Origin of the sequence: Paenibacillus sp. CF384, assembly GCF_900106745.1 — a bacterium.
GTDB lineage: Bacteria > Bacillota > Bacilli > Paenibacillales > Paenibacillaceae > Paenibacillus_Z.
Map to the genome: position 1 here is coordinate 1 of NZ_FNNV01000027.1, position 57671 is coordinate 57671.

Below are 57671 nucleotides of genomic sequence, written 5' to 3' on the forward strand. Positions count from 1 at the left end.
GTAAAATCGTTTGCAGGATGGTGGTAAACATAGTAGACTTTTTCATAGGGCCGCCTCATTTCGGATGTTTGTAGGGGTACAAACACATTACCGAATGAGCGGTCTTTTTGCTACCTTTTTTTGGTTAATCAACAGTCCTGCATGTTATGCAACATTCGGATACCGGTCAGCACGTTCATCAAGCAATCCTGACGAACAGCACGCAGAAAAGCACCTGACCATATGGTCAGGTGCTTTTCTAGATACTGTCTCAGCTTGAACCGCTATTAGTACGGCTTGATGACTTCAGAGCCGATTTTCTGCTTGCGAACGAGCTGCTTCGCGCGATCCGAGAACTGATCGTACGTCTCTTGCGGGATTTGAAGACCGCCTTGGTAAGGAGCCGTTGCAGTAGACGAGTAGATCAATGCAATGTTTGGTCTTGGCTTGTCCGAACGGTTCGGCGTACCGCGGTGCCACATGCGGTCGTCACGAATCATGATGGAGCCGGCAGGCATGTGTGCTTTGAAGGAAAGCATATGCGGAGCAAGCTCAGTCTTGTTCAACACTTTCGAGCTGTACCAGCTATCTGGATGCAGATGCGTGCCGCCCGGCCAAACTTCCATCGGACCGTTCTCATCATTGACGTCTACGAGCGGGTAATTCACGACAAGATTGGTGATGGGTACGTTCACACCAAAGCGGCTGCCGAATCTAGCCCCCGTGTCGGCGTGAACATCTTGAGACTTCGTGCCTTTAGGCATCGACGTGTTTGAAGCAAAATAAGTAAGCTCGCAATCGGAGCCAAGAATTTGATCCACAATATCCGTTACAAAAGGATGCGCAATAAGCGACTCATCGCAGAACGGGTGCTCAAACGGCAAATACATGCCGATATGGTTCGTGCCATCATGGAAGCCTTCTTCGAGGCTGAATCCGTTCTTCGCCATGAACCCTTCGAGGTAGTCACCGATTCTGTTGTTCAATTGATCGATTTGCGTCCGCGGCAGCACTTCTTCAATCAGCACGTAACCATTAACTTGAATCAACTGTACAGCCAGTTCGATTGTCGAAGGCAACAATTTACCGGATGCCAGTTCTTCTGCACTAACTTTCACTTTATCCCATCCAATCTGTTTAGCTGTGGTAAGAATGCGCTTGCTAAGCTATAAAATAACAAATTCATTCCCACTTGGAAAGCTTTAATTGGTGAAACGGCGTTCACCAATCTGCAGATGAGACATCGAATTGAACTCCTATTTCGTTAAAGCCAAGCGAATCTCATCTACTTCTATCGTGCCTTCCTTTACTTCAACAAATACTTCACCGCCCCGAATTCCGGCGATTCCGTATCCTGTAGCAGTGCACAAGAAGCTGCTATAATCTCCCCGTACCTTCGGCGAAACGTAGAGTACACGCTCCACTGCATCGTACCGAATACCGCTCCAGCCTTGAAGGATGCCATAAGAAGCCATTGCTCTTGCATACCAATGTCCGCACTCGTATTCATCGAAGGGATTTCTTACGCTTCCGTCGTACCGGTCGCGGCAAACGCGCACAATGTCCAGCCCTTCTTCCACGCAGCCAACCGACATTAAATGCGAGGCGACTTGATATTCGATACCGGTCCAGACTTCGTTGCTATATACGAACGGGAGCGACAGCTGCCCCCCCTTCGGCCATGTGCAAAGCAGCAGTCCGCCATCTCTGCCGAGCGCAAATCCGGACCGCTGCGGGTTGGCATGCTCGGATAAGTCACGTTTAAGATTGTATTTATAAATGCTTAGCAAGTGGGATTTAACCATCTCGCGATCCAAGATATCCCCGAGACCACACATTTCCGCGATCCACGCTCCGATGACCCCGTCCGACAAGCAGCCTTTTCCATATTGATACTTAGGGCCCTCCTGCTGCAGCAGCTCTTGCGCCTCCCTGGAGTAGTTGACATTCCAAGCTTCAGGCCCTTCCAATGTTTCTGCCGCCTTGAAGCTGTCATTCCCTTGTGGAACCAATTTGGACGGATCCGGCGCGCGAAGCCCCTGCCACATAATCTTTTGCTCGAAGTATTCGCCGTTGAACAGCTCTTGCTCCAAATACGTCCTGCCCTTGCGATAAAGCTCTTCGTATTCGTTCGAAGGGTCTCCCAGCGCTTCACCCATGAGGGAAGCTGCTTTAAGCGCGCCAATATAGATGGAAGAGCACATGCCGTCCGGTCCCCAGAATTCGATGTCGTACGTATTGTGGTGCGGCTCGATCAAAACTCCCATGCCATCGGGGTCCCAAAGCTCCTTGCAATACATCAAGCTTTGCTTGATTTGCGGCCAATACTTCCGGAGCCACTCGGTATCCCCGCTGATTCTCCATTCACGGTATGCCTTCATGATGCCGCCTAACTGGCCATCCGAAGCCGCGTGATACTTGTGACTCGCCGGCTGAATAGGCAGTGGCACCCGGAAATTCTGATGCCCGCGTTCATCCTGTCCTTCCGTAAATTCCGTAACCCGCAAGCTGCGCTCCAATTCTGGAAACAGATGCGGCACCGCTTGCGCATAATTCCAGACATGCGTACATGAACCGCTGCAGCTGCCTTCTGTGAGCTGCTGTCCTTCCCAGCCCCACATACGGCCGTCCGTCTGGCGCATGACGGTAGGCGATTTCAGAATCGTCAGATTCGCGGTTATGGCATCCTTGGCCTCCGAAGGAAGCGAGGTTCCATAGAATGTATCGCTAAATGTCAAACTTCTTTCGCGCAGCGAATCATACTGGCGGAACCAGTACTCCGAAACTTCCGAAACGGTTGCGAATTTACCCGCATACCAAGGTTTATGGTATTCTCCGGCCCAATCCGCTTGTTTAGCTTCTTCGACGCCTTCAATCAGGTTTGTCTCCGGCACATACCACGATAACATAATTCGAACGACCTGCCGGTCACGAGGGGCTAGCGTAAGCGGAATATACAGACTTCCGCCGGGACTTGGCTTCCCTTCCGTTACTTCAGGATTTTCCATACTTTGGCCTGCTTTAATCGCGTTCCAAACCATCGTTAATGAGTCGAACCACCCGCCGCGGAACCAAGCGCAGTCGGCTGTGGCGTTCGGATGATCCGTGAAGGCGCTGAATGATCCTTCTTCCCATGGCTTGCCTTCGGCAGCGGACTGCTCAAGTACAAAACCTTTGCCTGATTTCGAGCTGTATACCCGTTGTTTCGTCGATTTATTGGACGCCATGAAGTTGGATGCATGAAGGGAATACACGAGCTCGACAGGGCGATCTGTTGGATTGATTAAGGTAACTTCGAGTGCCGCTGCCGGCAAACTCGAATCATCCGCTTGCAAGGGAATAAACGGGCTCCAGCCCGTAATCGACGCCTCGACAGGCAGCCGATCATCATGCAGCTCTACAGTACCAAAAGGAAACTTTGCATGAAACGTGCTGCTCTCAAAGCGCGGCAAGCCGAAGTGTTTAGCGAACAACCCGCTGCCGGGATTCATCGACTCCGCTTTATTGCCGTAGATCTTCCAAGAAGGAACCGGTCCTTCCATGACCCTCGCAATATTGCCCTGCTCCTCTTTGACGCATAAGGCGGAAAAGATGATAGGCTCATGCGTAATATTAGGTGCTTGACGCAAGGAGAAATGGGACATCGCCCCCGTTCCCTCCAGGCAAAACATCCCCGCTCCGATTCCGCCAAGCGGATAAGCGATATGAGAATTGCGATCCCCCGAATACGATTGACTATACGATTGCTGGCTCACACTGTTTCCCCCTTAACGAGTCTCCATCCATCATAAGCGTTCTCTTACCCTATGAATACGAGTTTCATGGAACCGATTACAAATCTCACCCTAATTGATTAAAACTTTCTACTGGAGTGGGGGCAACTACAACAAAAGAGCCGCAACATTTGCGGCTCTTTCAGCTTTCCTATAACCGTACTACAGACTTCGTCTCGCTCGCTCGGATGATTGCATCCAGTACCTGTTGATTGCGATAACCGTCCATGAATCCTGGCAGACCGCTGGGATCCTTGCCATCCAGCATCGCGAGAAAATCGGAATACTGGGAAATTTTGCACGAGCTCGGCACATCGAGTGTTGATCGGGATAGCTGGCCAGGCTCTTCCTCGCGGATCCAGATCAGTTTATCCGGATTTTCGGTGGATGCATGAATCGTTCCGAAGTCGCCATAGATAGATATTTCATGCTGGTTGCCTGATCCGATTGCATTTCGCGACGTTTGGAAGACGCCCATCACGTCGCCTGTCATCCGCGCTTGGAAGCTGGCAAAGTCATCGACTTCAATCGGAACCATTTTCCCAGTTGCCGCATCGGGACGTTCCGTAATAATCGTCTTCAGGTGTGCGGACAGCTCTTCGAACTCACCGAACAGGAAACGCGCTAAGTCTATCATATGCGAGCCGAGATCGCCGAGCGTTCCCGTGCCGGTAATGTTCTTATCGAAACGCCAGACATACGGAACCTTGTACTGCGCCGCGCCCCAGCCCTGAAGATATTGTACGGAGAAGCTGCGGATTGCTCCCAGCTTGCCCTGCTTCACAAGTTCACGAGCGTAACGAAAAGCAGGCGTATAACGGTACGTAAATCCGATCATCGCCGCTACCGGCTGCTGCTTATATAGCTCAAGCAGCGGCTCCGCCTCCTCGAATACGCGCGTGAACGGCTTCTCTGCCATGAATGGTTTGCCTGCCTTCAAGCACGCCCGGATAATGTCCGCGTGCACATGATTCGGCGTTGCCGATACGATGGCATCTACATCCGGGTCTTCAACTAGCGCATGAAAATCGGCGTACCGCTTCCTTTCATCAAGTCCGAGCTGATTGCCGACTCGGGTCAGCGCCTCCGCGTTCACATCGCTCACGGCTACAACCTCAAACCGCTCGCCTTCCTCAGCCAACCAGCGGATATGCGCATTTGCCATGCCGCCAAGACCGATTAAACCAATACGAAACTTGCTCATTGCTGTTCCCCCTCTCCCGTAACCACTAAGCCTTTACTGAAATCGGCTCCAGCGGTGCCGAATGACCGTATACCGGAGCAGCCGTGTCGCTTGGCGCTGCCCAATGCACGCCATTAGCGATGACACGAAGAATTTCTTCGTTGTAGTAAGTCGGATACGTTTCGTGACCCGGACGGAAGTAGAAGATTTTGCCCTGTCCGCGATTGTACGTAACGCCGCTTCTGAACACTTCGCCGCCCTCGAACCAGGATACGAATACTAACTGGTCCGGAGCCGGGATATGGAAATGCTCGCCGTACATTTCTTCCTTCTCCAGTTCAATATATTCCCCAATTCCTGAGGCAATCGGATGCGCAGGATCGATGACCCAGATACGCTCTTTGTCATCCGCTTCCCGCCATTTCAATTGCCCTGTCGGGGTACCAAGCAGCTTGCTGAAGATTTTGGATGCATGACCGGAATGCAGAACGATAAGTCCCATGCCTCTCAGAACACGATTATATACCCGCTCCACAATCGCATCGTCTACCTTGTCATGAGCCAAGTGCCCCCACCAAATCAGAACATCGGTATTGGCTAGTGTCTCCTCGGACAAGCCATGTTCCGGCTCAGCAAGTGTCGCTGTCTTCACGCTGATTTGCTCGCTGGACAAGCCATCCGCTAACGCACCGTGAATTCCTTTTGGATAAATTGCCGCCACAGCGGGATTGTTGATTTCATGCAAATATTCATTCCAAACGGTTACTTTGATCATATTGGCTCACCATCCTGTTAGTTGTACCGGCAAAGAGATCGATACGGCCGGTTTGATAAGTAAGGGGGTATAATCACTTGGATTATACCCCCTGGTTGTAATCCTTACTTTCCGTTTGCTGCACGCCATTCGTCCAGCTGTTTCTGAGCCTCAGTAATGATTGTGTCAATGCCTGCCCCTTGGAGTTTCGCAAGCAGCTTCGGTATTTCAACCTCTGGATCAAGCTGACCGGATTGCAGACCCGGATCGAACGTGCTCTGTACTTTGCTTACGGCAATCAGCTCGTTCTTCACAGGCTCAGAGTTGAATACGAAGCCGAGAATCGGCGAAGGATTGCTCGATACCTTCTGGTTAAACTCTTCATAGTTCTTGTACTTATTCGGGTCTTCGCCTACACGAGTGTAGTTCAGCATTTGGTTTCCGATTTGCCACATGTTGTCGTGATAGAAACCGACCGTATCCTGAGTTTTGCCGTCCGGCAGCGCAACTTGACCATCTTTGAGCACATAATGCGTGCCTTCCACGCCGAAGTTGAACAAGCTCAGCAGCTTCTGATCCTTGTAGAACAGGTTAAGCAGCATCATCGCACGAGCAGGGTCCTTCGAGGTTTGCGAAATCCCTTGCATCGTTGCAGCGAGTTTCGTTGTTTGCAGTCTGTCGATGTTCAGCGGCACTTGAATAATGTCGCTGCCTACGCTGCTTGTTTTGCTAGGCATCAACTGCGGCAAGCCGATTTCGGTGCCTGCCAGAATGTCCAAGTCGCTGCCGATGGAAGCAAATGCCGTCTTCGCTTGGAATTTCTTCCAGATATCTACGCCAGGCGTTGTTGCATCCTTATTGATGTAGCCGGCTTTGAACCACTCACGCGTCAGCTTGGCAAGCTCCATATAGCGCGGTGTTGCATAGGTATTCACGACTTTGTACGTATTATTCGGATCGGTATCTCTTAGATCAAGCCCAATTGGGCCAACGATGTTCGCTGTGCTGCCCGAACCGTAGTAAGCACCAAGCGGGAACGAAGGTCCAACGGCAGGCGTTACGCCAGGCTCATTTTCCTTGATTGTTTTCAAGATAGGTCCGAGGTCTTTGAACTCGCCGGACTTCAGCGCGCTTAAGTCCAGATTGTACTTGTCTATGAGTGCTTTGCTGATCGCGACACCTTGCGGATTGCCCAGCTCTTGATGCACGTGAACGCCGTAGATTTTGCCGTTGCGCAGCGCGCCATCATGGAACTTGCCTTCAATCGCTTCGATATCCGGCGCATTCTGTGCCAGCAGATCGTCGAGTGGAAGCAATCCTCCTTTGTTCACCTGTGCATCGAAATTCATCCAGTTTGCCGTCCAGATCAGGTCGAACTTTTGACCGGAGGACATCATCAGGTTCGTCTTGTCTGCGTAGGCGCTCCAATCGATCGGGTTCAGCTTAACGGTCATATTCATGTCCGGATAGGTTTGTTTCAAGTAATCATTCATCGCCGTTTGCACGACGCCAAGGTCGTTCTGCTTGCCATCGGGATAAACCATGACAACCTCGTACGGCTCCAGCGCTTTAGGTGCTTCGGTATTAGTCGTGCCCGTGTTGGTGTTCGTGCTCTCTTGCGCTTGATTCGAGGGCTTCTCGTTATTGGCCGTGTTGTTGCCGCTGGAGCAGCCGGCCGCTACGAGCGAGAGTGAAAGGAGCAGCGATGACAGAACAAAGGAGCCTTTCGATACCATTTTCATTTTCTGTAACCTCCCATAATGAATGCTCTATATGATGACTTTATACTAAATCGGCATATGCCGAGTTCAGCCTTTTACAGCGCCTACCGTCAGGCCTTTCACAAAATACTTCTGCAAGAACGGGAACACCATCGCAACCGGCAGCACCGCGATAATCGCCATCGCCATCTGCAGCTCCTCTAGTGGAAGGATTTGCGTGGACGATGCATCAATATGCGCTTTGCTCGCAATGGCCTGCAGGTATTGTGCATTCATGAGCGTGTTGTAGAGGAAATATTGCAGGTTGTACAGCCTGTCGTTGTTGATAAACACCAAGCTCGTGAACCAATCATTCCAGTACGTCACGATGACGAACAGTCCAATCGTCGCAAGAACCGGAAGCGACAGCGGCAAAATAATGCTGAAGTACGTCCGATACTCGCTGGCCCCGTCAATTTGCGCCGAATCCACTAAAGATGGCGGGATGCTTGTCGTGAAATACGTCCGCATGATGAATACGTTGAATCCGCCTAGCAACCCTGGGATGATGAGAGCCGGAAGCGTGTCTTGCAAGTGCAGAAACTTCGTATACACGAGGTACCATGGGAGCAAGCCCCCGCCGAACAGCATCGTGAACAGCACGTAGAAGCTGAGTAAATTACGGAACGGAAAATCATTTCTCGACAAGGTGTATGCCAGTGCCGATGTGACGAACAAACTTACGATCGTACCGACTACGGTGACGAATATCGAAACGCCGTATGCGCGAAGAATAGGTTCTGCGTCATGCATGAGGAAGCGATAAGCGGCCAGATCGAAATCTTTGGGCCAGAAGCTGTATCCGTATTTGACCAATGCATTTTGACCCGTAAGCGACACCATGAGGATAAGCCAGAACGGAAGCAAGCTCGCCAGACTGACGATGATAAAGAATACAATGATGATCGGGTTCGTCCGATTGCTGTTGTTCATGCTCTCCCACCTTTTAGAATAAAGCTTTATCACTGCTCACTCGTTTCACAATCATATTGACCGATACGACCAAAATAAATCCGATAACCGACTGAAGCAGCCCGGCCGATGACGCTAAATCCGTATCTCCGGAGACTAACAGCGCGTTGTATACGTAGGTATCGATGACCTCCGTGACATCCTTCAGCATGCCTGAATTCATTGTCACCTGATAGAACAATCCGAAGTCCGCATTGAAAATTCGGCCGATCGACAGCAGCGTGAGGATGATCATGATCGGGATCAGGAACGGAACGGTTATCTTCGTCATTTGTTTCCACTTCCCGGCTCCGTCAATCATCGCCGCCTCGTAATATTCCTTATCGATTCCGACGATTGTCGCCAAGTAGATGATCGATCCGAATCCGACTGACTTCCAGCTGTTCACGATGATCAGAATATACGGCCAGTACTTTGGTGACATATACCATGAGACAGCCTCGTGCCCCGATGGCTCCAGAATCGCTTTGTTGATGAACCCCAGATCCGGGTTAAGGAAGCCGAATACGAGATAGGCCACGACCACCATCGATATGAAATGCGGCAGGAGCATCGAGCTTTGGAAAAACTTCGACAGCACCTTGCTCCTCACCTCATTGAGCAAGAGTGCCAGCAGAACCGAGAGAGCCGTATTGATGACGATAAAAGCGATGTTGTATAACACCGTGTTCGCGATAATGCGCCAAATGTCATTGGTGGCGAACAGAAATTTGAAGTTATCGAAGCCGACCCAGTCGCTGCCCCATATGCCTTTGGAGAAGTTCAAGCTCTTGAATGCGAGGAATATGCCGAACATCGGCATGTAGTTATTAATCAGCAGCAGCAATATTCCCGGTAAGGCCAATATCCACAGCGCGTGATATTTCAGCAGCGCCCGAAACGGATTACCCGTTCTCCCCTTCGCTTTCTTGATTGCCGTCGCCGCCGTTGTAACCGGCTGATCTGCGCCTGCTCCCATGTTGTTCACCATCCTGTTGCTTCTTGATGTGATCATCATACCGAGAATCCGATTGTGCCCATACCGTTTTTGTCACCCTCGCCTAGTCGATTTGTGACATCTTCATGTGGACATACCAAAAAAACATGGCCATAATCGGCCATGTTCCTTTGTTCATTCCCTGCTACCATTACGACTGCCTCCGATACTCCTGCGGATTCACCCCGGTATACTTCTTGAACGTCCTCGTAAAATGCGAGAAGTTCGAGTAGCCAACCTGCTGGGCGATTGCGCTGACCGTCATGTCCGTTGAATCGAGCAAGTGCTTCGCGCGATTGACTTTCGTTTCGATGAGATAATCGATCAAGTTGCGCTCCGTCTCTTTCTTGAAGAGTCGAGAGAGGTAAGCCGGATTGAGATTTACATAGGCGGCTACATCCTCGCGGGAGATATCCTCCTCGACGTTCTCACGCATGAAGTAGATGGCTTTCTGCACGAAACCATCTGCTTCTTTGTCGCGGAACACGGTATCCATCACAGCCGAAACCAAATGGACGGCCCAATACCTGAACTGGGCGAGCGTGCGGATCTGCGCCGTTGACCACATCGTGAAATTCGGAATCTGACTGACAGCGATGCCGCGGCCATACAGAAAATGATAGATGACCTGCAGAAACTCATGCAGATACGTCTCAAGCTGCTTCGGCGTACTGTTCGGATTTTGCTCCAGCTTCGCCACATGCTGCCCGATTAATGCGATGACTTTATCGCGGTTACCGCTTGCGATCACGCTCATCCATTCGGAAATTGGCGTGCTCACCGGCTCACCAGAAGCAGGAGCCATTACTCCCGCCACTGATGCAGCCTTATTATAAAGCAGCACCGAATGCGGTTTGGTCACGTTATTTCGCTCCATGTCCTTCAGAGCATCGCATAGTCCCGGCAGCTCCTGAAGCGGCGCACGATATCCGATATAGCAGGAGATCTGACAGTAGAAGTAGGACAGACAAGCCTCTTTGAACCGCTCCACAGCTTGAACCCAACCATCCGGGCCATCTCCATCCTCGTCACCAGCTCCATGATCACCATACGCCAGCACGAACAGAAATCCGTTCCTGTCCGTCACCGCATGTCCGCGCCGCCCGTCCAGCAGCATTTCCTCCGCTGCTTTCTTCACCGCATACTCCAGAATTTCCTGGTCCCGCTCCGGCAGCACCTTCGTCCATTCTTCCAAACTAATCAGAATGGGCTGCACCTCATCGCCCGATGACAGCGCAACTTGAGCATCCTGCAGCGCACGATCCAAGAAATCTCCGTAAGACAGGATCCGGCGGGACAGCATATCCTGCCAGAAATGCTCAACCAGCAGCGGCTGCTGTTTGTTATATAACGCATAATATTTCTGATACTTCTCGTTGTAATCCGACAGCTCTCTTCGTTCATGAATCGAATCGATCATACGCTCGACCACCTGCGCCAGCTCCTCGCTGTCGACCGGCTTCAGCAAATAGTCGAAGCTCCCAAGATGCACAGCCTGCTTCGCATAGGTAAATTCACTGTGACAGGTCAGAAACACAAACTCCGTCAGCGGGTAATGCTCCTTCACCCAGCGTATCAGCGACAGCCCGTCTTCATCAGGCATCTCGATATCGCAGATCAGAATATCGATCGGCTTCTCCTGCATAAGTATCCTAGCTTCATCCGCGCTGCCGGCGGCATACACCGCTTCAATGCCCCGCGATTCCCAATCCATGCAATTCATTATGCCTTCTATGGCGAACTTCTCATCATCGACGATCAGCATTTTACACTTTTCCAACGCAAGCTCACTCCTCCGCATATTCAATCGGCAGCAGGAGACGAATCCTTACGCCACTTCGTTCATTCGGACTAAAAACCAGCTCAGCCTTCTTCCCATATTGCATCGTTAATCGCTTCTTCACATTCCAGATCCCGATATGATGATCTTCCGAATCAGGGGCATACCCGTCATCATTCAATTCAGCGAGCTTCTCGCTCGTCATGCCTTTGCCATTATCCTCAATTACAATCTCCACCATCTCTTGCTCACCTTGGACACGCCGCGCCGACAACTGCAGGATGAACGGCGCGTTCTTCACACTCATGCCGTGAATCATCGCATTCTCCACGAACGGCTGCACGATCAGCGAAGGCAGCTTGGCACGCAGCAAGTCATCTGGCACGTGAAGCTCGAAGGAGAAGGAGTCTTGGAATCGCATTTTCTGAATTTCCAAGTAGTTCCGGATATGCCCCAGCTCCTGCTCAAGCGTAATCGCATCCCGCTTCGTCCTCAGACTAAAGCGGAAATATTCGACCATGTGCCGAACTGTTTTCTTCACCAGCTCGTTACGCTTCAAATCCGCCAATTGAAAAATAATATTTAACGTGTTCAGGAAGAAATGCGGGTTGATCTGCGTCTGCAAATGCTTCAGCTCCGCTTGCTGTGCGCGCAGGTTCTCCTCGTACACATCGATTTTCAGATGGGTAATCTCTTCGACCATGTTGTTGAAGGTATGGTTAATGATCGCAAACTCGGCGATTTGCGAATTCGGCAGCCGCGTGCTCATGTCGCCTTCTTTGATTCTCCGAATAGCTCCTAGCAGATGACGAATAGGATTGAATAGGATGTTCCGGAAAATAAACAAGTAAAGCACCAACATAGCGAATACGAGCAGCGGAAGAAAGTTGATGACGGCTTGAAAGCGGCTCAGACCACTGAGCAGCTCGGAGTTTGGAACAACGACTGCGTAGCTGATGCCGGCAGTCCCCGAATGCTTGTTCACCGCGAGCAGCTTGGCGTCCCCATCCTCCACGGTGAAGGAACCGTTCAGCTTTATTTTGTCCGGGGGCAGCTTCGTAATGGTCGAAAGCGGTGCGGAAGGGTTCGATAATACACTGCCGTCATCGCCTACAATTACGACACCTCCGCCGCCAACATCCAGGTTGCCGAGTGGTGTTTTCAAGCTATTAATGTTGATAATGGCGCCAATGTAGGCATTGTTCGTCAAGTCATCGCTGACCAGCCGATATAAGAAATATTGGTCTTTGATTCGAATAACCGACCACTTGTATAGATATTGCTTGAGCAATTCCGGACGCTGGAACGAGTTGTCGATCCAAGCTCTCACCGGTTCATAATACCCCGATGCCGCGCCTACAAGGTTTGTGGAATACAGCGCAGCATTCGGCATGGAGTAAACGAAGAACATATCTACCGTGTGGTAGTACGATTGATAGGTCGAGTTGCGGTGAATCAGTTCCATCTGAGCAAAATAATAATCGGAGTCCGTTAATCCCGGCTGGCCGAATCGCTGGAACTCATCACTGTTATTCACGATGTCGACCATATTCGTCGTGATATCCTCCAAGCTTCTGTCGATCATATTGAGGTTCGAATTCACCAAAGTCTGATAGGAATTCGCCACCTGGGTGAGCACAACGCTCTTGGCGTAGCCCCCTGCGAGGAACAGAATGATCAGCAGCGGAATGGTGATGGCGCAGAACAGCAGGATGAACCGGGAACCGAGCGTGTTCAGTTTATTCATATCGATGAGTCCTCCAATCCGCGTCACTAGGCAGTCTTCCCATAATTACTCTAGGAATGATCATAGCGGCAGCCTCGGAATCAAGCAAGACAAATAGAAGCCCACAGTTCCCGGAGGAGCCGTGAGCTTCACTCTATTTCTCCGTCATCGCCAGCAAATTCACAGCAATCGCATCCGGCATAATCGCCATCCCGCCATACAAACCGGTGACCGAATTATGCGTATCGGCGAAGCAATCGTCGAGTAAGCCCTGATCATAATACACCTTCGTATGCTGCAAATTATGCGGCATCCACGTCGCATCCCGGTGATCGATCATCCAGCGCATCGCTGCATTCGTGATCCCCTCCCGATAACACGTCCAATCGATGGCCGGATCAATAACCGCCCAGTCGATACCGAGCCTATGCGATTCCGCAAAGGTTTCCAACACTTCCCACTGCACATGATCACGCACCCAATTGGCGAAATACCAATCGCTGGAGCAGAAGCACGGCTTTGTATTGTAGAGCATGGGCTTATCTGCCGGCTGCCACAGATGAGTAAAAGGAAGCAACGAACGAATCCAGTACACGGCCTTCTCCTTGTACACTTCTTTGCCGGTTGCTAGATGTGCGAGCCAGTTCGCAATTGCGGCATGGCCTGCCGCGAATAAGTTCGGACTATGCAGAGGCGTTTCCCAGAAATCGCCGCCCTCCGGCCTTGTCATCGGCAAGCAATAGTCGATGGCACGCAGCGCGCCTTCCTTCAAGCGCTCGTCGCCGGTCTCTTTCCAAAGGCGAAGCAGCTCGATCGCTGGCGTAACGCATAGATCAAGCGCCGTATCCCCGGCATGACCCATCGGTTCCAGAAAAGCCCGCGCCACGACAAAATCATCCTTCATGTAATGCCGCCCATCCGGATCGAACGGGAATGCACCGTCTTCTCTTTGATGAGCCAGCAGCTCCAGGCCTTTACGCAATAAGCGGTCATGAGCAGATGCCGCACCACTTATCTCGCCTGTACCACCGCTAACCTCATCCGCCGCCGCATTCAGCGTTTTGCACTTGTCGATTTTCTCCTGCAGCGAAGCAGCTAGTGCCGTCCCTTTGCGACGCTCTATGTAAGCTTCGGCGAAACGCGGTACTCGGTGCGAATAACCTTTCTCGTGCTGCGGCGTACCGAAGCCTTGTCCTTCCTGCCAATATCGCTCATCATAGGCAAGCGCGATGCGATCAAGCGCATCCTCATAAGCCCATCTAGGTGTGGCTGGTGCAGGAAGCCCTCCACTGCGAGCGATCCAATCCGTCATTACATCGAGCGATCGGCCCGGAATGACAACAAGCTCGGCATTCCAAGCAACCACCTGCTGCGGATGGAGCTCCAATGGTTCTGCAGCATAAATTTGATTTTCCGCGTGCTCGGTTTGAGCATCCGGCACCATCAGCCCCAGTAGATGATGATTCCGTCTGTCTATGAAATTCGGAGAAGCGAATACAGGCTGCTGCACATGAACGCGGTAGTTGAACCAGCGGGTTGCATGCAGCGCCGGGTCCCACGAGAGCCCAACCGCCGTACCTTCGTGACTGACCGCCATCACCGGAAAAGCTACCTTATTCGGATGCGGCGCGACTCTGAGCGCCCACGGGTCCTTAAACCAATCGGTACCGCTCGACCACTCCTCGCCTTCCAACCATTCCACACCGGGGAAGATGGCATCTGTTTTGTTCGCTCCGAAAGAATCCGCTCCGACTTTGACCCACGGCCCTCTGACATAACGGACAAACAGGTTATAATGCGAGACAAACGAATAAGCCAGCTTCAATACAGGCTGATCACGCAATAACGTCAGCTTCACTTCGCCGTCCATTAGGGCCGCATCGAAAGGATATTGAATCCACGTATCGAACGATGTGCCTTTCAGCTTCTGCTGCACGACCAGCGCTTTCACCTTGAACGTCAGCGACTCCCCTTCATCGGATTGCGCCCGCTCGTACGACTCCGATTCCATCCGGATCGGAATCTCCTGATCCCGCAGCAGCAGCTCCCCGAAATGCTCCAATACCCCCATAAACCGCTCATCTGCCGAAAATACTTCCGCCCATCCCCATCCGGTCAATCTCTTATGCACGTCAATCCGCATATGCTCGTTAACTAATCGTATGGATTCTCCACCATAGCTGCCCTGCGTAAATTCCGGCACTTCCGATCACTCCTTCAATGTGAGGAAATTAGGTCGTCCTCTATTCCATCCTATTCGAGTACCGGAAGTGCATTCCTGCCTAAGTATTTGTCCGAATAGACCAAGCCCCGGTTTGACGAAGCCTAGCTTAAAGCATAGTATTAGAGGTGAAAAAATCAGCCGATAGGAAGTGCTACATATGAGTGAATATCAAGCTTTGCTAGAGCAGTTGCAACAACAGGAGAACGAGCTTCAATTCTCCACATTTACTAACGAAACCGCTTTTGAGATCGGTACTAAGATCATCGAGAGAGCGCAGCAAGAGAACAAAGCGATCGCGGTTACAATCGTAAGAAACGGCGAGCTATTATTCCATAGCAAAATGAACGGAACAAATGCAAACAACGATCAGTGGATTCAGCGTAAACGCAACGTTGTTCACCATTTCGGTCACAGCTCGTACTTCATGCATGTCGAGTTTAAAGCAAACGGTAACTCCATCGAAGCCTCTCACCTTGATCCGAAGGATTATGCGGCTGAAGGCGGCTCCTTCCCGCTTATCATTAAGAATGTCGGCATCGTAGGAACAATCACAGCTTCCGGTCTGCCAGGCGAGCTTGATCATCAGATTATCGTGGACGTATTGAGCGAGTTTCTACTGGGAAAATAATCGCTTCACAAGGAGTGTCACCGCATGATTACGCGTATTGCAACTAGAGACGACGCCCCCGAAGTTATTCCGCTGCTGCTCGAAGCGATTGGTGAGATTGCTTACCTGCTTACAGGCGCATCGGATGAAATCGAGGCAGCGGAGCTGCTGACCGACTTCTACAAGCAGCCGGGCAATCGAGTCAGCTCGGGCAATGTCATCGTCGCCGAACAGGATGGCCGAATTGCCGGTATGGTCGTGGCCTATTCCGGTAACGATGCTGGGCAGTTGGACGAACCTTTCCTCGTGAAGCTTCGCAGCAGACCGGGCAATGAAGATAGCGAAATTGTTCGTGAAGCGCGAGATGGCGAGTTCTATCTGGACGCGCTGGCCGTAGCGGAGCAATATCGCGGACAAGGCATCGCCAAGCTTCTTATGGCAGCCGCCGAGCAGCGCGCTGCTCAGCTTGGGTTCGAGCGCGCGGCACTAATCGTCGAAACCTACAACGAGCGCGCTTACCGGCTTTATCTCGCAAGCGGCTACGAGGAAGACGACATGCTTCGCATCGGCGACAGCGACTACCGCCGCTTGGTGAAACGAGTATAGGAAGTAGAGACAAGAGGACCGCCTCAATAGTGCACATGGCACTATGAGGCGGTCCTTTTTGGTGCGTATGCTTGCGGCGGCAGGAGATAGTGGCGCTGGTGGCACCGGTGATGCTGGGGCTGGTGGCGCTGGTGGCGCTAGTTGCGCTGGTGATGCTGGTGGAGCGAGTGCGGCTGGTGGTGCATGCGGCTGCTGGAACTGGTGCGAATCTGGGACTGATGTTCTTGGGTAATCCGCTCGCATGCAGAAATGTTGCTCAAAGTGCAGCATTTACGCCCAAATTGGTCTCGTTTCTGTTAATTGTTGCATAAAAAGCAACATTTCTGCAGATTCCGGCCTATTTAAGCCTGTTAGAAGTTGGAATGTTGCATAAAGGACAACATTTCCATCTCCCTACTCGATTAGCTTCAATTATGTTGCATGAAAGGCAACATTTTCACAGAAGCCGAGCAGTTAACTGATTAGTTTCATCGCTGAGAGTCGGTTTTTCCGACTCTCAGCCTCGTTTCGGCGTGGACTGGGACATGAGAGTCGGAATTCCCTACTCTCAGCATCCGACACGGGGCTAGATGGGTTAGTTTGATCGCTGAGAGTCGGTTTTTCCGACTCTCAGCCTCATTTCGGCGTGGACTGGGACGTGAGAGTCGGATTTCCCTACTCTCAGCATCCGACACAGGGGCTAGATTGGTTAGTTTAATCGCTGAAAGTCGGTTTTTCCGACTCTCAGCCTCATTTCGGCGTGGACTGGGACGTGAGAGTCGGATTTCCCTACTCTCAGCATCCGACACGGGGCTAGATGGGTTAGTTTAATCGCTGAGAGTCGGATTTTCCGACTCTCAGCCTCGTTTCGGTGTGGTTTCGGACATGAGAGTGGGGTTTCCCTATTCTCAGCATCCGACACGGGGCTAGATGGGTTAGTTTGATCGCTGAGAGTCGGTTTTTCCGACTCTCAACCTCGTTTCGGTGTGGTTTCGGACATGAGAGTCGGATTTCCCTACTCTCAGCATTCAGCATCCGACACCGGGATAGATTGGTTAGTTTGATCGCTGAGAGTCGGTTTTTCCGACTCTCAGCCTCGTTTCGGCGTGGTTTCGGACGTGAGAGTCGGATTTCCCTACTCTCAGCATCCGACACGGGGTTAAATAACGCCGCCCTTTACCCACTAAACGCAGCCAGCTCAATCACGCGTTTCTCTAAGCGCGATGTTTCCGCGGCAAAAGCCATCATATGGCTTTGTACAGATTTGGCCGCGGAAGTGAGGCTGTCGCCGCCCGAACCGCCTGACTTCACCAGTCCGATAAAGTCGCTCATTAAGCCATAATCTCCGCCGCCATGACCTGCATGTCCGCCGGGCAGTTCGAGTGAAATCTTCTCCGGCGCGAGACTGCCGAAACGAATGAGCTCGATTTCGTTCTTCTCCATAGCGGCCCGGATCTCGCCCTTCGTTCCCATCAGCTTCAGCGTGCGGTTGCACTCTTGCGTAAATGCGCTCATCGTGAAAACAGCCGTCACTTCGTTCGCAAACTCCATATTCACAACCTGATGATCTACCACATTATTATCGCAGTGGTACACACAGCGACCGTACGGTCCCTCTTGCAAAGCTTTAAGCCTTGCTTCAGGACTCGGATCATCGCTAATGGCCGCCGCCATCCAGCTTTCCGAGTCCCCAAGGTAAACATTAGGTGCATAGTATAAGCATTCATCCGCCACCGGGCAGCCATCCGTACAGCGCTTCGGTGCGCCTTCCGGAGCATTGGAGGCATTGAAGTATGAGAGTGAGCCAAAAGAGGACAGGCGTGTACAGTCATCTCCCGCCAGCCATAACAAGATGTCCATATCATGGCAGGATTTTGCCAGAATCATCGGACTCGACTCCTCGGCATTACGCCAATTGCCGCGAACGAAGCTATGTGCTTGATGCCAATAACCCACATTCTCATTATGCTGAATCGACATCAGCTGACCGATCTGACCTTCGGCGAGCAGCCTTTTCACCGTGCGGAAGAAATTCGTATAACGGAGCACATGACAGATCGAGAAGATGAGTCCGGACTGCTGTGCTTTCGCCCCCATCTCCAAGCATTCCTGCGGGTCCGGAGACATCGGCTTCTCAAGTAGAACATGATAACCCGCATCAAGCGCCATCATCGTCGGCTCGAAGTGCATCTTATCCTGCGTACAGATCAGCACGGCATCCGCCAGCTTCGGCTGCGCCAGCAATTCGCGCCAGTCGTCGTAACCCAAGCGCTCATCTACCCCGTGACGCTGCATTAAGCGATCTCGCCGATCAAGGTTGGGGTCGGCAACCGCCACGACTTCCATCTCATCCGGATGTGCCAGCGCATAATCGACGTAATTTTGTCCGCGCAGTCCCGCTCCGATTAAGGCAATCTTCACTTTGCTCATCAGATGCTCATCTCCTACTCTTTTACACTACCAACCGTAATCCCTTTGATGAAATACCGCTGCAGGAACGGGTAAACCAGCATAATCGGCAAAGCGCCTAAGAAAATTTGCGCCGTTCGTAATGTTTTCTCGCTGACTTCTTCGAGCCGCTTCAAGTCGTCGATGGATATCGCTGCTTTATTAATAGATGTCACCAGTGTCGATAAGTATGTCTGCAGCGGATACTTCTCCGGTGAATTCATGTACAAGATGCCGTCAAACCACGAGTTCCAATGTCCCACGATCGTGAACAATAGTATAGTCGCAAGCGATGGCAGCGACACCGGAAGATAGACGCGCAGCAGAATGGCCCACTGGCCTGCTCCGTCAATGGTAGCCGCTTCTTCCATATCCTTCGGAATGTTGCGGAAGAAGTTGAGCAGCATCACCATGTTCCATACATTGAGCGCACTCGGGATAATCAGCGACCAGATGCTATTAATTAGTCCGGTTTCTTTGACAACGATATAAGTCGGAATCAAGCCGCCGCCGAAAAACATCGTCACCGCGAAGAACCAGACATACAGCGTTCGGAAATCAAACTGTTCTCTGCTCTTCGATAACGGATAAGCGGTGATGATCGTCAGAACCATGCTGAGTGCCGTGCCGAGGATAACGCGCTCCAGTGATACTTTCAAGGAACGAATAAACTCCACCTTTTGCGCTAAGTATTGGTAGGCATCCAATGTAAATCCGACGGGCCACAGCTTAACCTGCGCAGCCACTGCGGCAATGTTGGAGCTTAAACTGACTGAAAGCAGATGGATGAACGGTAAGATGCCAAGCAGCGTCACTCCTATTAACACGATCGTATTCACGACCATGAACAGGACTCTGCCCCATGATGCTCGATAAACCATGCCATCTCCCCCAGTCTCTTAGAAGATTCTATACTTGGTGAACCGATAGGCTAAGTAATAGGATAAGCCTACCAATCCTAAAGAAATCGCGGACTTAAACAATCCAACAGCAGCTGCCGGCGCGTATTGCTGGTTGAAGATACCGAGCCGGTAGACGAACGTATCGAGAATATCGGCACTCTCGTAGACGACCGGATTATACAGAATCAGAATTTGATCGAATCCGGCATTCAAAATATTGCCTAAGCTAAGCGTAGCGAGCAATATAATAATCGGCGCCATGCCCGGCAGCGTGATATGGACAACTTGCTTCCATTTGCCCGCTCCGTCCACTTCGGCCGCTTCATACAAATTTGAATTGATCCCGGCAATGGCTGCCAGGAAAATAATCATATTGTAGCCCATGCCCTTCCAAACCTCCGAGCCTACAATGATGGCCCGAAACCAATCCCCTTGGCCCATGAACATGATCGGTTCAATCCCAGTACCGGCGAGCAAATCATTAATCGGTCCTTTCAAGGAAAACAGCTCCAGAATGACACCGCCAAGCACCGTCCACGAGAGGAAGAACGGCAGAAAAATACTCGTTTGGATGATGCGCTTAAACCAGTCTCTGCTAAGCTCATTGAGCAATAAGGCAAGAATAAGCGGGATGGCCAGTCCAAAGGCAATCTTAAGAACGGAAATCACCACGGTATTCCAGATGACTTGATTCATATCCGGCAGGTGAAACATGTATCGGAAATTTTTCCAGCCGACGAATTTCGATTTCCAGAAGCTAAGCACGGGATCGAACTTCTGAAAAGCCATGACGATTCCGAACATCGGGCCATAGGCATAAATGAGCGTGACGATGATACCGGGTATAAGCATGATATGGAATGGCAATTGCCGTATGAACCGGCTTCTCCGCATTGTCTGCTGTTTCATCAAGGTTCCGCCTCCAGTAAGAAGCAGCGGGGAAGACGCTCGATAGCTCGCTCACATAGCTGCCTGCTTGCTTGCGTAAGCGCCTTCCGCCGTTTCTGCCATTCTCATTATTTCGATGCGCTGCTGTACCAATCGTTCACTTCTGCCGTTACATCGTCACCGCCGAGCGCTTTCCAGCTGCTGACGAATTTATCGAAGCTGTCGATCGATTCGCCCATAATGATCTTCGTGAACGTTTCATTCATCAGCTTATCCAGCTGCGCGCCATTCTCGACCTGCGATTCCGTAGCAGAGCCGTAGAATTCGTTGTACACGAATTGTTTGCTGTCGCGAATTTGACTCGTCAGACCCCAGCCTCCGTCTTTGGAAACGCGGCTGGAATAGAGTCCCCATCCGGTTTTGTCGCCTGCAAGGAATTTCTGCGTTGCTTCAAGCGGCTTCTGAATGTTGACGTAATACGGAATATCCTCACTCACCGAATTCGACTTGTTTGCGACCGCATTGTTCACTTCATCATGAATCGTTTGAATTTCAACCGGATTGTAAATCCGCGGCACGAACCAGTTGTACACGTAGCCATTCTCCGGCTTGTTCGTGTCGTAATGCGCCTTCGTGTTCATCTCGATATAGAAGTTGATCATCTTAATGGCCGCTTCCGGGTTGCTGAACTTGCTGTTTACGACAACGATATGTCCCATGCGTACTTTCGGTACAAGCGATTTACCCGGGGAGCCGTCAAGCGACGGAATTTGCACGCAAATCCATTCTGCATTCGGGTCCGCATCTTTGTTCAGGTTAAGCGGCCAGTTCGGAAGCCACCATTCGCCGTACAGCATGCCGACTTTGCTGCCGACAATATCTTCAACGACCTTGTTCTCGTCCTTGAGCGCGAATTCCTTATCGAGAATGCCGTTCTTATACCAGCTCTGCAGCTTGCTCAGCGCAGGCTTCATCTCCGGCTGAATCTCGCCCGGCACCAGCTTGCCGTCACTGCCTTTGATCCACCCGCTCGGATACGCATTAAAGCCGAAGAACAGGCCGCGAGTATCGAATCCCCAGTTGACGATGTTCTTCTGCAGCGCAAGGCCGTACGTATCTTTCTTACCGTCCTTATCCGGGTCGTCATTGACGAAAGCGGTTGCGATTTTCTCTAAATCATCGATCGTCTTAGGTGCTTCCAAGTTGACGTTCTTCAACCAATCGGCGCGAATCCATAGAATCTGCGTGGATAAGAAGGGCTCTTCGAAGCCCGGAATGCCGTATAGCTTGCCATCCGAAGTCAGCGACTTCATCGCTTGCCCGCCATCGGAATCCATGAACTTTCTCAGCGTCGGCGATGCATATTTCTCGTAAGCGTCCGTTAAGTCAGCCAGGACACCTTGCGTCTTAAACTTCTCGAAGTTGCGAATGTCGACATCCATAATATCCGGCAAATCCCCGGAAGCAATGGAAAGCGAGAACTTCTGCTCGTATTGATCGGTTGGCACCGTCCATTTGTATTTCAAATCGATATTCAGCTGTTCCTTCAGATCCTTCAGGTACGCATTCTGATCCGGCGTTAAACCGGACGGTGTCTTCGGATCTTCCGGCGGTCCGTACCCGAGTACTTCGGTTACCGTTAGCGGCTCCGCATATTTGCCTAGCGGGTCAACGTTCTCCGCAGCTGCATCGTTTGTCTGTTCCGTCGTTGCATTGTCTGTCGTAACTGTGTTGTCTGTCTTGTTCGCTTGATCGTTTGCAGTGTTGCCGTCATTGCTGGAGCATGCGGTCATGGTGGCGATTAATGAGATAATCAGAAAAGAACTGGCCCATCTGTTCATTTTGTTTCCCCCCATAGAAATTGTTGTTCACTGCGTTTGACCTTACTACTTCATCATAAATTGAGCGGCAGGGGGCTCGCTCTATAAACATCTTTACATGCTTCTGTTTTCTTTACGATCTCTTCGCAATAGGACCGACTCCCGAAATTCTTGAGGCGTGCTGCCCGTCATTTTCCGGAAAAAGGCCGTGAAATACGACGGAGATTCGAAGCCGAGCCGCAGCGCGATTTCATTCACTTTCATCTGCGTTTCCTCCAGCATCTGCCTCGCAGCATCTGCCCTCGTCGCATTCATATAGTCCGACAGCGTCCTTCCTGTCAGCTGTTTATAGAACCGGGACAGATACGAAGGGTTAAAATAAACCGCCTCCGCTATTCTCGCCAGCGACAAATCACGGCCTAAATGCTCCGCGATAAACCGATGGATCCGTTCAATAATGAGATGCTCGCCTTTATTCTGCTGTTCCTTCTTCTGCGCACATAGCTTATGGACAAGCGCTAACAACTGCTCCTCCGACGCGCCAAGGTCAAGTGTCCATGCTTCATCATCCGATGCTCCCGAAGGGCGAACCTGCGTCATTTGCGTAATAATAACAAGCACGAATTGATAGTATCTTTCCATGCCGATAAGCGAATTTGAAGAGAGATTCACCTCAACATGGGCATAGAGCTCCGAAGTCAGCTTAGCAGCAGCCCCCTCATCTCCCGTTTCCAAGCTCCGCTGCAAGGCATCCAGCTGCTTATTGAACATCCCCGTGGACAGCTCCGCCGATGGGTGAGGCCGTTCTGCTTGAATGACTTCATCCATATCGCCCAGATGAATAATCGACATGGGCTGACCGAAGAGCGAGCATTTCTTCATCGACGACTTCAATCGTTCGAATTCCGCTGCCGACCCGTCCCAATCCACCGCAGCGCGGCTGATCGCAAACGATACGTCCGCATTCAACGCGATGCGGCATTGATCTTGAACGGGCTCCAGCATCCCCTTGAGATACTCCGAGATATCTGCCCATTGCGTGATCCCCTCACCGCTCTTAAACATGCCCGCTTCCTCCGCAGGCTGAATAAACCACACGAGTAAGGACGAGTCATGCACGACCGACTCCATATGGAAGTGCGAAGGCAATTGCTGCTGCAGTACCTCTTGAATGGACAGGTGCAAATTTAATTTATCCGTATAAGTGAGAACTTGATCATAGCGATCCATTCTCCCGACGATCATCATCACTTGATCTGAACGGCTCAGTCTCATGGACAATCCTGCAAAATAAGGAGCCTGCCACAGATCGAGCGCTTTCTCCCCGAGCAGCAGCGCTTCGAAAAACTGTTTCTTGAGATGAGGCTCTGCTACCGTCAGCTGCTGCTTAGCCTGCTCGAGTGCTGCCTGCATTTGGTTCGCTTGATCCAGCTTGTCAATGGCAGCAAGAACAGCCGCCACGATGGTCTCGATGCCTTCTGTCTTCAATATGTAATTGTCTATATTCTTCTGAATGGCGCTATACACATAGTCGAATTCGCTATAGCCCGTCAGCAGGATGATTCGGCAAGCCGGCCAGTAGAATAGAATGTCGTCCGCGAGCTGCAAGCCGCTCTTCCCCGGCATCCGAATATCGCTGATGACCAGATCGATCTTGGTTTTCTTCACAATGCCGAGTGCTTCAAGTGGCGAATACGCCTTACATACGTCGAGCTCTAAAGACTCCACTTGCTGAAAATGCTGCACAAGGCCGTCAACGATAGCCGGTTCATCGTCTACAATGAGTAATCGATACATGGAATCTCTCAAACTCCCATCTCGTTAAAGTGAATGATAAGGTCAGCCTTTAGCCCGCCGAGTGCGCTGCGAGAAACAAAGATGCCGCTGCTCTGCCCGAATTTGAGCCGGATGCGCCTACAGACGTTGAACAAGCCGGTCTTCTCTTCCGAAGCAGATACATCGGCAAGCCGCTCGCGAAGCAGCTCAAGCGCCTCGTCCGTTAAAGTGTCGCCGTCGTCTTCCACGGAAATGCACAGCGTATCGTCCTCGTACTCCACGGTTACGGAGACATTCCCCCGTCTCATGCCATCCTCGAAGGCATGCTCGAAGGCATTCTCCACGACGGGTTGAATCAACAACCTCGGTACCAACAGTGGCTTACACATCTCAGGCAGCTTAGCCGCTTCGATGGTAATTCGATTCGAGAACCGGATGCCCTGAATGTCGCAATAATCCACCGCATGCCGATATTCTTGTTCCAGCGTGACCTCGTCGCTCCCGCTGCGTGTAATAAATTGATAATAGCTGCCGAGCCTTTGTGCCAGCGTTGCCGCGTTCTCCGCGTCGCCGCTTCTGCTGATCATGTAAATATTGAAGAAGCTGTTGTATAGAAAATGGGGATTGATTTGGGATTGGAGCTGCTTTAATTCGGAGTGCTGCAGGGCGATTTTCTGTTCATAGTTTTCTTGAATGGAGCCTCTTAGCTTGTCTACCATACGGTCGAAGCTTCGATAGAGATAACCGAATTCAATATCCCCTTGCGGACGAATGGATATATTCAAATTATCGGTTTCCAGTATTTTGAAAGCTTGAATCAATCGCTTAAGCGGCCGATGAATCATGACATTGACCGAGAAGGAGAAGACGACCAGAACGCCTACGGAAACCGTGGACAGGATAATATACCAGAAATTAAACGTCCGAATCGGCCCGAGCACTTCGTTCTGATTGATATAGGTGAAGATCGTCATCCCGAACATCTCAATACCGCTCGATGTAATCAGATATTTGTGCTTGCCGAGCCTCAGCGTATCTGTGCGGATGGGGTCTTCTAGCGTACCTCTGCTGCCGATATGCTGCTGAATCTGATTGAAGATGTTCTCGTCCATTTTCACCGCGATCGTCGTTGTAAAATCATCATTGGTGAGCGCAGCGCCTGAATCCTCATAGTTCTCCACAAATCGGCGCAGCGTCTCTTCCAGCTTCGGCTTGGAGATCTCCATGTACGAAACAATTCGGCCGTTGTTGCTTGAAGCAATAAAGTACAGCCTGCCGCCTTTGCTGTAGAAGGGTTGTGTCTGATCGGACTCTCGGTATGAAGCTATTGCCTCGTATTCCGCGTTTGGCAGATCCTTAATACCGGCCCTGACAGAAAAAGTCTTCTCCAACGACTTCACGTACACGCCGCTGTTTACTAGGAATTCACTTGAGTTCTGAATCAATAACAGCCGCTCCCGCACGCGATTCACGAGCTGAAATTGTTCGTAGCCCTCTAATCGCTTGCCAATGAAACTCAGCTTCTGCAGATCAGAATCATTCATGAACTGAAGCTGCAAATTACGGATAAATGCAATTTGATCGTTGAGCTGACGGGAATAGAACTTTACGTTGGAGTTAATGGAGTTCGTATATTCTTTCTTGATGAAGGATGCGCCTGTTGTATTCATGCGCAGATTGATTAGGAGCAGGGGAACGATCAGCAAGATGAAAATAAGAATAACCTTCTGATACACATGCAGATTTGCCAGTCTAACCTTCCTTTTCATAGGCGACTCATCCCCTCATCTTTCCCTTCTGCTACTGGATCCTGTTGCCTTTTGTCACATTATCACTCATTTACAAAAAATTTGCACTGCAATTAAGTAAGCTGCCAGAATGCAAAAAAAAAGCCAGCGTGAGAACCATAGGTTCTCTGCTGACTCTTTGTATATCGAAGTATGCCTTGGATTATCGCGTATTCGAAGCAGCCCACGGCTGTGTTTCCGTTTGTACCGGCATGCCTGTTTCGAGCGCCTCATTGATCTTGATGCTCAAATAATGATCCTGCGCCGCTTCTGCTAAGCTGTAGAAGCTTGGCCCGCCATTCGCATATTCGGCCATCTTCGCGAGCGAGGTTGCGATCGCGATTTCATCATCCGTCAATCGGCCCGGCGTGAACGGATTGCGATAGACCCACTCTTCACCGGCAAGGATGCCTTTGAAATAATAGCCTTCGAGATTCCCGTTCTCCCCTGCATTCTGTCTGCGCAGCTCCATCTCGATCGGTGTCAGATAATCCTTCAAGTACCGAATTTCCTTATTGTTGATTTCACCGGATTCCCCGCGTACCAGCAGACGTTGACTGCGAATCCATGAGAAGTATTGATCCCCTGTGAAATCGTAGATTCCTAGTTTCCCATCGAATGCGAGCGAGGCTATGACCTGATCGGAATCGATGAGCTTGTGTACCTTGGGATTGCCGTCTCGGCCCGGTCCATTCACCAGCGGTGAACGAAACCGTGAAGCTTGGATGACTGCGTTCTCGAACGTAATGCCAAGTAATTGGCGCAAAAGGCTAATGCCATGATACCCGTGCGCGGCCGATACCTGGGCTTGCGACACCGCTCCAAGCTTACCGGACTGCGCGATTGCAATGCGAGCTGCGTGAAGCGGTTGAAACAGATACTGCTCAGCCACTTGAATGCGGCTGTCGCCAAACTTCTCATGCAGACGAATAAGTGCTTCTACATCCGGTGCCGGCGGCGTCTCGGATAGAACCGGCATTCCTGCCTGTGCTAATTCTTCGATTACGCCCGGATTCGCATCCCAGGGAACCGACGATACGACAAACAGCGGATCGGCTTGCTCCAGCATCGCGGCAGTGGTGCGGTAGACCGGCACTTGCCACGCAGCTGCCAGCTTCTTCGCTTTCTCTTCATTTCGCACTACGACACCGCACACTTCAAACTGTTCGGGGAGTTCCTTGGCAATACGCAGATAAAATTCCGTACGCCAGCCGCCGCCAACAATGGCAAATCGAATTCGACTCATCTCTATCCCTCCGTCGTCATTTCACTAGAGCTTCCTACCGTCTCGGCCTCCGCCGGTTCCGCTATATGCAATACCCGGATTCCAATCCGGTTCAACCGGTGCTTCGAATGTATCAACGGGGAACGTAACCTTGCAGCGATGTCTGCTGGATATGTACGCGCCTTCCACAATTTCAAGTGCCAATAAGGAGCTCTCCGGGATCGAATAATCCGATTCGCCGTGCTCGATTCTGCGAGCCATATTCTCGAGATGCGCCTGATGTCCCGTAACGGCCAGCTCTTCGGGGATCATAAGCTCGCCCTTCGGAAACTCAGCATTCAGAATATGATAGCCGTTCTCCCAGCCCCAGAATTCAATCTGTCCCGCAGTTCCGATTAGACGAAATACCGTATCTTTTCCCTCGGTGTTAATCCGCACGTGGTCCCCCGTATTCATGACTACACGGATTCCACTCTTCGTTTGCCCATACGTGACTGCAGTTGTCTCCACCTGCATCCCATCACGATAAGTTCGTGTACTGGATTCACAAATCCCCATCACATTGTCCATGGGTTCGTTCCCCGTCAATTGCACGAAGAAATGAAGCCAGTGGATGCCGGCATTGATGATATCCCAATTCGTATTTTGAATTTCTACGAGCTTGAGCTCTCCAATGTCGCCGCCCTTCACGCGCCTTATGATTTCCAGAGGTGTCCTCTTCGCCACCATGCCATGCGGCACAGCCATTGGCAAATCACGCTTCTTGATTTCTTCCAGAATCCGCCGGCCTGACGCCACCGTATGACCAAGTGGTTTCTCCACGAGAATCCCCTTAAGGGGAAGCTTGAGCGCGTCCAGCGCCACTTCTTCATGAGAAGGCGGGAAGGTGCTTACGCATACGACATCTGTGGGACAGTCGTTAAACATCTCGTTATGATCCAAATAAGTGCGGATGCCGGGATATTGTTTTTGCAGTTTCTCACACACTTCCGGCCGAATATCTGCGATGGCTACTAACTCGTAATGCTCTGAATTGTGCAAGGCATTCATGCTGAGCTGCCCGCCGGCTCCCCCGCCGACGACTGATGCAGTCATTTTCTTCATGAAGCTCCTCCTCATTTATCCAAGCATAATTTCACCCAAAACCGTTCCGCTTCAGCTCCACTAGGACCTCTTTCAATTTACCATACTGAATCTCCTAAAAAATAGTACATCTCACATTCAGCTCATGAAATATGCGGATATCACCCAAGCGCAAATCCCCACGACCGCGATGGCTGCCCAAATAAGGCCGTAAATCCTCCGGAACGAATGATTCGCTTTAGCACTTCGCAGCATAATCTCGTTCACGATAATCAGGATGATTCCGACAAGCGCATATCCTCCCCAAATGGAAAGCAGCTTAATAGCTGACTCGTTAGTATCGTTGAATAGAAAAGCGATGGCGAGCAACAGCAGTGCGCCGAGTGTTGCGAGCGTTAATAACGCACGAGTTAAGAATGCCAGCAGTTTCATATGTACCTCCACAATAAATCGTATTTCCCCCTAATTACTGACGAATGTACGAGCACGATGGTTGCGACTACACGTGCTGGAAACCTTTTATAAATGTCTCTTCAAATTATTGAGAATGACCGTGTAGGCGTTGGGCCATAAATGAACGCCTTCTACGGTGAATTCCGGCATCAAGTTACCGTTCTCGTCTGCTAAGCCTTCGTTCACGTTAATATAAGAATATCCATGCTGCTTAGCTAATTGTTCGATTGCTTCATTCGCCTCTAGAAGGTTGGCGTTTGTCCGGGTGGCAAACATCGATTTCTTCTCGGTGATATCAAGTCCGAAGTCTGCTTGTGCATTGATGGGATAGTAGGCCATCACGAATACTTCGCATTGCGGCAACCGTACTTTAATCTGATTTAAAATGTTATTGTAGTTCACAAGCAAGGTGTCTTTGCTGTACCCTTCCGTCCCAGCTCCTGCGATATCGTTCGAGCCGATGTTAATAAAGAGCTTGCTTGGCTCTAAATCAAAGATACAATCATCCATCGATTGCAGCAGGTCCGCGGTCGTCGTGCCGCCAATTCCACGATTATAGATGACGCGATCAAGACCAAGATTCAACGTCAGCTGCATTTCGTAAATCGGGAATCCTTCCATCAGAGAAGAGCCTACGAATAAGATTTGCCCTTTAAGAGCGTGCTGGTTCAGCATACGGTATTCTCTTTGCTTAGGATTCATCTCGATCACTCCCGCTATAGATAATTGTGGCTCATGCCACCTTTTAGTCTTCTATAACAACCTCCTATTAGATGCGGAAATTGGTAAAAATGACTAATAATATTGCAAGTGTATCACTGATATTCTTTTTCGTACAAGTTTCTACAAAATGAGGTATATAACCATTTCGGAATCAGTTGTTTAAATTAAATCGGCAGTTGGATCAGTCTATAAGAAACAATTAAAAAGAGCCCCTCTTTGCAAGCAGCAAAGGTGGACACTTTCGTTTCTCTCTATTATTTCCGTCAAGCTTACTTATCGGAGTCAGCCAACTGAACGAGGTAGTTCATTGTTTCACCAATGGCATCAGCCGATTGAAATTCTTTGGACAAACGCGAAACGTTTGCTTTGTAGTGCGGTTTGTTCAGCACGTCCTTGACTGCATGCAGGATTTGTTCTTTGCTCGGCTGTCCGGTCTTCAAATTAACCCCTACGCCTGCCCATTGCACGCGCGCACATACCTCGGGTTTATCCTCGGTTTTACCTGCTGTGACGAGAGGTACGCCGTAATTAATCGCCATCTGCACGCCGCCGTATCCGCCGTTCGTGACAATTGCATCCACATAAGGCAGCAGCTCATGATGCGGAATAAAGCTTTCCAGCCGCACATTGCTAGGCAGCGGAATATTCAGTTTATCCGTTGGTTTGCCGCCTGTAGTGGCTACGACCAGCACATCTTCCTGGGCTAGTGCTTGAATCGTAGGAATAAGCAGCTGATGGAAATTTTCGTTAGCGATCGTACCTTGCGTCACATGAACTACCGTACGATCCTTCAGTTCTTCCCACCATGAAGGAGGGGTAAACTCGTTCGGCCGAGCCGGCAAGAAGGGTCCGACAAACTTTACGTTAGCAGGAAGATCACTGCGCGGATATTCAAAAGAAGCGGTTGTCCCCTGAAGGAACAGGTCGCTCATCATGGCCGGCGCATTCATCAAGAAATGCGGCAGCTTGGGAAGGCCCAGGCTGAACATTAACTTATTGATATGCTTCTGTACGTCACCAAAAACAATCTTCTCCACTAGACCGCGCAACAGGTGATTGCGAATTCTCCCCATGGCGGTTGCGTTTGGCGAAATCCCCAGCCCATAAGGCGCAACGTCGCGACTGCTCAGCGTTAAAGGCAGAATACCGTATACAGCTGTTTTGGGAGCCTTGCCAGCCAGCTGCATAGGAAGCATCCCTGTGAATGCTGAATCCGTGATTACGACATCGGCAGGGAAATCCCTCAGAATTCCTGTTAAATCCTCATTGTACCCAATCATTTCATCCGTGAAAATATGCTTTAAATCAAATTTGAGCTGATTGATTCCGGCATAATCAGCTCTTCCGGGAAACCACTCTTCCAATCGGCTATCATCATAATCCTTAGCTGCCTGCACTTTAGTAAAGCGAGCGCCGGTCATTTCTATCTTTTGCTGGTATTTCGAGGTACTGTACCACATCACCTCATGACCCAGTTCCACTAATTGACGTGCGATCGGCAACCCGGGACTGATGTGACCATGAATAGGCACAACTGCGAATAAAAATTTAGCCATGATTTCTCGTCTCCAATTCTAGTTTTTAATAGTAAGATCTAGTATTTAATGTTCACTTGTTCGCGGTGAAGAACGTCCTTTAACGCGTTGATAAGCGGCTCCCGGAGTTCGTCATTGTGAAGCGCAAATTCGAGCGTCGTCAGAATAAAGCCGAGTTTCTCGCCGACGTCGTATCGAACTCCGTGGAATGGATAGGCATACATAGACTGGATCATATTTAACTTGCGCATGGCATCGGTCAGCTGAATCTCTCCACCGGATCCCGTTTCAAATAGGCTTAAATAGTCAAATATTTCTGGAGTCAATACATATCGGCCCATGATGGCCATATTAGAAGGCGCTTCTCCTAACGCCGGTTTCTCGACTAAATCGTTGATTCGGAAAAGTTCGGATCCGACTCTGGTTCCATCAACAATGCCGTAACGCTGTGTTTCTTCTTCGGGAACAGACTGTACGCCTATGATAGATGAACCAGTCTTATCGTAATGCTGAATCAATTGTTTCAAGCACGGTGTATCTGCAACGACGATATCATCCCCCAGCAGCACGGCGAAAGGTTCGTTCCCGATGAATTTCCTCGCGCACCAGATCGCATGCCCCAGACCTTTCGGTTCCTTTTGCCGTATATAATGAATGTCCACCTTCGAGGATCGCTGCACTTCTTTCAGCAGTTCCAACTTGCCCTTCTCGATTAAGTTCTGCTCCAGTTCGAACGCGGAATCGAAGTGATCTTCGATCGCTCGTTTCCCCTTTCCCGTCACGATGATGATATCCTCGATTCCGGATTCCACGGCCTCTTCGACAATATATTGAATCGTCGGTTTATCAATAATGGGGAGCATTTCCTTAGGCATCGCTTTCGTAGCCGGCAAAAACCGCGTACCTAGTCCGGCTGCGGGAATGATTGCTTTTTTGACTTTTTTCATTTCTTTCGCTCTCCAATTCCAAATCGATCTGTGAAAATAGACAACTGCCATATCGAGGCACTGAAGAACTTAGGTTGACTAGCGATCATAGCGATTCTATTGAATTGTGACATTGCTCTCTGCCTGCCTGCGAGAGATCACCTGTCACGCAAATCGAAGATGACGTGTAAGGAGTACAACACATTCGCTACTTTCTGGTCTCAAATGGCGGTTGACGTGTACAAAGTACAATTCATACCTTTCTTTCGGGTGAATATAGCAGGTTATCCGTATTTCAAATGCATGTTATACACGTGAACTACCTTTTTTCTCGGAAGACTTCGATTTGTCGTGTAGTTTGTACAACTCAAAGAGGAAACCGATAAAAACATCTATATAAACCTCTGACTTTGGAAAAAAATGCCTTCCTTAGGATCCGTGCTTTGGTTCAAATGTACCTATACTCTAGCAACATAGCAGCTTGTCCATGGTTATGACCGTTTTCGTCGATCAGATTCCATACTGTCGTATCCACAATGAAGAAGCTTCGGCCTGTACTGGAAATCCGTATGCCTGAGTATTTGTCGACGAAACCTTGTTTAGTGACTGTTTTCAAAAAGTCGTCGCGTACCTCACGCCGCATTGGTTCGGCCGTCAATCGCGATGGCGTGACCGTAAAGTGCGCCAATCCATTTCCCATAGGTTCTGAGCTGTCAGGTTACCGAAATTGAGTACCGGATCCGGATCCCGCCCGTGAGACAAGACAACGAAAGGCAGATGATACAGCCATTCGAATTCCTTGCCTGGTAATGCATCTCCTCCTTCTGACAGCTTCTTCCCTGTTAAGCGCACGTAGCTATCAATGATTAAGCGGGCATGTTCGTTGGTCGCGCCGATTCCTGTAAGTTCCATGGTAGTGTTCTCCTGTCCATACGAAATTCAGATAGATATTTGCTTTCATTTCGATTACATTCACAAAATTAATATTTATTGTTAATTTTTCATTTTATTTAATTTCTCTTCTCCTATAATCAAATTTACTGATAGTTACTCTGTATAATTAGTGTAAGGTTATATTACATATGCAACAAATCACAAAATAATGTGATGGATATAAAATAAATTATATTTTTCACGGAAATAATTCCATAAATTATCAAACACAAAAAGGCAGTCAGCTTCTCGCCTACCGCCTTCAAGGGCATTCTCTCTGTGTGATTGTTCAAACTCGAACTATGACATCTCTATTTTGAATAAACTCGGATCTTGAATTCTTCCTTAAATCCCACTGAGGGATAAACGCTCATGGCCATCGGAGTCGCAATAATGGCCGCTTCTTTGACACCACGGTGTTGCAGCTCGCGCAATACATGAGCAATAGCTGTTCTAGCATAGCCTCTTCTACGATGACCAGCTGGTGTTGCGACATTATAAATACCGACAACCCCATCCGCCTCGAACGTCGTAAGGGTAGTTACCGGTTCACCTTCCATATAGGCTACATAGTGGTGGAAAGCCTTGTCCTGAGTGGGCCCATCAACGAATATTTTACTGAAAATGTCCGCCATATTATCAGGAATTTCAAAACCGGCTAAAGCTAAGGCTCGGTAGGATTCAAGCTCTGCCTCCGATTGAACGGGACGGACGTCCAATCCATGAATAAATAGATCGGAGGTCCAATCTTCCAGCAATAATCCGAAACCTGTCATCTCTTCTATGGATTGAAACTCATTAACCTGCAAAGCCTGCTCAACGAGTTCATCCGGTTGATGCGAATAAGTCAGCCAAATGAGCTTCCTTCCTTCTGCGGCATAAGCATCTTCCAGTTCTTTCACTTCGTCAATTGGGTCTTTGGTTTCAGAGCGTTGATAGGTTAATACACTGTTAATGGGACCTAATGGAATATTGGATTCGCAACGCTGAATACGGTCTTCTTGAACGAATGTAAACATCCCGCTGCATTTGCTCAACTGCTCATATGCTTTCACATAATTATCCACGATCAATTCTTTCCTAATACTAGTCATCAACAGCTCTCTCCTTGTTGTCCGAGTTAAATATAGCGATACTCCCGAAAAGCGGCGGCTTGACCATGCTTCACACCACGCTCGTCGATCAAATTCCACACCGTAGCCTGCTCGACATAGAATCTTCTGCCCGTGCTGGAAATCCGTATTCCCGTATAATTATCAACGTATCCATGTTCATCTACAGCTCTAAATAAGCCATCCCGCTCTTCCCTATCCAGTGCCTCTGTCGTCCATCTTGACGGCGTGCCCATGAAAGCACTCCAATCCATTTCCCACAGTTCCTGCGCGGCAAGATTGCTATAATTCAGAATCGGATCCGCTTCCGGCCCATGAGACAGTACGACAACGGGAGCATGGTACAGCTGATTGAATTCATTGCCTGGCATCGCCTTCTCGTCTAAGAGCATTCTCCCTGTCAGACGCTCGTAGCTATCTATGATTAAACGAGCATACTCATTTGTCGCTCCAATTCCGACAAGTTCTTTACTGTCATTACTATGATTCTTATGATGTTCGCATAAACATTTGATGAAATCATTGATGACCAGAACATGCTTCTGCTTGGACTTAATGCCGATTAACAAATCGTTATGAATGGTCATATGCTCAAAAACCAACTTCCACCTAGGCTTTGTTGTTTCCTGATCCTTCAGCATATGGACCGGAAGCAGGCTTATTCCCACACCTTCTTCAATCGCTTTTAAGATTAACGGCATGCTTGGAATGACATGGGTTGGATTAATTAACGGCCCTTTTTTGAACATTTCTTTCCAATACCTTCTTATAATAGGGAGTTCCAGACCATAGCTGATCCATCGTTGCTCCGAAAGCCAGCTCTCCATATCCTTCAAATGCGTAAACTCAGGCACAACGGTTTCATAAGGAGCAACAACGACAAAACTTTCCTGCATCAGCCGCACGTACTCAATGCCTGGTGTTACGAATTTCCTTGGCGTTAATATGACATCCACACGTTCTTCTTTCAGAAGCTCCAATAGTTGTTCGGTATCACCGAAATAGGAAACGATATTCCATTCCATTTGGGACAAAGAAGCCATAACAATCTCGGCAAACAACTCAGGCGTCGTACCGATTCTAATCGTGTTCCTTAATGGAGACAAATTATGCTTTAATTCCATCGTTCTCTCGTCTAATGCCTCAATATGAGGTGCAACATGAGCATAAAGCTGCTTACCGCGTTCAGTTGGAACTAATTTTCGCGAAGTTCGAAAGAACAGTTGTTCACCGACTCTAGCTTCAAGCGAGGCGAGGTGCTGGCTCATCGCCGGCTGCGTCATAATCCGGGTCCTCGCGGCTTCTGAAACCGAACTGTGTTTATAAATGGCAATAAAACTTCTGTACCATTCAAAATCAACCATAACTTCTCCTTCCATTTACGCAATTAATAGCTGCTATTCATGCGCTATAGCAATTGCCATAATGTATCATGATACGGCTATTGTTTGTACTATCGTTAGGTTAGGTGGGGGATAACAAATGGTTATGAGGAGAAGATGGGCTAAAATAGCCCGCTGTTAATCGGGAGACAACCTATTCGTTCAAAATCAAATCCGCCTTGCTCTCTACAATCTGCGCGACCGATTGTGCCGTCTTCTGTCCGCTGAAGAATGCCTCGGATTCGGATATGATCACATTGTCGAGATCAGAAGGCGTCCTAACCCAGTTTTCGGCGTTCGCTAGCTTGCTCTTCAGTTGCTTCAACAGCTCTTCCTGGACGGCGACGGCAGTTCCAGAGTCCGTCTGAAACGTACCGGCAGCCAGCAGTTTGGCCGCGCTCTTGTCATAAGCAAGCTGATTAATCGGGAAGCCGCGATTGCCCCCTGCCACTCCGTCATACGTCTTGGTCTGCTGCTCCATCAGGAAGCGTAGAAATTCGTATGCCTCCTTCTTGTGCGAGGATTTCGCGTTGATACCGACCATGCCGTAGGTCTCGAAGAAGCCGCCTGCATTAGCTCCGTCTTGATGCGGCTTCGTATAGAGCTTCGGATGCGCATCTAATCCATTCGTGAGAAGGTTGCCAAACGAACCGATCGTGTTAGCGTTGAAATACGCCTTCGCATGACGAGAAGTCTCGCTTCCCCGGCCTCCTCCGTCCTTGACCAAGTCGAATGCCAGACCATCATCGAATAACGCCTTCACTTGCTGCATGAGGCCGGCAAACAACTCCCCGTCGAAGGATTGCTTGCCGTTCTTATCCGTGACCAGCGTAGAGTAACTCTCAGCGACCATCTCGCGCAGCAGCACCGACGGGAGGCTGATAAGTACATGCTGCATCGTACCCTTCTGCTGCAACTGCTTGGCGATTTCGGCAAAATCCGCCCAGGTCCAGCGGCTGTCGTCAATCTGCACGCCTGTCTTGCCGATGGCCTCGTCATCGCCGATGAAGCCGACAAGCGAAAAGTACAGCGGCATGCCATACAGCCCGCCTCCGGTTGTCGCGTGATCCAGCACGTTGGCGAAATAGTCTTCGGAGCGGTACGAGTCGTCGAGTTTCAACAGCTCGTCCAGTTCGACGAGAAGACCGCGGCGGATGTAAGCATCCAAGGGCAATACATCCAGCTCCACCAAATCAGGGCCTTTACCAGCGAGCATCGTGGTATTGGTTACGGTCACGAATTTATCCCGGTACGCCAGCGCTTCGCCCAGATCCTTCCCGGATGTCGGCGTAGCCAGAAGGTTAATATCGATGCTCGGATGCAGCTGCTCGTACTGCTGCGCGATCGTTTTCACCTGATTACTCAGAAGGTAAGTGACGAATGTCAGCTTGACTGGTTCGGATGCCGCCCCAATCGCGGATCCCTTGGCCGGCGTGTCTGTGCCACCTCCGACATTGCTGCAGGCGGCAAGCAAGAGAGCGATGACTATCGCCGTGTATGCCGTCTTTATCACGATTGGATTCCCTCGTTTCTCAAGATCTGTTTACATAATTCGGACGAATGTACTGCCGCGTAAATCCTGCACGCTGGTAGTTGCAATAAGATTTATTCTGATTCTCTTCTCCTTCGGACGGTTGTCCAGTTTCCGCAGTGAATCCAATAACTCCTGCATCAATCCCATCCGTAATCCGCCGTTTAATGATGGCGTTCTGGGCTCCTCTGCCGCGATATTCGGATACGGTTGCATCGATACCAAACCAAGCCCAATTATGATCCATAAACATAGCTCCGCAAGCCACGGGAAGATGACCATCGTATGCCACGTAAACATTCCATTTGGGTCTTCCTACCAATGCTGTGAACCACGGGATAACAGACGCAGGCAAGCCGAACCCTGCCTGCACGGCATAACCGAAATCTGCAGCATGATGCGGTATCACCAGCTTGACTTCAATCGAAGATGGCTGGGGATGACTCTCCGCAGCCCTTGCATCTCGGTAGAATTTGGCCAAACCGTTCCCGGTACGATTGAATCCATTTGCTTGAACTTGTTCTTCAAAGGTACCAAGGCGCGCAGCCGGTGCAATTTGCAAGGCGTACGACGGAGCCGCGTGTTCATTCATCCAGGCAATCGCCGGTTCCAGTTCCGCTTGGCTTACAGGATTATCACTACCTAATCCTAGAACCCGGTTGAATTCATAGATTGGCGTTCCCGGATCCGCGAGGGCAACACTCGTACCTATACGAGTACTCGAATTCTTGGAATGTCGGACATATTCTTCAGGCGCAGCGGCAAATAAATCAAACCATGCCTCTCGTTCCACTTTTTCAATTGCGTTACGAAAATAATTATCTAGGGCAGCATTCATTCTGGTTTTCTCTCCTCTTATCTAGCTCTATAGTTGCAAAGCTCTACCTCTGTATAATTAATGTAAGGTTTTATTCCATGTACAACAAATAATAAAATAAACGAGAACTCATAATAAAATTTATCAAAGGCAGCTCCATCCTATCGCCCCCCAACTCCTGGGTAGCACAAAAAACAGCAGCCTATCCGGCTGCCGTCAAAAGATTATTATTTTATTGATCAACTATCCCTCTACTAATTGATAAAATCTAATGTCACCATTTTCTGTTTCAGTTATCAATATATCATTCCGCTCTTTAACTCGGAATATCTTTGTACCCACTTCCAGTTTATTGGCTGTACCGTTTGTAAAATCTTTATCATCGTTACTTTGGCGACTGATTTCAGTTACTTGTAAGTCCTTGGTTAATTTTAACTCGTCTACCCAAGAAACTCCTGCATTATAAATGGTGTCTGCAGCCTTATTTAGCTGTCCTCCCGTTACTTCAATGAAAACGGCAGCTGATCGTGAAATCAGCTGCCGTAATTCGTAATTGAACTATTTTGCCCGTATATCGCGAAAGCAGGCCCGCGCTGTTATCATTTGTACATCTTCTGCAGCCAATCGTCTGTACCTACCGGGCAAGATGTGTAATGCTTCAGATTGTCTCCTTGAAGCTGCGGATTGCCAGTCGCATTGTAACAGACGATAAATGAACGCCGATGACGTTCCGACAAGTTCGGAGCAGAGCAGTGCAACAAATTACTATGAAAGAACAGTGCAGATCCTGGTTCCATCTCGCAGTGGACCAGCTCAAACATCTTCTCCACTTGCTTAATACGATTCGTATCGGCACCTGTTTGCTGCCCCACTCTTCCATGCTCCAGCCGGCCAAGCTTATGAGAGCCACGCAGCACCTGTAAGCATCCATTCTCACGCGTTGCAGCATCTAAGGAAATAAACACGCTGATCATATTCGGATATATAAACCCTTGATCGTACCAATAGCCGTAATCTTGATGCCACTCCCAAGCTCCGCCCGAATGCGCTTCCTTCAGCATCACTTTTCCATGAAAGAAAGCCGCGTCTTCGCCTAATAATATACGAACGCCATTAACTACGCGCGGGCAGCTTGATACGTCAGACCACATATCTGCACCAAGCTCGAACCAAAGCGCAAGTTTTGCTTTAAGGCCCTGGCTGTCACTGTTGCTGTATGTAGAACCGGCTACCCGCCCTCCGCCTTCGACCTCTTGAATCATTCGGTCAACTTCCTCACGGGTAAATAGCTTATTCACCAGCAAATAGCCATCTCTTTCATAGCGAGTCACATCTTCAAACGTCATCACCATGTTCATTCCTCCTCATAAAACAAACATAAACGCTCTCGGGATATTCCGACTTCTCGCACTATTTAGCCCTTAACACTTCCAAGGACTAATCCTGTAGTGAAATATTTCTGGATGAATGGGTAAACCACCAAGACAGGTATTGTTGCAAGGAACAACTGAGCCGCCCGGCCTGTGCGGACATTCATATAAGCAAGAATCTTAGCAGTGTCACCCTGAGCCATACGTATGACTTCTTCAAAATTAATGATCAGCGTATGCAAATAAGTCTGCAAAGGATAATTTCTGCTGTCTTGCATGTAAATCAATCCGCTAAACCAATCGTTCCAGTGAGCAACGACTGAGAACAGACCTACTGTCGCCAACGCTGGGGTCAACAGTGGCAGCATAACACGGAACAAGGTAGCAAACACGCCTGCTCCATCGATCATTGCAGCTTGCTCTATTTCTTCCGGCAGGCCTCTCATAAAATTCATCATGATGATCATGCTGAATATCGGCAGCGCTCCAGGCAGAATTAGCGACCATAGACTATTCAAAAGCCCAAGTTTTGTGACTAATATATAGGTAGGGATCAACCCCCCGTTAATAATTATTGTTAGGACAAAATAAATCATATAAATATTCCGTCCGAAAACCTTGTCCTTATTCTTTGAGAGAGGATAGGCGGTTATAACAATCAGCACAAGGTTTACGATCACGCCAAGCAACACCCGACTAATGCTTACCCACAAAGCTGGTAAAAACTTACCGCCCCGGAAGGCAAATTCATACGATACTGTCGTTAAGTCAACAGGCCAGAAAACAACCTTGCCAGCTGCAACAGCGGAAGATCCACTGAATGATATGGCCAATAGATGAATGAAAGGTATAATACATGCAATAGCTGTAAGAGATAGAACAATCGTATTAAACACAATAAAAGCTGTACGAGAAGGTGATCGATAATTCACCATGTCTTTAATCCCCTCATTTCAGAATTCTATGAGTAGACAAACAACTATAACACCCTGTAACCGGCAAATTTGTCAGCCAGATAATAGGACATAAAAATCATAAAGGCTGCAATCAAGGACTTGAACATTCCGACCGCCGTAGCGACTGAATACTGAGCCTGCTGGATACCCAAACGGTACACATAAGTGTCAATGATATCGCCAGTCGAATAAACGATCGGTGAGTATAGGTTGTAGATCTGATCAAAACCAGCGTTCAATAAGTTTCCCAGTGATAGAATGGTCATCAGAACGATTATGGGCATAATCGAAGGAATGGTGATGTACCATGTCTGCTTCCATCGTTTTGCTCCGTCCACGATAGCTGATTCATACAAACCGGGGTCTATACTGGTCAGCGCTGCCAAAAAAATAACAGTTCCGAAACCAAAGCTTTTCCATATCTCTGAGATAATCATGGTCCATCGAAATGTTTTCGGGTCGCCTAAAAATGAAATAGGCCCTATGTCAAATAAAGACAGGAACGTATTTATGATCCCCCCGCGACTTAGAATATCTATCATAACGCCTGCTAGGATTACCCAAGACAGAAAATAAGGCAAATAGATAATGGTTTGAAAAACACGCTTTGCCGAAACTTTGCGCACCTCGTTGAGCAGGAGTGAAAACACGACAGGCACAATAATACCGCCTATTATTTGGAACCCTGCTATGAATATAGTGTTCCAGATTGTCTGTACAAAGTTGGGCTGGCTAAACACACGCATAAAATTGTCGAAACCGACCCAAGGAGAATGAAAGCCCATGGACGGATTGTATCTTTGAAATGCAATGATAAGTCCATATAGCGGGATGTAATTGAATATAAATATCAAGACAACCGCGGGGATTAACAATAGATGATAGGGCCATTGCTTACTTAACGTAAACAGTAATGATTTCATCGCTGAATCCTCCTAGAAAACGGACTTTACGCTGTCAGAAATCTCCTTGCATCCTATGACAGAAGGAGATCTCTGACCGATTATTATTTCATTACTTTCCGTACATCTTGTTGACGGCTTCCGTTACTTCGTCACCGCCGGCGTGTCTCCAAGCTTCAATCAAGGTATCGAAATAGCTGATATCTTCAAGGCCCATGATAATTTTTGTATAACCCTCAGTCAGCAGGTCATCGAGTGTGGTACCGTAATCAAGCATGACCTCTGGCATTGCACCCCATACCTTGGTTTTTTTGATCTGTTCATTGTCAACATGAGCGATTCCAAGGGCGAGAGATGATGTTTCATAACCCATCTGAAGATAACGACCTAAACCAACCAAATCATGATTATTCTTCCATTTTAAGATTTCATTGTAGAACAACACCGCATTTCCTGATCCAAGATGCTCTTCACCCGTAATGACCGAAGAAGATACATCCTTGATGTCTTGATAATGGGCGAACTCAACCTTGAACGGACCGGTGATATGGTGCATTTCATTGGTGTTAAAGGGCAGGACTTCCTCAAGGGTCATGGTTCCGTTGCCAATGGCGTCATCCAGAACATCAACGTATGTGTTTATCAGCTCGACAAGTACCTCTGGGTGTTTATAGCCCTTACGGACAACATTGTATACGCTGTTGCTGAATTGTCTTGGATAATAGATTTTTTCGCCATCTATACTAGGCAGGTTCAGGGACACAAAGTAAGTGTCATCCCCTTTATTCTTAACCATGTCTGAACCGACTTGCCAGCCAGCCCAGTTTTGCTGTGCATATGTCCCGACTTCTCCATTATAGGCATCCCTCAGCATGGCAGCGCTGTCCATTGTGGCAAAGTCCTTTTTGATATAGCCTTTTTTATACCATTCAGCCCATTTGGCAAGTGCATTTTTAGTCTCGGGCAAGGTTGCGCCATAGACGATTTTGCCGTCAGGGCCATCCACCCAAATTTTGGGATAAGCGTGGAATGAACTAGCCATTTCGAAGAATGCACCGAGGGTTTTATCGAGCATGGTACCGAATTTCGCACCATTTTTCGTTTTAAACGCCTCCATCAGCTTCTCATAATCCTCAATCGTTTTGACTTCTTTAATGCCGGTTCCCTCTAACCAGTCTTTTCTTACCCATAGGAACGAAGTGGATGTTTCATCGCCATAGTGTAGTCTAGGTATCGCCATTAACTTACCATCAAACATGGCAGTTTCAACGATGTCCTGGTTTGGTTTAATCATATCTCTCAGAGATTGTGAGGCATATTCCTCGTAAGAACTCGTTAAATCCTCAAGCATACCAGCTTCCATAAGCTGGTTGAGTTGTACGATATTTACCGTGAACATATCTGGTAGTTCGCCGGATGCAATCGCAAGGTTGATCTTCGTATCGTACTCAGTCGTTACCCAATCCGCTACCACATCAATATTGAATTTTTCCTTGAACAATTTGGTCCAGAGATTATTGTTGTAATCCTCGCCTGGTGCGAACTTAGCGTTTACAATCTCAGGAAGTCCCACTCTAACCTTGATGGGTTCTTTGCTCGTCGTATCCTTGGGGTCCTCGGTGGTAGGGGCAGAGTTTGAACATGCTGCGACTGAAATTATAAGGGCAATTGTCAATATAATCCCAAGCACACGTTTGTACATTCTTCTTCCTCCTTAAGAATATTTTTTTGAAACCGCTTTCAAAAAGAACTCTTTAACCACTTTTAAAACGGTGAAACTGGCGCCTTAATCAAACTATACGATTCATAAATAAGCTGGTAAACAAACACTTTTTACGGGTATTCATTATTTGTATCTCTATATCCAAGTTACATTTATATATAGCGGCAATTTCCCTCAAGAGAAAGATTCATTTCTTGCCAACATACGATTCTTGTCCTCTGCACAAACATCGGGAATATCTATATTACTTCATAATATCCCTGTAAGCTCCTGGTGTAATACCTTCATATTGTTTAAATACTCTTGTAAAACTTACCGTACTTATATATCCTACCTCAGTAGAAATATCCCTTATGTTCGTATTCGTATTTACCAATAACTCCTTAGCCTTATCAATTCTTATCATATGTAAAAACTTTAATGGTCCAATTCCAGTACCTTTCTTAAAGGACTTTGATAAATAGGGTACGTCTATTTGAAATTCATCAGCAATCTTGGAAACATTAAGCTCCTGCAAACTATAATGCTCTTTGATATAAGACATCACCTTTTTATGAATTTCTTCGCTCTTATAAGGATCATCCCTCTTAAAATACACCTCGATGCGATCCATCATTTCATCAATTACATGTTTCAGCTCGCTTAAAGATTCACATTGTAGTAAACGATCGATAAGCTGATTATTTTGAATAAACTCTTCCCCATATGATCTCTTCAGTTCTTTCAGGGCAATGATAAGAGCATTAATAATGCTGTACATTCTGCATTTGGCTAGTTGAAATGAAGGCATATCATTAATGAACCATTCCTGTATGATGGTATTAAATATCCTTTTAGCGTTATCATAATCCATAACCAAAACATAGTTAATAAACTGATGCTCATCATGAAGTAAATGATGATGAACTTTATTATTATATCGCTGCAAATCGCTATAGGATAAAACTTCACTTCGGCCCATCAAAATATGATATTCCATAACTTCTACAGCTACTTTATAAGCTTGGGAAATGCCAGAAAAACCTTTTTCATATTGACTAATAGCAACAGAAAGGAAAATTCCGAACTTCTCCTGATTGATTTTTTTAATCTGTTGTACAATAGCTTTTATATCTCTTTCCGAACCGTGCAAATCTTCTTTCCCAACATCAACCAAACAAATACTGTAGTCATCATCTTGTAGATAAAAACCTCGAAATTTTTCGTTTACTAATTCTTCCGCAATATTTTGCACAATAAAATTAGCCATATCCAAGTTAAGATTACTGATTTCATAAAATACCATGACCACATAAAAGTTATCGTTGGAGATCTGAATATCATATAATGCAAGCATTTCCTCAATCCCGTCAAGGTGAAGCTTCCCCTTAACCATCTTAGTCATAAACTGGTTTCTTAACTTGTCCCGCTGTTTTGAGATCTGTACATTAATCACTTCTTTTTCTTTGTACACTTTTTCCAAAACATTTTTTATAAAATCATATTCGTTTTCTTCTCTAGCATAAGAATGCTTGATATCACTCCTGATAAATTGGATTAATTTATTCATTGGTTTATAATTTTTATACGCAAATAAATAGGCAACTAAGCCTCCAAATAGCAAACACAGAAACAGGGATACATATATTACACTCTTTACTTGGTTTACCCTTCCGAAATAGATATGTCGTGGTATGACCGATATATATTTCCATTGGGTAATATTTGATGTGACATGTGAAGTGACGTATTTTTTACTATTAGTAGTCGATGTAAGATTATCGAAGTTTGCCTCACTTATTAAACGGGAAGAGTCGTTTTGTTCTCCAAACAGAAAAGCTCTATTATTTTTATCAACAATCAAAATTTCATTTTCATCCATCCATTTCAATCCTTCGATCAAAGGATTTATGACCTTCTTATCGAAAACTACAATTAATTTCCCTGACATATTCTTTTTTCTGGGAATGGACAGAGATTCCATAAAAACAATTTCATTTTGCAAGTTATTAGCCTTATATGGAATAAACCCAACTTCTTTTCCTTCCAACCATTGTCTGGTTAAAGTAGAATTACTGGAGAATTCAGCTTTATCCAGTGCATCCAATGGAAACTTCCCATCATCGTATAATATGATTTTGTTATTACTAAAATAAATATATATCTCTTTAATGATGGGATTTGTGAGTTTATACTTCAGCAAATCCTTTTGTATCTGTGCCAAGTTGAAGATCTCGCCGGGCTTAAGGCTGGCGCCATAATTCATCGCTAGTTGAATTCTTTGATCCAAGCCTATTTGAAGAAAAAGTTTGCTGACTTCGCTTAGTCTGTCATCCACAATGCGCTTAACTTGATTTAATGAATTATAATGTGCTTTATCTATCTCATCCCGGATGATCTGCACAGAAATAAGATAAGCAGCAGTACTAATTATGATACTTATAAAGATAATTAAGAAGTATGAGAATAAATTCTTAAGGAACGTTTCATTCCTATTAGTCCGGTACTCTTTGTCCATATGTATATTCTACACCTCATCTCTTAAGCTAATTTGATGCTCAGCAAATACGCCACGAGATACAAGGATGTCATTCCATTTATAATTTACTTCGGAAAAGTAACCTCAATGATTTTCTGTATTGGACCAAATTTATCTGTGAATACTTGTTCTAGAATATAGATCTGATTTCCTTTTTTTAGTGGAAGACTACATTCTCTCACCAAGCCATACAAAATTAAAAGTAAGGAACTTTCACCTCCAAATTTTAACTTTGTAATGTAATTGTAATATTCCCTTCATATTCCTTTCATATTAAGCCCTTATAATAAACACATGACCCCCCTTTATTATATATTTTCTCTTGTGCCTGCGGATATGCCGCAGGCCTCTTTGTTTTTTAAGAGACTTTCCGCAGCGAATAGTAGAAAGCGATGGAATTGAGTAATTATTTTGTAAGAATTCAATCCACTTCATGTTAAGCCGAACTGCAGAGCGCTTCCAATACAGGTGTATATACACGCCATCAGTATTTGTTATAATCAGATGGAATCGTTATTCCTACTTAAGCAGGTGCACAACATGAATTTATATTTAGATGTACGCACGATTATTATTGCGCTTGGAATTGGATATTTGATAGCGTTACTGCTTGCTAGCGCCTATTGGCTGGATCGTACGAATTTAGCTTCGATCAAGAATTACCTCTTGGCGAAATGCTTGCAAATTATGGCCTGGTTTAGCATGGCGCTTCGAGGAGACAGCGTACCGGAATTTATCACCATCAGTTTGGCGAACTCTATTCTATTAGTAGGGACTGCCATCGAAATAGTAACCCTCTTGAATCTTCATAAACCGATTGGACTCAAGACCAACAAAAGATTAACGATTTTGACGATATGCAGCATTATCGGTTTTCAATTAATCATCCTACTGTATAACAAGGAATATATACGCATTGCCTATATCTCTTGGGCCATAGCGGCTTTGATAATTCCAGCCAGTCGGCTCGTGCTTGAGCGAGAAACAACTGTCCTTAGGAGAGTTACGGGCAGTTTATATATGATTGCAATTATGGTTTTCTTCGTTAGAGGAATCATTGCTTTGCAATCCGTGAAAGCAGCTAGCTTCTTCGTTCCGGGAATCTTTCAATTGATTTCGATATTGGGGATATTCCTGCTTACGGTTATAGGGAGTACGGCATTTGTATTGCTTTTGAAGGAGAAAGCCAATCAGGAACTAGTCCAGTTAGCGAGCTACGATGATTTGACAGGAACGCTGAACCGCAGAACATTTACAATTCAAGCGAGGCTGGCTCTTGCTCAGTTTGCGAAGAAGGAGAAACCTGTTTCCTATCTGCTATTCGACATTGATCGGTTCAAATCCATTAATGATACCTATGGCCACCACGTTGGCGATCTAGTCTTGCAAGACTTGGCATCACAGGTGAAGCGACTATTAGGCAGCGAGGATTTGTTCGTCCGGTATGGGGGCGATGAGTTTGGACTTCTGCTCCCGGGAACGAATGAAGCCGAATCCACCGAACTAGCCGAACGAATTAAACAATCGCTTAGCGGCGGCTCGCTCAGTGAGAGTCAGCTGGTACCTTATACGATTAGCATAGGCGTGCTCACCATAGTTCCGAATAAGCACACGCAGCTGGAGACATTATATGCAACCTGCGACAAAGCGCTTTACACTGCAAAGAGCAATGGGAGAGATGGTGTGTTTCGCAGCCAATCCGATAAGCTTCAAGAAGCGATTGCTTCGTTCTAACGAACGTAATCGAGATCGTTAACCATAAATTTCAACCTACTTAAAAGTGCCTATCTTCTTATTCTGCCGTGGCAGAACGAGAAGATAGGCACTTTTGTTTTTGCAATCCCTATGAATTGCTGCTTTCATAAAACAACTATAGTCACGAGAGGCTTATTTGTATGTTTTATATTTTCAATAAGATCCATTAATAAAATTAATGATAATAGTGTGATTCAGCCAATCCACTAGTTATGATAAGGCTTAATTGAACTTTGCCTCCAGATAGCTAATGAATCGCTGGGTAGCCGGTGAAAGGAACCTATTCTTTTTGTATTGCAGACCAATTTCCCAAACCCAACCTTTATCCTGGATATTGATCCAGTTTAAACCCTTTAGTTCCAATCCAGCTGTTCTTGGCAATACAGATACTCCGAGGCCGGCCGAGACAAATCCCGCCACTGTCGGTAAATCATCAGCATCGTAAGTAGAAGCCAAAGTGAAATTCGTATGATGGACTCGGGCAAGGAGTGAATCCTTGAGTGAACAGTTTTGTTTTAAGCCTACAAACGGCTCCCCGGCTATCTCTTTCAAGCTGATGGATTTCTGATCTGCAAGTCTGTGCTCGGAGGATACTATTAGATACAGCGGCATCGAGATCATCGGCATCCACGCAAAAGTATCATCCACAGGTCTTTCAGAGGTAATCATAATATCCGAATCGCCGCTCTCAATCTGTTCTATAATTAATCCCTTGTCACCTTGCAACAATTTAAACGTATTGAGGGGATTGGCTTGCTGATACTCTCGGATGAGGTGTGGAATTAAATCAACTCCCAAGATATTTAAATAAGAAAGATGAATGAAACCTGAGTTAGGATTTGAGTATTCCTCGATTTCCTGTTTTCCACGCTCTACCTCCTTCAGTATTTTCTCCACACGCTTTGCAAACATTGTACCGTATCGGTTAATTTGCAGATTTCTGCCCTTTCGTTCAAATAAAGGTACACCGAGCTCCGCTTCTAGTTTTGAAATCGAGTGACTTAGTGCTGGCTGTGTAACTGATAGATTTTCTGAAGCTTTCGTTAAATGCTCCATTCGGGCAACAGCCAAGAAATACTCTAATTGTGTAAGCTCCATACAATCCTCCTGTGAAATTTCCTGTTATCTATTATACATGAAAAAAAATCATATAAATCATAGAAATCATGCATTAGACTCATCGTACATGCGTTGTTATGATTCATATGTACAGTTTAACCACACACCATGATAACGTACAAGGAGGATATACAAGTATGAATTTCGCTTCGTATGAGAACGAGTTTCAAGGTAAACGGGCATTAGTAACGGGAGGAACAAAAGGGATGGGCTATGCTATCGTAAAACGGTTGGCCGCAGCCGGAGCCACAGTGCTTACAACGGCGCGTACGATCCCGACTGATTACGATATCGACGGTGTCCACTTCATTCAAGCTGATATAACGAAGCCCGAAGGCACCGCGTTCCTTGTTGAAGCTGTTAAAGAAAAGTTAGGCGGTATCGACATTCTTATTAATACCGTTGGCGGTGCCTCTACACCTCCAGGAGGGGCATTAGCCTTAACAGAGGAAGATTGGTTAGAAACGTTGAACATGAATCTGCTTGGTTCTGTTCGATTGGACAGAGGGTTACTACCCATGATGGTAGAGCAAGGTAAAGGAGTCATCATCCATGTGAGCTCCATTCAAAGAAAATTGCCACTATACGAAACGACTTTGGCGTATGCTGCATCAAAAGCGGCGTTGACCAACTACAGCAAAGGACTGTCAAAGGAGTTTTCGCCAAAGGGGATTCGTATCAATACGATTGCGCCGGGATTTATTCAAACGGAAGCAGCAGATCGGATGATTGACCGGATCGCGACGGTCGCTGGTAGTCGAGAAGCGGCGTTACAGGAACTTATGAACTCACTCGGTGGTATCCCAATTGGTCGTCCCGGCCTACCTGAGGAAGTCGCGGAGCTTGCCGCTTTCTTGGTTTCTGATCGCTCAGCCTCCATTACAGGAAGCGAGTATGTCATTGACGGTGGTACAGTGCCGACCGTTTAATAGTCACTTCTAATCGTAATGCACGAAGCGATTGCTTCGTATTGACGCACGTAATCGAATTGTAATATTCCCTTCATACTTCTTTCATACTCTCCTCATCTTTTCTTCATAATCGCTCTATATAATAAGTCACATGACCCCCCTTTTAAAATATATGTTTCTCTAGTGCCTGCGGAGATGCCGCAGGCCTCTTTTTTTGCCTTCAACGTCCGTTCAGACCAAAAACCGCCTTCGCGAGAAGGCGGTTCATGCGCTGCGCTCATAGCAATTTCTGAAGTTCAATTTCGTCACGCAGGGGAATGCCGTAAAATCCGATAAGCGGGATTGCCGGCTTGCGCTTTCTTGCCTCATCAACTGCGTTTGGATGAAAGGCTACAATTCGGTACCCAAGCCTCTGATAAAACCGTAACGCATCTACATTATCATTTGTAGTAATGAGCCAAATGTGTTTTAGTCCAGCCTGCTTGGCGATTTGTTCGACAACAGCTAACAATTCACTTCCAATACCGCTGCCTTTGATAACCGCATTAATACCCGTCAATTCACAGTAATCGTCTGATTCTGATAGTCGATAAGTGGCTGCTCCGACTCTTTCACCATCCATCCAAGCAATGAGCGCTTCCACGTCGCGGAGATGATGCTCCTTTCCTTTGCTGATTACCGTTTCGCCACCAAACTCGTTGACCCAAAGCTCTTTCATCCATTCGCGATCCTCGTTGGTTGAAGGAGCGAGCACTTGGATAACACTCCTATTTTTTTCCATTTCAATCACCCCATTTAGTTTATTGCCGGCCAACAGAGAAATTGACGGAGAGATAAAAAAAAAGCGCGGCAGGCTGCCACGCTTTCATTCTTGATTAATTGGTCGTTTACAAAGCTTTAGCTGCATCGGCAAACTGACGCGCACGCTCCGTCAGCAGGTCAAACCGCCCGCTGCGCACCCAATCCAAATTCACAAGCTTGCTGCCCATGCCGACCGCACATGCGCCGGCTTTGAAGTAGTCCGCGATGTTGTCCAGATCGACGCCGCCCGTTGCGAGCATCGGGATTTTGTCCAGCGGTGCGCGGATTTCGGATAGGTATTTCCAGCCCAGCGTACCCATCGGGAAGATCTTTACCGCTTCGGCACCTGCTTTCCATGCACGAACAATTTCTGTAGGTGTCATAACGCCGGGCCATACCGGCACACCGTTTGCATAACCATACTCCACGACTGACTCATCCAAGTTCGGGGAAATCAGAAACTGGGAGCCTGCTGCTACGGCTTCCTTCGCCATATCCAGATCCAGCACGGTTCCTGCACCGATTCCGGCTTGTTCGCCGTATTTATCGCGCCAGCGGTTAATCATCCCGGCAGCGCCTTCGGTATTCATCGTAATTTCCATCAGTGTAATGCCGCCGCTCATCAGCGCTTCGGCCGCCTGGTCTGCATATTGATCCTCGATATAACGAAAAATAGCTACAACCTTCTCTTGCTGCAATCGTTCCAGCATTTGACTCACGTTTAAGCATCCTCCTCATCACTATGGACAATCCTATAGTTCATTGTAGAACGAGAGCTTTACGAAAATCAATCCAAACCATTCCAATAATCGCGTAATATACGCACAAACACATTCGGGAACGCTAGCTCCTTCATCTGCTCCGGACCGATCCAGCGATAGTTGGCCGGCATTATTCCTTCGGGCAGTCCATATGTTGGGGAGGTTTCCGCGGCCGTCAGAAATGCAGGTATACCTGCATTGGCAGCCTTCGCGTCAGCCTCAGCTAGCTGCTGCCAGAATCCGAATTCCGCGCGGAATACCTGTACGTCCCATACGATGTGGCTGAACACATGCTCCGTTTCGCCCCACCAGCTTGTCGGCCTGACAAGCAAGCCTTCTTCCGCCGATAACACGCGGCTCAGATAGTCGGCTTGGGCCGCGTGGCGGTCCATCAAGCTGCCGACGCCGGCGGTTGGCGCCGCAGCTGCGGCGATGGAAGCCGCGGCGGTTTCGAGCTCCGCCGCAGCTGCGGCTGCGCCGGCTTTGCCGCGGCCTTTCCGCTTCGCGGCACCGCCGCTATCCCCGGGCAGCGCGAGCACATGCGGCAGCTCCCACATCTGGGCGAGCAAGCCGCTCTCCGGCCGCTGCCGCACGAGCAGCTTGCCTTCATGCGCGCCGCTGCCTGTAATAATGGCGGCAAGCCGCGTTTCCGGCCGCGGCGGCTTCGCCTTGGTCTTGATCGGCAGGATGTGCTCTTTGCCTGCCATCCTGCCTTCGCAGTGCATCATCACCGGGCAAGTCAGACAGCCCGGTGACTTCGGTGTGCACACAAGCGCTCCGAGCTCCATGAGCGCTTGGTTGAAGTCTCCCGCTGAGCCCTCGGGAATCAGCGACGCCGCCAGCTTCTCGATGCCGATCCGCGTAGACGGCTTCGCGATGTCTTCTTCCAGGCAGAAATAGCGAGACAGCACGCGCATGACATTGCCGTCCACCGCCGGCTCCGGTCGATTGAACGCGATGCTCATAATCGCTCCTGTCGTATACGGCCCAACGCCGCGCAGCGCAGCTACCGCTTCTTTATTATCCGGCACGACCCCGCCATGAAGGCTCAATACCTCGCGCGCGCCAGCCTGCAAATTCCGAGCCCGTGAATAATAACCAAGCCCTTCCCAGCTTTTCAACACTTCAGGCTCCGGTGCTTCTGCAAGCGCAGCTGCTGTCGGGAATTTCTCCATAAACCGTTCATAATACGGAATGACCGTATCCACTCGCGTTTGCTGCAGCATAATCTCCGAAACCCATACCCGATAAGGATCGCGATTTATTCGCCACGGCAAAACACGTTTATTTGCTAAATACCACTTCAGCAGTTCGATACTGAAATAGCGGGAAGCCTCCGACTCCATGTTTGTTTCATCCTCTCAGCCCTACACGACACTTCATGTTTTATTCTGTTTTTTGCTCAAATAGATTTGCCGATAGCGGCTCGGCGTTACGCCCGTGTATTGCTTGAACATCCGCGATAAGTAATGATTCTGCATCCCAACCTGCTGAGCCACCTCGGTAATATTGCAATCCGGCTTCTCCAGCAGCTGCTTTGCTCGCTCGACGCGGCGCATATTCACGTATTGTGTTGGCGCATAACCGACGATATTTTTGAAATAGCCTATAAAATAATTCGGGTGGAGATACGCAAGCCTAGCCAAATCTTCCACGCCGATCTGTTCGGACAAATGATGCTCGATATAATCAAGTACACGGTCGATTTTCTCAAGCGGTTCGACCTGTTGAAGCGACTCTTCGCTAATGCCGCCATATTCCAAATAAATAGCCATAATATCAAACAAAGCCGCCCGAATGCGCAGCTCCCTTGTCATCGTCGACGATCTGTAGACGTCGATCAACCGTTCAAACAACGTCCGCAGGTGAACCTGCTCCTTCGGCACTACGATGAGCGGCAGCTTAAGCAGATCGAACATCTCCATATCCCCGATGGATGCTCGAAAGTTGCACCAGTAGACCGCATTCGGCGCCGATCCCGTCTTAAACGATTGCTTGCCGGGAGGCAGAAGCAGCAGCTGTCCGGGTTTGGTATGGTACAAGCGGCCGCTTTGCATCAGCTCGCCTTCACCCTCTATAATAAACCAGAGCCTATAAAATTCTGAAATTTGTTCCAGAGCCTGTCCGTTCTTAGGCGCAGAGAATGCTGCTATGGTTACGTCCGCTTGAAATCGGTGAAAATAATTCTGTATGATCGTCTTGTAGGTATGTTTCATTTTCCTTTCACCTGCGTCTCCCACTTTTCAGATTTTTGCGAGTGTCACGCATTTTACTATTATAGCGCACACTTCGGCCTTATGAACACCTCCGAACGGACGGTGCAATCCCAGCAACTCCTACCAAAGTCTCACTTATTTGCCCATTAACAGAGGGAGGATTACGCTCGCCTATGCGCACTTCTATCAGCCAAAACATTGATGTATCACGCTTTTTCCCGCTGTTTGCTTTGCTTATGGTACTTCTGTTGACAGGGTGCGGCTCGTCCTCACCGACTTCGACGGCAGCCTCGAAATTGCCCAAGGTATATAAATCCAATTGCATTTCGTGCCATGGATCGGAACTGCAGGGCCGGGTGGGACCTACAACGAACCTCCAGCATGTTGGCAACAGGATGACGAAAGAGCAAATCACCGCTCAAATTAATAATGGCGGCGGTGGTATGCCTGCCTTCTCAGGCAAGCTTACAGAGGACGAAGTGCAGGAGCTGGCAAGCTGGCTCAGCGCCAAGAAATAATAAAAAAAGACCCTTGCCGCAGGGGCGTCATGCTTGAGCATGACGCCCCTAGAGCATAGGGTCTTTTATCTTTATGTGCGATTGTTTCGCTTACCGATTCGAAATTGAGGCAAACCGGAAGTCAACGTGCTTGCATAGGACCACTTGGAAGCGCCCATCTTCGGATGAGTCGGAAACAGATCGCCGGCAAGCAGCGGCAACAAGCTGCCCCAAGCATCGCCGTACACGCCGTCTGCCGGAACAAGCTCTCCGCTCTTGTAATAACGCTTATCGTTTCGTTCAGAGTGAGCCGTCATCCTACCACCGTCCCTCTACCCTGCATACTTCCTATTGGTATATTCCAATTATGGGCTTAAGGTGACGATGTTATGCATCCGTTTTCAATCCAGCTGTTCCACGATCACAAAAGCCGAGGCCAATGACTGATCATGCGTAATCGTGACATGGATGATCGTCTTCGCTTGCATCAAGCCAAGCCGGTCCCAGGCATCGTCCGTCAGTCGGCACACCGGCTTCCCGCTTTCATGCCGATCCACCTCGATATCGCGCCAAGAAAGCTTGCTTCCAATCCCGCAGCCGAATGCCTTAGACACCGCTTCCTTCACCGCAAACCGGCCAGCGGTAAATTCAATCAGCCGTTTCCCGCCTACCGCTTCGGCAAGCTCCAGCTCTCGCTCGGTCAGAATTCGATGCATAAACTTTGCGCCGCTATCGCCTTGTATCATTTTGCCCATTCGCTCGAGCGATGAGATGTCATGCCCAATACCGATAATCACTGCTGTCAACCGCCTTACTTGTCAATGTGGAGTCACTAGGGCAAAATAAATCCGTACTTCTTCCATACTTTTCCCGCATCTTCGCTTTGCAAGAAACCTAACAGCTCCAAGGCTTGCTCTTGATGCTTCGTTCCCTTCACTACGGTTGCCGGGTATACGATAGGCTTATGCGTTTCAGATGCTATCGTTAGAGCGACCGTAACGTTGGCTGATGTCATGGCATCCGTCAAATAGACGAAACCAGCGTCAGCGTTGCCAGTCTCTACGTAGGATAGGACCTGCCTTACATCCTTTGCGTATACCAACTTTGGCTCGATTGCGTCCCAAATATCCGCATCTGTCAGCGACTGTTTCGTGTAGCCTCCAACCGGAACGCTCTCTGGAACGCCAATCGCAATTGTTTTATAAGCGGCAGCGGTTAATGCCGTTAGCTCAGATGGTGCGGCTAAGGTTGGTTCTTTGGGCTGCTTGGGTACGATCAACACCAGCTCATTACGCAGCAAAATCGGACTCACGCCCACCAGTCCCTTGTTCTGGAGGGCATCCATCTGCTTCTGGCCCGCGGAAATAAACAGGTCCACCGGCGCTCCCTGTTCGATCTGCTGCTGCAGCGTGCCCGATGCACCAAAATTATACGTGATCCTCACATCATGATGCTTCTCTTCGTAGGATGTTTTCAGTTCGGTGAGCGCATCCTTCAAGCTCGAGGCCGCCGATATGGTTAGCTCGACCGGCTGCTGCGGCGGTTTACTGCAGGATGACAAGATTGCGCAGAGCAGTACGATAAGGATTAAACTGCATAATGGAATCGATCTGTTCATGTTCATCTCCGATATACAGTTACGCACGTTAGCGGATGACGCCGATATGTGCCAACCTGAAGTTTGTCCCTTTGCATTCCGGCCCGTCGCCATGCGTGACTTCCAGCTCCAGGTCGTGAATGCCTTGCGGCAGCTCATCTCCCAGGAAGCAGGCTCGATACCAGCCGTCATCCTCGCACCAATCCGGGCGCTCGCGCGACATCGTCACCCACTCTCCGCCGTCAATCCGATAACGGAATTCGGAGGACATTTTGCCAAAATCAAACCCTAGCGACAGTCCCCGACCTTCGAACGTGAAGGACAGCTTCGCGCCTACCGCTGCGGTCTCGAGCACTTGGTCGATCCATTCATAGAACGGCCAGCGGCGGATGACCCACGGTCCCTCGGTTCGTACTTGTGCGAGCGGCAGCAGCTCCGCGGCTCCCCAGTGCTGCGGATGCAGCGGTTCGGGGAGGGACTCGGCGGCGGGCACAGCTGATTTGGCGTTGATCGCCTCACCTAGCAGCTCTTTCTCAAGAAAAGAAATGATGCTTTGCCCGTAGCTCAAACTGCCTCTATGCGTGGGATGCAAGCCGTCCGGCAGCCACTCTTCCCAGCGCATTCGGCCTTTGCGGACTTCTTCAAGCGCATACAGCCCCATCCACACTGAACCGATCCCGTAATGATCGGCCAGCTCTTCCAACTCGGCGATCGAATCCGGTACGCCGTCTTCGCTCATCACCGCATACATGTTCTGCATAAACGTATGCGCGAGCACGATATCGCGGTCTCCATCTGCAAGCAGCTTACGAAGTAAGCCTTCTCTCGTGCGCCGTCTTTGATCCGACGGATCGCCATAATCATTCACGGCATAATCGATAAACACGAGCTGGCAGCCGCGATCGATTAGATCTCGTTTGGCACGGAATACAGCCAACTCGCTGCCGGTTGCTCCGATCGCTGCATTTTCAACAACAATTCTTGCTGCGGGGTACTGCTCAACCAACCAAGCAATGACGGGCTCCGGCCAATTGTGCCGTGTGCGCGCATCTGTGATGGACCCACCGATAAAACCAACCGTCAACTGTCCCTCCGACAGTGCCCTACGCGTATGTAGTAATGGATTGCGATGTTTCCACACTGCTGCATTCATTTGTTGAGCTTCCTCCCCATGAGGTTCATTTGAACTCACACAACTTTGACCTGCGGTGCTGCATATCCATGATGCTTTGCGTTACTTCCCTTATCATACCACTTGTCCGAAACCTTTGTGAATGTCACTAGGCCATGGTACAATCTTATCATCAGGTTGTGAAGCACACACCGCTCGATTGGACGCGTCTGTCCGATTGTGCGGTTTTTTTATGTTCATTTTGAGGGAGGATGAATGGTATGACGTTTCAAGCTGCGTACCAACTATGGATGGATCGTCAATTGCATGGGCAGCGAGGTGATGGAAAACAGCACAAATTAGAGGATGGGCAAGGTCATGCGGAGAGGCTGTTTCTGCAACAAGTGTGGTATCCGGCGTTTCGCAATTTCGACTATTTATTCGGCGAATATGAAGTGGCTGACTTCAAGGACGGCACGCGGTATCTAGACTTCGCTTACATTCGTGAACCGATCAAGCTGGCCATCGAAATTGATGGGTACGGCCCTCATTCAGCCAAAGTCTCCCGTTGGCAATTCTCCAACTCCTTAATGCGCCAAAATCACCTAATCATCGACGGATGGCAGCTCCTGCGTTTCTCTTACGATGACATCAGCGAGAAGCCCCGCGCGTGCGAACAAATTCTGCAACAGTTTATGGGCCGCTGGCTTGGCGGCGCTAACGGTAACGGTCGTTCGCGCGGAGCCTCAGAGCTCCTCGAGGCGGAAGTTCTTCGCCACGGCCTCCGTCTGAATCGACCACTACGGCCGCGGGATGTGATGGAGCTGCTGCAGATTAGCAGGGAGAAAGCCTATCAACTCCTTCATCAGATGCACCGTAACAATCTCTTGCAACCATCAGGTAAAGGTACCAAGACGATTCGCGGCTTTCTCGTTAATCGCGATCAAGCCCGATATTAAAAGTGAGATCGGGTTTGGCGACTCTCAGCGCCAGAACGGGAGATCTGGGGGTAGTTTGGGGGCTGAGAGTCGGATTTCCCTACTCTCAGCTATATTTTCCTTTGGTTTTGGCGTTGAGAGCCGGGTTTGGCGACTCTCAGCGCCAGAACGGGTGATCGGGGGTTAGTTTGGGCGCTGAGAGTCGGATTATCCTACTCTCAGCTATATTTTCTCTTGGTTTTGGCACTGAGAGTCGGGTTTGGCGACTCTCAGCTGCCGGAACGTGAGATCGTGGGTTAGTTTGGGCGCTGAGAGTCGGATTTTCCTACTCTCAGCTTTATTTTCTCTTGGTTTTGGCACTGAGAGTCGGGTTTGGCGACTCTCAGCTAACGGAACGGGGGATCGGGGGATCGGGGGTTAGTTTGGGGGCTGAGAATCGGCTTTTCCTACTCTCAGCTATATTTTCTCTTGGTTTTGGCGTTGAGAGTCAGGTTTGGCGACTCTCAGCTAACGGAACGGGGGAGCGGGGGTTAGTTTGGGGGCTGAGAGTCGGATCTCCCTACTCTTAGCTAAATTTTCACTTAGTTTCGGCGCTGAGAGTTCCAGTTGCCGACTCTCAGTTAACGAACGAGGAATCGGGCACTCGGTGCACCTGCGCCAAACTAAAAAAAACCGCCCTGCCGGCAATATGCCGGCAGGGCGGGTTTAAACAGCATTAGATACCCGGAATCGGGTCACGTTTGTGAGCGGTTTTGATGAATTGCTTCTCGAGCTTCTCGCGAGTCGTATCGTTGATTTGTTTGCCTTCGAGGTAAGAGCTGTTGTCATCGTAGGTG

48 protein-coding genes and 1 pseudogene (1 of these 49 running past the window's edge) are annotated in these 57671 nt (G+C 48.6%); 7 read left to right on the plus strand and 42 right to left on the minus strand.

The features are described 5' to 3' along the window. Window positions 1-266 precede the first annotated feature (266 nt). The 10 genes from BLW29_RS28715 to BLW29_RS28760 all read right to left on the minus strand — a co-directional run bounded on the left by BLW29_RS28715 (window position 267) and on the right by BLW29_RS28760 (window position 15106). Entirely contained in the window at window positions 267-1097 is an 831-nt protein-coding gene (locus BLW29_RS28715; protein ID WP_177186852.1) for a phytanoyl-CoA dioxygenase family protein, read from the minus strand. A 138-nt stretch (window positions 1098-1235) separates the two neighbouring features. After that, a complete protein-coding gene (locus tag BLW29_RS28720; RefSeq protein ID WP_090986179.1) occupies window positions 1236-3734 on the minus strand; it encodes a GH116 family glycosyl hydrolase in 2499 nt (832 codons plus the stop codon). Window positions 3735-3903: 169 nt separating this feature from the next. Next, complete coding sequence (locus BLW29_RS28725; RefSeq protein ID WP_090986180.1) at window positions 3904-4956, minus strand: Gfo/Idh/MocA family protein; 1053 nt, start codon at window positions 4954-4956, stop codon at window positions 3904-3906. A 25-nt stretch (window positions 4957-4981) separates the two neighbouring features. Next, window positions 4982-5710, minus strand: a complete 729-nt coding sequence (locus BLW29_RS28730) for a ThuA domain-containing protein (protein WP_090986182.1) — start codon at window positions 5708-5710, stop codon at window positions 4982-4984. A 104-nt stretch (window positions 5711-5814) separates the two neighbouring features. Further along, the gene (locus tag BLW29_RS28735) at window positions 5815-7431 is read right to left on the minus strand and encodes an ABC transporter substrate-binding protein (protein ID WP_090986184.1); all 1617 of its coding nucleotides are present in this window, start codon (window positions 7429-7431) and stop codon (window positions 5815-5817) included. Between the two features lie 66 nt (window positions 7432-7497). Next, window positions 7498-8382 carry a carbohydrate ABC transporter permease gene (locus BLW29_RS28740; protein WP_090986186.1) on the minus strand — a complete coding sequence of 295 codons (885 nt, stop codon included), beginning with the start codon at window positions 8380-8382 and terminating at the stop codon, window positions 7498-7500. Window positions 8383-8395: 13 nt separating this feature from the next. Continuing rightward, on the minus strand, window positions 8396-9391 hold the full coding sequence (locus BLW29_RS28745; protein WP_256209021.1) for an ABC transporter permease: 996 nt from the start codon (window positions 9389-9391) through the stop codon (window positions 8396-8398). A gap of 157 nt (window positions 9392-9548) precedes the next feature. Continuing rightward, complete coding sequence (locus BLW29_RS28750; RefSeq protein ID WP_256209022.1) at window positions 9549-11177, minus strand: response regulator; 1629 nt, start codon at window positions 11175-11177, stop codon at window positions 9549-9551. 7 nt (window positions 11178-11184) lie between these two features. Beyond that, on the minus strand, window positions 11185-12924 hold the full coding sequence (locus tag BLW29_RS28755) for a sensor histidine kinase (protein WP_090986190.1): 1740 nt from the start codon (window positions 12922-12924) through the stop codon (window positions 11185-11187). 133 nt (window positions 12925-13057) lie between these two features. Continuing rightward, window positions 13058-15106, minus strand: a complete 2049-nt coding sequence (locus tag BLW29_RS28760) for a hypothetical protein (protein WP_090986192.1) — start codon at window positions 15104-15106, stop codon at window positions 13058-13060. Window positions 15107-15284: 178 nt separating this feature from the next. Between BLW29_RS28760 and BLW29_RS28765 the strand changes: the two genes are divergently transcribed. The 3 genes from BLW29_RS28765 to BLW29_RS28775 all read left to right on the plus strand — a co-directional run bounded on the left by BLW29_RS28765 (window position 15285) and on the right by BLW29_RS28775 (window position 16651). After that, window positions 15285-15755: a heme-degrading domain-containing protein gene (locus tag BLW29_RS28765; protein WP_090986194.1), complete on the plus strand. Its 471-nt coding sequence runs from the start codon at window positions 15285-15287 to the stop codon at window positions 15753-15755. A 24-nt stretch (window positions 15756-15779) separates the two neighbouring features. Further along, window positions 15780-16340, plus strand: coding sequence for a GNAT family N-acetyltransferase (locus BLW29_RS28770; RefSeq protein ID WP_090986196.1), 561 nt, complete (start codon window positions 15780-15782; stop codon window positions 16338-16340). A gap of 98 nt (window positions 16341-16438) precedes the next feature. After that, on the plus strand, window positions 16439-16651 hold the full coding sequence (locus BLW29_RS28775; protein WP_090986198.1) for a hypothetical protein: 213 nt from the start codon (window positions 16439-16441) through the stop codon (window positions 16649-16651). An 844-nt stretch (window positions 16652-17495) separates the two neighbouring features. On the opposite strand, the gene BLW29_RS28780 is transcribed toward BLW29_RS28775, so the two are convergent. The 22 genes and pseudogenes from BLW29_RS28780 to BLW29_RS28885 all read right to left on the minus strand — a co-directional run bounded on the left by BLW29_RS28780 (window position 17496) and on the right by BLW29_RS28885 (window position 45108). Next, window positions 17496-18749, minus strand: coding sequence for a Gfo/Idh/MocA family protein (locus tag BLW29_RS28780; RefSeq protein WP_090986199.1), 1254 nt, complete (start codon window positions 18747-18749; stop codon window positions 17496-17498). Window positions 18750-18763: 14 nt separating this feature from the next. After that, a complete protein-coding gene (locus tag BLW29_RS28785) occupies window positions 18764-19648 on the minus strand; it encodes a carbohydrate ABC transporter permease (protein WP_090986201.1) in 885 nt (294 codons plus the stop codon). A gap of 18 nt (window positions 19649-19666) precedes the next feature. Then, window positions 19667-20578 carry an ABC transporter permease gene (locus BLW29_RS28790; protein ID WP_256209026.1) on the minus strand — a complete coding sequence of 304 codons (912 nt, stop codon included), beginning with the start codon at window positions 20576-20578 and terminating at the stop codon, window positions 19667-19669. Between the two features lie 107 nt (window positions 20579-20685). Beyond that, window positions 20686-22398, minus strand: coding sequence for an extracellular solute-binding protein (locus tag BLW29_RS28795; RefSeq protein ID WP_090986203.1), 1713 nt, complete (start codon window positions 22396-22398; stop codon window positions 20686-20688). A 93-nt stretch (window positions 22399-22491) separates the two neighbouring features. Beyond that, window positions 22492-24174, minus strand: coding sequence for a response regulator transcription factor (locus BLW29_RS28800; protein WP_090986205.1), 1683 nt, complete (start codon window positions 24172-24174; stop codon window positions 22492-22494). Window positions 24175-24182: 8 nt separating this feature from the next. After that, window positions 24183-25922 carry a sensor histidine kinase gene (locus BLW29_RS28805; protein WP_090986206.1) on the minus strand — a complete coding sequence of 580 codons (1740 nt, stop codon included), beginning with the start codon at window positions 25920-25922 and terminating at the stop codon, window positions 24183-24185. Window positions 25923-26103: 181 nt separating this feature from the next. Further along, window positions 26104-27186, minus strand: a complete 1083-nt coding sequence (locus tag BLW29_RS28810) for a Gfo/Idh/MocA family protein (RefSeq protein WP_090986208.1) — start codon at window positions 27184-27186, stop codon at window positions 26104-26106. Window positions 27187-27210: 24 nt separating this feature from the next. Beyond that, window positions 27211-28269, minus strand: coding sequence for a Gfo/Idh/MocA family protein (locus BLW29_RS28815; protein ID WP_177186853.1), 1059 nt, complete (start codon window positions 28267-28269; stop codon window positions 27211-27213). 117 nt (window positions 28270-28386) lie between these two features. Continuing rightward, window positions 28387-28680: a hypothetical protein gene (locus tag BLW29_RS28820; protein WP_090986211.1), complete on the minus strand. Its 294-nt coding sequence runs from the start codon at window positions 28678-28680 to the stop codon at window positions 28387-28389. A gap of 87 nt (window positions 28681-28767) precedes the next feature. Beyond that, window positions 28768-29403 carry a GDSL-type esterase/lipase family protein gene (locus BLW29_RS28825; protein ID WP_090986213.1) on the minus strand — a complete coding sequence of 212 codons (636 nt, stop codon included), beginning with the start codon at window positions 29401-29403 and terminating at the stop codon, window positions 28768-28770. Between the two features lie 290 nt (window positions 29404-29693). Then, complete coding sequence (locus tag BLW29_RS28830) at window positions 29694-30980, minus strand: nucleotide disphospho-sugar-binding domain-containing protein (protein WP_090986214.1); 1287 nt, start codon at window positions 30978-30980, stop codon at window positions 29694-29696. 38 nt (window positions 30981-31018) lie between these two features. Next, window positions 31019-31906: a UTP--glucose-1-phosphate uridylyltransferase GalU gene (gene galU / locus BLW29_RS28835; protein ID WP_090986215.1), complete on the minus strand. Its 888-nt coding sequence runs from the start codon at window positions 31904-31906 to the stop codon at window positions 31019-31021. A 427-nt stretch (window positions 31907-32333) separates the two neighbouring features. Then, window positions 32334-32797, minus strand: a pseudogene (locus BLW29_RS32200) (MEKHLA domain-containing protein). A 332-nt stretch (window positions 32798-33129) separates the two neighbouring features. Then, on the minus strand, window positions 33130-33912 hold the full coding sequence (locus BLW29_RS28845) for a GNAT family N-acetyltransferase (protein ID WP_090986217.1): 783 nt from the start codon (window positions 33910-33912) through the stop codon (window positions 33130-33132). A 26-nt stretch (window positions 33913-33938) separates the two neighbouring features. Then, window positions 33939-35309: an MEKHLA domain-containing protein gene (locus tag BLW29_RS31955; protein ID WP_371264824.1), complete on the minus strand. Its 1371-nt coding sequence runs from the start codon at window positions 35307-35309 to the stop codon at window positions 33939-33941. Between the two features lie 157 nt (window positions 35310-35466). Further along, window positions 35467-36825 carry an ABC transporter substrate-binding protein gene (locus tag BLW29_RS28855; RefSeq protein WP_177186854.1) on the minus strand — a complete coding sequence of 453 codons (1359 nt, stop codon included), beginning with the start codon at window positions 36823-36825 and terminating at the stop codon, window positions 35467-35469. A gap of 19 nt (window positions 36826-36844) precedes the next feature. Then, a complete protein-coding gene (locus BLW29_RS28860) occupies window positions 36845-37681 on the minus strand; it encodes a hypothetical protein (protein WP_090986221.1) in 837 nt (278 codons plus the stop codon). A 578-nt stretch (window positions 37682-38259) separates the two neighbouring features. Further along, on the minus strand, window positions 38260-39012 hold the full coding sequence (locus BLW29_RS28865; RefSeq protein ID WP_177186855.1) for a phytanoyl-CoA dioxygenase family protein: 753 nt from the start codon (window positions 39010-39012) through the stop codon (window positions 38260-38262). A gap of 62 nt (window positions 39013-39074) precedes the next feature. Next, entirely contained in the window at window positions 39075-39965 is an 891-nt protein-coding gene (locus tag BLW29_RS28870; protein WP_090986224.1) for a carbohydrate ABC transporter permease, read from the minus strand. Window positions 39966-40009: 44 nt separating this feature from the next. After that, complete coding sequence (locus BLW29_RS28875; protein ID WP_090986226.1) at window positions 40010-40909, minus strand: ABC transporter permease; 900 nt, start codon at window positions 40907-40909, stop codon at window positions 40010-40012. Between the two features lie 91 nt (window positions 40910-41000). Beyond that, complete coding sequence (locus tag BLW29_RS28880; RefSeq protein WP_090986228.1) at window positions 41001-42590, minus strand: type 2 periplasmic-binding domain-containing protein; 1590 nt, start codon at window positions 42588-42590, stop codon at window positions 41001-41003. A 265-nt stretch (window positions 42591-42855) separates the two neighbouring features. After that, entirely contained in the window at window positions 42856-45108 is a 2253-nt protein-coding gene (locus tag BLW29_RS28885) for an AraC family transcriptional regulator (RefSeq protein ID WP_090986230.1), read from the minus strand. 561 nt (window positions 45109-45669) lie between these two features. On the opposite strand from BLW29_RS28885, the gene BLW29_RS28890 reads away from it, so the two are divergent. Next, window positions 45670-46863 (plus strand): GGDEF domain-containing protein, encoded by a 1194-nt coding sequence (locus BLW29_RS28890; protein ID WP_177186856.1) that lies wholly within the window; start codon window positions 45670-45672, stop codon window positions 46861-46863. A 243-nt stretch (window positions 46864-47106) separates the two neighbouring features. Here the strand turns inward: BLW29_RS28890 and BLW29_RS28895 are convergent, their stop codons facing one another. Then, window positions 47107-47982, minus strand: coding sequence for a LysR family transcriptional regulator (locus BLW29_RS28895; RefSeq protein WP_090986233.1), 876 nt, complete (start codon window positions 47980-47982; stop codon window positions 47107-47109). Window positions 47983-48140: 158 nt separating this feature from the next. Between BLW29_RS28895 and BLW29_RS28900 the strand changes: the two genes are divergently transcribed. After that, on the plus strand, window positions 48141-48932 hold the full coding sequence (locus tag BLW29_RS28900; protein ID WP_090986235.1) for an SDR family oxidoreductase: 792 nt from the start codon (window positions 48141-48143) through the stop codon (window positions 48930-48932). 259 nt (window positions 48933-49191) lie between these two features. Here BLW29_RS28900 and BLW29_RS28905 read toward each other — a convergent pair whose 3' ends face one another. The 4 genes from BLW29_RS28905 to BLW29_RS28920 all read right to left on the minus strand — a co-directional run bounded on the left by BLW29_RS28905 (window position 49192) and on the right by BLW29_RS28920 (window position 52692). Continuing rightward, window positions 49192-49695 carry a GNAT family N-acetyltransferase gene (locus BLW29_RS28905; protein WP_090986237.1) on the minus strand — a complete coding sequence of 168 codons (504 nt, stop codon included), beginning with the start codon at window positions 49693-49695 and terminating at the stop codon, window positions 49192-49194. Between the two features lie 106 nt (window positions 49696-49801). Further along, entirely contained in the window at window positions 49802-50434 is a 633-nt protein-coding gene (locus BLW29_RS28910; RefSeq protein ID WP_090986239.1) for a bifunctional 4-hydroxy-2-oxoglutarate aldolase/2-dehydro-3-deoxy-phosphogluconate aldolase, read from the minus strand. 68 nt (window positions 50435-50502) lie between these two features. Further along, the gene (mutY, locus tag BLW29_RS28915) at window positions 50503-51822 is read right to left on the minus strand and encodes an A/G-specific adenine glycosylase (RefSeq protein ID WP_090986240.1); all 1320 of its coding nucleotides are present in this window, start codon (window positions 51820-51822) and stop codon (window positions 50503-50505) included. A 33-nt stretch (window positions 51823-51855) separates the two neighbouring features. Continuing rightward, window positions 51856-52692, minus strand: coding sequence for an AraC family transcriptional regulator (locus BLW29_RS28920; protein ID WP_090986242.1), 837 nt, complete (start codon window positions 52690-52692; stop codon window positions 51856-51858). Between the two features lie 236 nt (window positions 52693-52928). Here BLW29_RS28920 and BLW29_RS28925 point away from each other — a divergent pair, with 236 nt between their 5' ends. Then, on the plus strand, window positions 52929-53210 hold the full coding sequence (locus BLW29_RS28925; RefSeq protein ID WP_256209038.1) for a c-type cytochrome: 282 nt from the start codon (window positions 52929-52931) through the stop codon (window positions 53208-53210). A gap of 71 nt (window positions 53211-53281) precedes the next feature. On the opposite strand, the gene BLW29_RS28930 is transcribed toward BLW29_RS28925, so the two are convergent. The 4 genes from BLW29_RS28930 to BLW29_RS28945 all read right to left on the minus strand — a co-directional run bounded on the left by BLW29_RS28930 (window position 53282) and on the right by BLW29_RS28945 (window position 55939). Continuing rightward, entirely contained in the window at window positions 53282-53506 is a 225-nt protein-coding gene (locus BLW29_RS28930) for a hypothetical protein (protein ID WP_090986245.1), read from the minus strand. An 84-nt stretch (window positions 53507-53590) separates the two neighbouring features. Further along, window positions 53591-53986, minus strand: a complete 396-nt coding sequence (gene acpS, locus BLW29_RS28935) for a holo-ACP synthase (RefSeq protein WP_090986247.1) — start codon at window positions 53984-53986, stop codon at window positions 53591-53593. A gap of 35 nt (window positions 53987-54021) precedes the next feature. Continuing rightward, entirely contained in the window at window positions 54022-54807 is a 786-nt protein-coding gene (modA, locus tag BLW29_RS28940) for a molybdate ABC transporter substrate-binding protein (RefSeq protein ID WP_256209036.1), read from the minus strand. A gap of 28 nt (window positions 54808-54835) precedes the next feature. Next, complete coding sequence (locus BLW29_RS28945) at window positions 54836-55939, minus strand: SGNH/GDSL hydrolase family protein (protein ID WP_090986248.1); 1104 nt, start codon at window positions 55937-55939, stop codon at window positions 54836-54838. Window positions 55940-56178: 239 nt separating this feature from the next. Between BLW29_RS28945 and BLW29_RS28950 the strand changes: the two genes are divergently transcribed. Next, window positions 56179-56856, plus strand: a complete 678-nt coding sequence (locus BLW29_RS28950) for a DNA-binding response regulator (RefSeq protein WP_256209037.1) — start codon at window positions 56179-56181, stop codon at window positions 56854-56856. Between the two features lie 694 nt (window positions 56857-57550). Here the strand turns inward: BLW29_RS28950 and nadE are convergent. Next, window positions 57551-57671, minus strand: the final stretch of a protein-coding gene (nadE, locus tag BLW29_RS28955) for an ammonia-dependent NAD(+) synthetase (RefSeq protein ID WP_090986250.1). Its footprint extends 689 nt past the window's final position; the window shows 121 of its 810 coding nt (coding positions 690-810); its start codon lies off the right edge, out of view — the gene reads right to left on this strand; it ends in the stop codon at window positions 57551-57553.

Coding starts and splice junctions, on each gene's coding strand:
- BLW29_RS28725 (WP_090986180.1), bottom strand. CDS start 4,956: ATGAGCAAGTTTCGTATTGGTTTAATCGGTCTTGGCGGCATGGCAAAT.
- BLW29_RS28730 (WP_090986182.1), bottom strand. CDS start 5,710: ATGATCAAAGTAACCGTTTGGAATGAATATTTGCATGAAATCAACAAT.
- BLW29_RS28735 (WP_090986184.1), bottom strand. CDS start 7,431: ATGAAAATGGTATCGAAAGGCTCCTTTGTTCTGTCATCGCTGCTCCTT.
- BLW29_RS28740 (WP_090986186.1), bottom strand. CDS start 8,382: ATGAACAACAGCAATCGGACGAACCCGATCATCATTGTATTCTTTATC.
- BLW29_RS28745 (WP_256209021.1), bottom strand. CDS start 9,391: ATGGTGAACAACATGGGAGCAGGCGCAGATCAGCCGGTTACAACGGCG.
- BLW29_RS28755 (WP_090986190.1), bottom strand. CDS start 12,924: ATGAATAAACTGAACACGCTCGGTTCCCGGTTCATCCTGCTGTTCTGC.
- BLW29_RS28765 (WP_090986194.1), top strand. CDS start 15,285: ATGAGTGAATATCAAGCTTTGCTAGAGCAGTTGCAACAACAGGAGAAC.
- BLW29_RS28770 (WP_090986196.1), top strand. CDS start 15,780: ATGATTACGCGTATTGCAACTAGAGACGACGCCCCCGAAGTTATTCCG.
- BLW29_RS28780 (WP_090986199.1), bottom strand. CDS start 18,749: ATGAGCAAAGTGAAGATTGCCTTAATCGGAGCGGGACTGCGCGGACAA.
- BLW29_RS28785 (WP_090986201.1), bottom strand. CDS start 19,648: ATGGTTTATCGAGCATCATGGGGCAGAGTCCTGTTCATGGTCGTGAAT.
- BLW29_RS28790 (WP_256209026.1), bottom strand. CDS start 20,578: ATGAAACAGCAGACAATGCGGAGAAGCCGGTTCATACGGCAATTGCCA.
- BLW29_RS28795 (WP_090986203.1), bottom strand. CDS start 22,398: ATGAACAGATGGGCCAGTTCTTTTCTGATTATCTCATTAATCGCCACC.
- BLW29_RS28800 (WP_090986205.1), bottom strand. CDS start 24,174: ATGTATCGATTACTCATTGTAGACGATGAACCGGCTATCGTTGACGGC.
- BLW29_RS28805 (WP_090986206.1), bottom strand. CDS start 25,922: ATGAAAAGGAAGGTTAGACTGGCAAATCTGCATGTGTATCAGAAGGTT.
- BLW29_RS28810 (WP_090986208.1), bottom strand. CDS start 27,186: ATGAGTCGAATTCGATTTGCCATTGTTGGCGGCGGCTGGCGTACGGAA.
- BLW29_RS28815 (WP_177186853.1), bottom strand. CDS start 28,269: ATGAAGAAAATGACTGCATCAGTCGTCGGCGGGGGAGCCGGCGGGCAG.
- BLW29_RS28820 (WP_090986211.1), bottom strand. CDS start 28,680: ATGAAACTGCTGGCATTCTTAACTCGTGCGTTATTAACGCTCGCAACA.
- BLW29_RS28825 (WP_090986213.1), bottom strand. CDS start 29,403: ATGAATCCTAAGCAAAGAGAATACCGTATGCTGAACCAGCACGCTCTT.
- BLW29_RS28830 (WP_090986214.1), bottom strand. CDS start 30,980: ATGGCTAAATTTTTATTCGCAGTTGTGCCTATTCATGGTCACATCAGT.
- galU (WP_090986215.1), bottom strand. CDS start 31,906: ATGAAAAAAGTCAAAAAAGCAATCATTCCCGCAGCCGGACTAGGTACG.
- BLW29_RS28845 (WP_090986217.1), bottom strand. CDS start 33,912: ATGACTAGTATTAGGAAAGAATTGATCGTGGATAATTATGTGAAAGCA.
- BLW29_RS31955 (WP_371264824.1), bottom strand. CDS start 35,309: ATGGAAGGAGAAGTTATGGTTGATTTTGAATGGTACAGAAGTTTTATT.
- BLW29_RS28860 (WP_090986221.1), bottom strand. CDS start 37,681: ATGAATGCTGCCCTAGATAATTATTTTCGTAACGCAATTGAAAAAGTG.
- BLW29_RS28865 (WP_177186855.1), bottom strand. CDS start 39,012: ATGGTGATGACGTTTGAAGATGTGACTCGCTATGAAAGAGATGGCTAT.
- BLW29_RS28870 (WP_090986224.1), bottom strand. CDS start 39,965: ATGGTGAATTATCGATCACCTTCTCGTACAGCTTTTATTGTGTTTAAT.
- BLW29_RS28875 (WP_090986226.1), bottom strand. CDS start 40,909: ATGAAATCATTACTGTTTACGTTAAGTAAGCAATGGCCCTATCATCTA.
- BLW29_RS28880 (WP_090986228.1), bottom strand. CDS start 42,590: ATGTACAAACGTGTGCTTGGGATTATATTGACAATTGCCCTTATAATT.
- BLW29_RS28885 (WP_090986230.1), bottom strand. CDS start 45,108: ATGGACAAAGAGTACCGGACTAATAGGAATGAAACGTTCCTTAAGAAT.
- BLW29_RS28890 (WP_177186856.1), top strand. CDS start 45,670: ATGAATTTATATTTAGATGTACGCACGATTATTATTGCGCTTGGAATT.
- BLW29_RS28895 (WP_090986233.1), bottom strand. CDS start 47,982: ATGGAGCTTACACAATTAGAGTATTTCTTGGCTGTTGCCCGAATGGAG.
- BLW29_RS28900 (WP_090986235.1), top strand. CDS start 48,141: ATGAATTTCGCTTCGTATGAGAACGAGTTTCAAGGTAAACGGGCATTA.
- BLW29_RS28905 (WP_090986237.1), bottom strand. CDS start 49,695: ATGGAAAAAAATAGGAGTGTTATCCAAGTGCTCGCTCCTTCAACCAAC.
- mutY (WP_090986240.1), bottom strand. CDS start 51,822: ATGGAGTCGGAGGCTTCCCGCTATTTCAGTATCGAACTGCTGAAGTGG.
- BLW29_RS28920 (WP_090986242.1), bottom strand. CDS start 52,692: ATGAAACATACCTACAAGACGATCATACAGAATTATTTTCACCGATTT.
- BLW29_RS28925 (WP_256209038.1), top strand. CDS start 52,929: ATGGTACTTCTGTTGACAGGGTGCGGCTCGTCCTCACCGACTTCGACG.
- BLW29_RS28930 (WP_090986245.1), bottom strand. CDS start 53,506: ATGACGGCTCACTCTGAACGAAACGATAAGCGTTATTACAAGAGCGGA.
- modA (WP_256209036.1), bottom strand. CDS start 54,807: ATGAACAGATCGATTCCATTATGCAGTTTAATCCTTATCGTACTGCTC.
- BLW29_RS28945 (WP_090986248.1), bottom strand. CDS start 55,939: ATGAATGCAGCAGTGTGGAAACATCGCAATCCATTACTACATACGCGT.
- BLW29_RS28950 (WP_256209037.1), top strand. CDS start 56,179: ATGACGTTTCAAGCTGCGTACCAACTATGGATGGATCGTCAATTGCAT.